The following is a 55,333-nucleotide window of genomic DNA, read 5'->3' on the forward strand; positions in this document are numbered from 1 at the left end:
CGATGCCGCCGCAGCCGCCCGGCATGCGCGGCTTCCGCGACATTGCGGCCGACGCCGACGATCTCGGCCGCGCCGCGGCGCAAGCCAACCGCAACGCGCGGAAGACCTACGCTAACGTGCCGTCGCCCTCGCCGGAATTTGACCGGCTCGAGCCGAGCATGGAAAACCGCGGCGCCGATCCCGACGCGCCGTACTCGTACGACGAATCGCAGCAGGAGGCCGACCGCTACGCGCCGCCGCAGATGCCGCCGTCGCGCGAGCGCCCGCGGCTCACGCAGGATCGCGAGCCCCCGAAAAAGCGCGCCCGCACCGGCGCCGCGTTTCCGTTCAAGAGCGCGATTGCGGTCGGCATCGTGCTCATCCTGGTTGGCGCCGGCATTCTGTGGGGCAAGACGGTCGTCTCGACCGTCAGCGGCCTGTTCAAATCCACGTCCGTGGTGGAAGCGCCGAAGGATCCGGCAGCGCCCCAGTCGCGCCCGAAGATTCCCGATCGTGTCGGCCAGCCGTCGTCGAGCGAGAACGTGGCGCCGGTGGCGCAGCGCGTCGTGCTCTATGACGAAGATCCCTCCGATCCCAAGGGCAAGCAGTATGTCGGCTCGGTGATCTGGCGCACCGAACCGATCAAGGCGTCGGGCAACCAGAAGCCTGATATCGCCGTGCGCGCCGACATCGAAATCCCGGACCGCAAGTTCAAGATGACGATGTCGTTCCGCCGCAACACCGACTCCTCGCTGCCGGCGAGCCACACCGCAGAACTGACCTTCATCCTGCCGCAGGATTTTACGGGTGGCGGCGTCGGCAACGTGCCGGGCATTCTGATGAAGTCCAACGAGCAGGCCCGCGGCACGCCGCTCGCAGGACTCGCGGTGAAGGTCACCGACGGCTTCTTCCTGGTCGGCCTCTCCAACGTCGATTCCGATCGCGCCCGCAATCTGCAGCTCCTGAAGGAGCGCTCCTGGTTCGACGTGCCGCTGGTCTATGTCAACCAACGCCGCGCCATCATCGCGATCGAAAAGGGATCTCCCGGCGAGCGCGCGTTCAACGACGCGTTTGCGACTTGGGGGGAGTGACTTGGGGGGAGTGAGAGGCGCTCTCAAGCCTGAGCTGATCTCGTTGCTCCATCAAATCGATCGCCGCGCACCTTGATGTAATAGTCCAATAAAAAACGGCCTCAGCATATTCTGCTGAGGCCGTTTGCATTCAGGATCGAGCGAGGCGACCGCCTCACTCGGCGGCGGCGGCGCGCCTGCGCGCGGCTTCGCGGTCCATCACGGCGCGGCAGCCCGGGCTGACATGGGCGCGGTTCCTGGCCATGCAGGCGGTGATCCTCGGAACGTTGGGGACTTCATGGCCGCATAGCCGCATGGCGTCGCCGGTGCACATCTGCTGCGCCTCCGACGAGAAGGCGAGGCCTGGGCTTGCGGAAAGCGCCGTCGCCGCGCAGGCAATGGCGAAGAGAAGTGCGATTCTGCTTGTGTGATGGAAGGTCATTTGAGCCGATCCCCAAGGGGTTGCAAGGGTTGCGCGCGGTGCTGGCCGCTTGTTTATTGGGGGCGCTGCACGCGGTTTGCGCTGCCGCACGCGTCATCCTTCACCGGGAAGTCACCCGGTGTGGTTGCTCGATTTCTGCCGATGTCCGAATCAAAAAGTGCTGCGCCGCCCGCCAAGAATTATGCGCCAATGCGGCGAAGCTGCAATGCTCGCGTCAACACTTCTCTGGACTGTTGCGAGCGCGCCACGTCACGCGAAGCGCAGATGTGAGTCGAGGATTTGACGCCGCGCGTTTGCCAGGTCGATGAGTTCCGAAGACAGGACGAGCGCGGGTCTCCGCCTCGCCGTCCGCAGCTTCAGTTGAACGGCGCTTCAGGCGGGCACGATCGGCCGCGCACCATCCCGATCTCCGCGCCCCCTTGCTTTCGGAGGCGGCGTCGGCCGGCCCGGCCGCCGCAGCCGACAGGGCCAGTCCTTCCGCTCGGCAAAAACTCCGTACAAATGCGGAAAATCCGACGTTCGGAACAACCACCCGTTAGGGAAGCCTGGCGTACGATGAGCGGCTGTTGCTCGCGCGCGCGGCATTGCTTTCGTTGGGGTTAAGGGCTGCCGAAATCAGCCTTTCGGGTGGCACTCACATGCTCGTTCGTTCCGCTGCCGATGCATCCATCAAGCCGCCGGCCATCCGCGCGGTGGAATGGGCGCTGCGGCAAGCGCCGCGGTGCGCTGAGGCGATCCGGATGGAGCCGGGATAACCATGCCTGCCGCATCGTCCGACCTGCGCGCGGAATTGAACGGCGCCGAAACGGGGGGACCCGAGCACGACGCCCAAATGCTGGAGGAGGTCACCGACCTCTATCTCTCCAGTGTCGATCGGCTGAGCGAATCCCAGATCGGGGCCGTCGATGGTGTCCTCGCCCAACTGGTCGGGCGGGTGGAAGCCGCAACCTTGCAACAGCTCAGCGAAGCCCTCTGCACCATCGAGCAGGCGCCGCGCCAGACCATCCGCAACCTGGCGTTCCATGACAACGCTCTGGTCGCCGGGCCCGTTCTGAGACATTCCGTCTGCCTGTCGGAAAAGGATCTCCTCGAGATCATCCAGACCCGCAGCCAGCAGCATTTGCTGGCGATCTCCGACCGGAAGACGCTCAACGAGGCGCTGACGGACGCCTTGATGCGATTTGGCGACGTCAACGTCTCCAACGCGCTGGCACGAAACGCCGGTGCACGCTTTTCCGAATGCGGTTATGCGACGCTGGTCGGACGGGCGGAGAAGGATGAACATCTCGCGGAAAAGCTCGGCGTTCGCCTGGACATTCCCGGCAACCTGCTGCGGGAGCTGCTTGGCCGGGTGGCCGACGTGGTCCGCGCCCGGTTCCTGACGGCGTCGCGGCCTGTCGCGCGGAAAGGCTCTGCCGCGGTGACCGCCGGACAGGCCGGCCCGGCCCGCAAGGCGATCGACTATACCAAGGCGCAGAACGAGGTCGTTGCGCTCAACCGCACCGGCAAGCTCAACGATTCAATTGTGAACCGGTTTGCGGTGCGGGGCGAATACACCCACGTGGTCGCAGCACTGGCGCTGAAGGCGGACGTCAAGGTCGAGGCCATCGAACCCTTCCTCGCGCCCGACCGGGTGTACGGATTGATTGTCGCGTGCAAGGCCGCCCGGCTGAGCTGGTCGACGACGACGATGATCGTTCGCAACCGGCCCAACTGTCCGCCATCCACGGACCGGGAACTCGAGCAGTGCGTCGCAGTGTACGAGACCCTGCTGCTGTCGGTGGCGCAATGGACGATCCGGTTCGGCTCCGACCGGATCCTTGGAAAGAGCAACGAGGCTGCCGCGGCAGCCCCTGCCGCCAAGGGCAAAGTGAAGCAATCAGCCTAGCGGTCCGTTCATCCTGCGAGCAAGGGTTCCGGATTCGCGGAGCCTGTCATCGGACACGCATTCGTACGGCCCGTTGGATCCATCCGGGCTGCGATCGCGCAGGCTGGCGGCCTCTTGACTCTCCCCTGACCGGATTTGAAATTGCCCACCGCCAAAAGCGCGGATGAGAAACTGGATCATGTCCGGTTTTCGAACATGCGCGGCTGGTCCGATGGAGAGCCTTGCTTTTTCGACAGCTTGTTTCCCAATACATGGACTCGACGCAGAGGTCGCCATGAAACGCTATCTGATCTTCGGGGCCATCGGCCCGCTCGTCGGCGGGTTCTTGATGCTGCTCGCGACCACGGTCACTTCGGGTTACTGGACCGACACCAGCTGGTCGGAGATCGGCACGTTTCTCGGCGCCTTCGTCAAGACGCTGCAGTACAGCTATTTGTTCGGCCTCGTGCCGGCGCTGATGGTCGGCGCCATCGACGACATTCTCTATCACATCAAGCGCATTTCTTTCGTGGTGCGGCTGCTGCTCGTCGCCGTCATCGGCTTTGCCGCATCGTCGTTGCTCTACGGCTCGCGTGGCCCGGACACCGGCGTGGTGCAGTTTTTGCTCTACGGCCTCGTCGGCATGGTGCCGGCGACGCTGTCGTCCTGGCTGTCGCACAAATACGCGGATGCGCCGCAGCCGGTGCATTCGACGTGAGCGGCCGCGGCAGCGTTCTCCCGGGAGCCTGCTTGTCGGCGGGGCTTGGCTGCGGGCGTCAGGAATTTCCTGACCGTTGCCCGCCGATATGATGCTTGGCAGAGCACGAGCGAGCTGATCCGATCGGGGAATTCAACGTAAGGGAACGCATCGCATTGTCTGTTATTGCCGGCATCAAGATATGCGCGCGGCCGTGATCACGGAGTTGGGGAACCGGATTTCCCCGGGTTTAAGCCGGCCGAAGGAAGGCGTCTGGCTTTTCACGGCCCTCGTGCTAACGGCCGCCATTCCAGTCCTGCTTCTCGGGGGATGGATGGCCTATATCACCGCCGATCAGGAACGCAGCTACGCTCGTGAGGCAGCCACAGAGGCGCTTACGCAAGTCGCGCACCGGATTGAAGGCGAGATCTCCCGTGAAATTCAGGTGGCCGAAACTCTTGCAAGCTCGGCGGCGCTCGATCGCGACAATTTGCAGAACTTTTATCTTGAGGCGACGCGGATCGTCGCTGCCCGTCCGCTATGGGAGACTGCCGCGCTGACAAAGCCGGACAAGGAACAGGTCCTCAACGTGCTGCGGCCCCTGGGTGCACCGCTCGGGCCGGTGACCGACACCGATAGCTTCAACGCCGTCGTTCGTACGCGAAAGCCGTTCCTCGGCGGGCTCGGTCCCTATCAAGCTGCAATCGGCAAGCAACTCGTGTCGCTACGTGTCCCGGTCATCAGGGACGATGAGCTTCGCTACGTTCTGACGATCGGCCTGTTGCCCGACCAGATCGGCACCATCCTCGGGCAAGCGGGATTGCCGGCCGGATGGGCTGGCACGGTCATTGACGCCAAGGAGAAGATCGTAGCGCGCACGCCCGACATGAAGGTTGGCAGGACGGGCGCGACGACACCTGCCGTACAGGAGGCCATGGCGCGCGGCTCGAACTCGCCCCGAACGCAGACGCGCGAAGGCGTCGACGTTGAAACCGTTCACCGCGTGCTCGCCGGAACGAATGGGTGGTCGGTCCATGTCGGCGTGCCGGTGTCGGAATTGAATGCGCCCGTATCCCGCTCGTTGCGGCTGTTGTTCGGCGGCACGGCGGCGAGCGTCGGCCTTGCCATTGCACTCGGTCTGGTGATCGCCCGGGAAATTGCCCAACGGCGGCGCCTGGAGGCGCTGCAGTCGGCGGCGGCGCTGTTGGACAGCGAAAAGCGAGGGGCACTCGCGATCGATGCTGCGGAACTCGGGACATGGCGCTGGGATCTCTCCGCAAACGAATTCAGCGGCTGCAACCGCTTCTGTGCGCTCCTGGGCCTGGCGGGCGCGCGATCGGGGGAAACCCGATGGTCGGCAGACCGGATTCTCGCGCTGGTCCAACCAGGACACCGCACGGCACTGACCTCATTCGCGACCGATTGTATCGAGAGCGGCAGATCGAACAGCGTCGAGTTCGCGTTTCAATCGGATGATCGGAGTGAACACTGGCTGCGCGCGGCGGGAAGAGCCGAAGGACCGGCCCACCGTCGGCATGTGATTCACGGCGTACTCGCCGATATCGATATTCTCAAGCGTGCGGAGGCGGAAAGGTCTCATTTGCTTCGACGCCTCGCGTCGGCCCAGGAAGAGGAGCAGCGCCGGATTTCGCGGGAACTGCATGACCAGATCGGGCAGACAGTGACCGGGCTGTCACTCGGCCTGAAAGCCCTGGAGCAGGGGCTAGCCAAAGGTGGTCACGGCGAAGCGGCGACGGAACAGCTACGGTGGCTGGAACAGCTCGCCGCGCAGATCGGCCGCGACATTCATCGTACAGCTTCAGACCTGCGCCCCACGGCCATCGATGACCTCGGCACCTTCAAGGCGATCGAAGCCTATGTCGCGGAATGGCAGGAACGTTATGGCGTTCGCGTCGATATCCAGACCTTTGGACGTGACAATTCGCTGCCTCCCGATGTAGCCGCCGTTCTGTACAGGTTGGTTCAGGAGGGATTGACCAACGTCCTGAAGCACGCGAGCGCCAGCAAAGTGAGCATTGTGCTGGAGAAGAAGCCGGAAGGGCTGGCGCTGGTTATCGAGGACGATGGCATCGGTTTTGACCCCGAGACCGTGTGCCGGCTTGCATCAGGCAGTGGTCGGACGTCGGGATTGGGCCTCTCCGGCATGAAGGAACGGGTTGCCCTCCTCGGCGGCTCGATCGCCATCGAGGCCTCGCAAGGAAAGGGAAGTACGATTTTTGTTCAGATCCCGCTGGAAGCGTCGGAGGCCGTCGGATGAGCCCCGTTCGCATCGCACTTGTTGACGACCATCCCGTCGTGCTCGCTGGCATCCGCGCGCTGCTCCAGGGCGTTCCGGAGGTTGAGCTGGTCGGCGAAGCGAACACCGGAGCCACGGGCTTGAGGGCCATTTGTGACTCCTCGCCCGATATTGCCGTCATAGATCTTTCGTTGCCTGACATCAGCGGGATGGAGCTTGCGCGTCAGGTTCGCAAGCAATGCCCCGACGTAAAGATCATCGCTCTTACCGTCCATGAGGATCGTGCGTATGTGCATCCGGTGCTTGAAGCGGGAGCCAGGGGGTATCTGTTGAAGCGATCCGCCGCGGACGAGCTGCTTCGCGCCATCCGAGCCGTCAATCAGGGCGGCATCTACCTCGATCCAATGATCGCTGAGAAGGCTGCGATGAATGCGCCCGAACTTGCGGTGCCGCAAGCGAGCGATGGCGGCGAACTCAGCCGGCGCGAAGAGGACGTCCTCAAGCTTGTCGCTCAGGGTTTCAGCAACAAGCAAATCGCAGGACAGCTCGAGGTGAGCGTCAAGAGCGTAGAGACGTACAAGGCGCGTGCGTCCGAAAAGAAGGGACTTCACAGCCGCGCGGATATCGTTCGCTATGGCATCAAGCAGGGCTGGCTCGCCGCGCCGAACTGAAACGGGCAGGCATCTGCGCCTTGCGCCGAACGGCGGGACGCGTCTGCCGCGCTATTTGGCGAAACCCGGGCGCTGAACGCCCTTCAGATCGCTCAGCGGTATGCAGCTCTTCTTCCGGCGCTGATTCCGTTGGGCACCTTGAACTTTCAGGACCTTACCTGCCGAACACGAGCCGTCATCGACATAGATGGTCGAGTATGGATCCATCATCAAAGGTTCGTAAGAGTATATTTTCTGTGCGAACGACGGCTGCGCCGTGAACAGGATCACCAGCAGCGCTACGAGGCCGACAGGCTCGCGACCGGTTGCAACGCCTGAGGTGTAGCCACCGTTCAAGCCGGCTTTGATCAGGGACACCTCATCGATCCCTTCGAAGCCCAGGTGTCTCTGCCGCCGGGCGAGGGCCGCGCGATTTGCCGTGGATGACATCCGTCACCTGGATCAGGTGGCGCGCGTATGCCTCCTTCAATCTTCCAATCATTTCGGTGTTTTCTTCTGATGCGATCAAGCCAAAAGCATCGTCCTTGCGGACCAGCAGGCCGTTGGCGCAAAGTCCATCGAGCGCTTTTGCCGTTTCGGATTCGCCAGCGTAGATGCGCGCCGCAACCCGCGCCACGCACCAGCGCTTCTCCGGATTCGACCAGATCAGGAGCAGCGCTTCGATCTGGGCGACCGAAGCAATGTGCTTCAATATGAAGTCCCTGATGTCGCCGGGGACGTGTTGCGATGCCATGCCGTCGGCTGATGTTGTTGGTCTTGGCAATGCCGGATGCCTGAAACCGAGATCTTCCTGGTCTTCGAGAAAACAACGGAGCGATGCGCTCCCTGTGATTTCTCACCCGGTATGATGCTCCGGCAAAGCGCAGCCGCCTGCGCTTTCTCGCGGTGCCGCGGGCTGCTCCATTTCGAGCATTGCTCGTGCCGCCTCGCTTTCGTACTCGTCGACCAACGGCTGAAGCTTCGCCGAAAATTTCGAGTCGGCGGCGCCGATCGCCAGGCGCTTGAAGAAAAATGCTCGATCGTACAGTTGCTTGCTCCGGTGCTGCTTGAGCGACTTGTCGTTCGTTTGGTTCACCGCCTGCCCCCTTGGAAGTTACATGCCTCGTTCGTTCAATCGCCATCCTAAAGCCCAGCGCCATGGCGACGCGTCAGGAAAAACCTGTCAACTGTCATGTCCGAGTTAGCATTCGACGGCACTTTCGCTGTTCATGAAGATGAATGGGCGGGTATTTGGTGTGCTGTGTCTTGGCGCGAGTCGTTGTTGCAGATCAGGCAGATCGCTCTGGACGTAAGCCGGCCGTTGACGCCTAGCCGTTCGTAACGGTGCGGCGTCCGTTCCGAACACGGTACGCAGTAGGCCAATGGTTGCTTGCCGACTGTCTTGCTGGTGAACATTTCGAGCCCCCTGTCTTGCCGATCAGACTTTCGTTGATTGCTTGTCTGGCGAATTCCTTCTGATCGCTGTCGTCGTGATCAGAAACAGGCCGAGGATGCCGGCGGAAACGAGGGCGTCGACCCTTCAGTGCCGCAGGAGGAACTCCCAGACCGCAATTGATGAAAACGGCCATCAGGAAGGCGGCAACGCCGGCGCGCGCAACGAAGAAAATTAGCGCGACAACCAGATCCATGATCCTCATTGTCGGCTCACTTCTTGTCATTCCTTGCTTGCAAGAAATTCGATCGTGACAAGGCCGAAAATGAGAGCCGCGCAGATCAGTGCCTGCTCCCGAAGTGCGGAGCCGGGAACGCCCAGACTGTAATGTACGACGTGCGCCAATGAGTACGCCACGGCAGCCGCGCTCACCATCACGACAAGAAACGTAACTGCGAGATGGACGAATCTGTTCACCTGTCGTCACCTCATGCTTTCGACGTGCCAAAAGACGTTGCGATAACCGTTGATCGGCCCGCTTGCACCCCATGCGCGCCCCGCGCAAATCGGCGGCATAATAGGAATGGCGACTGATCGGAGAACGTCAGGAAATTCCTGTCAGGAGCGAGATGCGGCGATGACAGCCTTCCTCGCCGTCATTGCGAGGGGGACCGGGCGCGCATTCGCGCCAACCCGTTGGCTCGCAACGGCCTGCGATAGTCCATCGTTGGATGGATATCGCTGCGCTCCACCCAGCGACAGTGACAGCCTCGAGCGAGGCGTCGCCCTGCAGCAAAAACGGCGGACCTTTCGGTCCGCCGCTCATGCGCATGTGTCTGCAGTACGCTTACGTGATCGAAAGCCCCGTGCCCTCGTCAACCTAGGTTGAGCATCATTGTAGATTTCTTTCGCGGCCGATCTATCCGGTAAATGCCGGGGGCGGGGCGGCGATTGGCGGTCGCGCGTCAGGTCCCGTTGGCGCGGCAGCGGCCGTAGGGGCCGGGGTACCAGCCGCGCGGACAAGCGTGCAGCCAGGGCCGCGCGTAGTTGCGGCGGCAGCCGCCATAGGGACCGCGGTGCCAGCCGCGGCCGCAGCCGCCGGCGACCTCGATGACGTCGCTGTTTGTTGAGGGCGTGAGCGGCGCCACCGGCATGGCGCTGGCGCCGCCAATCATCATGCCGAAAACGAAAGCAGCGGTGATCAGTCTGTTCATGATGCCTTTCCCGATCTGTTCAACAAGACGCCGACCGTCAGCCGCCGGCGAACGCGATGCCGGCGCGGACCTCACCGATCGCCTGGTCGATCAACTGCATGGCGCGCTCGCGGTGGCCGCCCTTGTTCGGCGTCGCGGCGCCGAGTTCGGCGCGGGCCGATTGCAACAGGCCGATGCTGGCGGTCATGTGCGGCTGCGCGCCGATGGCGTAGCCGATGCCCATGCTGGCGGCGATCGCTGTGCCGAGCAGCGCCTTGCGGACGAATGATGTCGTCATCTCCTGGTCTCCTCCTTGGTTTTCACGCGCGAGCCATTTCGCTACCGGCATGCCGGCCCCGGTGGCCGCTGCCGCCGCACGGTTAAGCCCGGCCGCAGGCCGCGTCTTGGACTGGCGGGCGCTGGACAATCAGGCATTTGGACTGTCCGGCGCTGTTTCCTTCACAAGAGCGTATTGCTAGGCTCGGACGCCTTCGGCCGGCGTTCATCCGGCCGCGGCCAGACTACATTGCGTTGCCCACCAGAATTTTCCCGCTGATGCCCGTCCTCAAGAAAATGCTGTCGACCGACATGCTGCCCGAAGGCTTGAGCGAGCGGCAGCGCTTCATGTTTTTCGCCGAGCTGTTCGAGCATTTTTCCAACACCGGCGAACTCGACCCGGCCGAGGACGTGCCGTTCCGGGCGGCGATGAATTCGATCCATGTCGGCACCACCATGCTCGGCCGCTGCGACGGCACCTTCACCACGGTGCGGCGCGAGAAGCGCCAGGTGCTGGCGACCAATGACGACCGCTATTGCCTGGCGCGCAACACCGGCAGCCGCGAATCCCGCGTCACCCATCGTGGCCGCGAATTCACGATGCGGCCGGGATCGATGGCGCTGCTGAAACTCGACGAGCCGTTCTTCGCCGCCGACGGCATGAACCAGAAGCGCTTCACCAACGTGCATCTGCCGATGGCAACCTTGAAGGCGCTGGTGCCCGATGTCGACAATCTGGTCGCCCGCGAACTGGAGTCGGGCGGGGCGCTGTCGCTGGCAATGGACTACAGCGATTTGCTGCTGCGCCATCCGGGCGCCGTCGACGAGGCGGGCTTTGCCATTGCCAATCACCTGATGGATCTGGCGGCGCTCGGCCTCGGCGCGCGCAGAGATGTCGCCGCGAACGCGCAACGCGGCGGCGTGCGCGCGGTGCGGCTGCAGAGCGTGCTGATGATCCTGCAAAAGCGTTTTGCGGAGCCGGATTTTTCCGCGCAGAAACTCGCCGCCGCCGCCGGCCTGTCGGAGCGCTATGTCAACGAATTGCTCTATGAGGCCGGCGCCAGCTTCACCATGCGCCTCCTTGAGTTGCGGCTGCGCAAGGCGGCGGAGCTATTGGCGGTGCCTGCCGGGCGGCGCATCAGCGACATTGCCTTCGATTGCGGCTTCAACGACCTGTCCTATTTCAACCGCTGCTTTCGCCGCCGCTTCGGCCTGACGCCAACGGCGGCGCGGGGGCGATAGGGCCGAATGCGCGCGTATTCCGCAAAATTGTCACCGGCTTTTGCGATCAGACTTGGCCCGCGTGACAAGCGATAATTTGACGCAACTTGTACCTCGCATTCGCGTTACCATCTGATGACCATGTCAAACGACGATATCTATACGCCGCCGCGGTCGCGCTCCGGGTCATCCTCCCGGACGCGCGCGGCCGGGCGCGGCCCGGTCATCGACCAGGAAGGGCGCGAACTTCCCGAGGCGAACCTGCACACGCAGTTCGAGGGATTGCGGTTCGATTTCGGTCAATCCACCGCCAATCCGTTCAGCGAACTGACGCGCGAGCAGCGGATTGCGCGGCTCGATGCCATCGCAAAGCTTCTGGATGTCGCCTTCATCGTGCCCGGCACCAATTTCCGCTACGGCATCGACGGGCTGATCGGCCTGATCCCGGTGATCGGCGATATCATCACGACGGCGATCTCGCTGTGGATCGTCCGCGAGGCGCGCGCGCTGGGTGCGCCCTGGCACATCACGGCGCGGATGCTCGCCAATGTCGCGGTCGACGGCGCGGTCGGCCTGGTGCCGGTGGCGGGCGACGCCTTCGACGTCATGTTCCGCGCCAACGTCCGCAATGTGCGCATGCTCAGGCGCTGGCTCGACAGGCAGCCGCGCCAGAGCTTCGGTTCTGATTAAATCAGAATCGAAACTCTAGATTCTGGTTTTGACGCGTTTTCTACCGCAGATAAGTTCACGCAATCTGCGCAAACTTGATTGCTATGCGAACCGGTACCCACTGCGCTCGAAAACGCCATAACAAAAACGCCCCCGGAATGGTTTCCGGGGGCGCGCGCTTTGAAGCTCTGAAAGCTCAGGCCGCGTCGGCCTTGTCCTCGGTCGCGGCCGGGCGCGGACGGCGCGGCAGCGGGAAGGCTTCGCTTTCATACAGCGAGCGGATGCCGCTCTGGTCGAAGCGGGCTTCCTCGACCTGCAGGTAGGCGCCATTCAGCGAATCCGCCGGCAGCTCCTCGATCGCGAAGCGAACCGCTTCCGCCGCGGTGCCGAAACGCCGATAGGCAAACCCGGCCCGCTTCTTCTTGCGGATCGCGGCGGGAAAGAGTTCGGCGGCGGTGTTGTAGCTGAAGGGACGCATGGACGGTGACCTCAATCTTTTGCGGCTCTTGCGTGTGAGCAATGGGGATTGGATGACGGTGGGGCCACAGTGGCGGGCCGCGCCGTGCACGTCATTTCAGAGCCTAATATAAGCTTCTTTGACGGAAATGCGACCCCCGAAGCCCGACATCGGGGGTGATGATGAATCCACGCATGGCTGCGGGGAACAAAAATTTAATCAAGTTATTTCAATAGCTTAATTGGCCTAGATCTTGCCGAGCAGCAGCAGGATCAGGAGCACGATTAAAATCACGCCAACGAGCCCCATGCCGGAATGGCCGTAGCCATAGCCATAGCCCCTGACGCGGCCGGAAAAGCCGCCCAGGAGGATGATGATCAGGATGATGACGAGGATCGTGCCAAGCGTCATGACGCGCGCTCCAAGGGCCCGCGGGCGGCGAGAAACGGCTCCCGCAGCCCGGATCAAAGCACATTCCGGGCCGCGAGTCCTTGGTCGATCCGCCGAAAGGGGGACGGTCCGCGCTTCCCTTCTGTCTCCGCGGAGAGAACCCTCATCCGGCGCCGCAGCCGATGCGAAGCATCGGCCTTCTAAGAGACGGCGGCCGAAGGCCGCCTATGCCACCTTCTCCCACAAGGGGAGAAGGCAAGAGATCACTTCTTGCTCTCGTCGATCGGCAGCACCTTCAGCGGCGTTGGATAGGGCTCGACGCGAAGGCTATCGCTGGCGATCAGGCCGATCTTGTGCAGCGGCGACTGTTCGAGATCGCCGCCGGCGGACTTGCGCACCGCGTATTGCCACACGCTCATCGACCCCTTGGCGACCAGCATCTTGGCAACGCCGCCGGCATTTTGGCCCTCGATCTGGGCGAGATCGCCTTCGCTGATCCCGATCACGATCTCGTCCTTGGTGGTGATGACCTTGAACAGGGAGACCTTGTCGGCGGCGAGGGCAGGCTGAATCACAACGCTCTCCATGATGAAGGTGGCAAGCCCGAGACCGAGCAGCAGGCGTTTGGAAATGGGCATCTGAACATCCTTGTATTGCGCGCCGAGCCGGCCGGGAAAAACGCCCCACCAAACAAAAGCCCCGCGCGACCAGCTCTTGGTCGCACGGGGATTGGAACAAGTTCGAGTAGTACCGAAACTATTTCGGCTGCAGCTTCAGCGCCGCCGAATTGATGCAGTAGCGCAGGCCGGTCGGGCCGGGACCGTCAGGGAAGACGTGGCCGAGATGGCCGTCGCATTTCGAGCACAACACCTCGGTGCGGATCATGCCGTGGCTGACATCGCGCTCCTCGTCGACATGACTGTCCACGGAGGGCGCGGTGAAACTCGGCCAGCCGCAGCCGGAATCGAACTTGGCGTCGGATTCGAACAGCGTCTGGCCGCAGCCGGCGCAGGTATAGGTGCCCTTGCGGTGCTCGTGCTCATATTCGCCCGAGAACGGCCGCTCGGTCGCCTTCTCGCGCAGCACGGCGTACTGCATCGGCGTCAATTCGCGGCGCCACTCGGCCTCGCTCTTGACGACCTTGCCGGATGTTTTGGTGTCGGACATGAATTCTCCTCTCGTTAATCGTCATTGCGAGCGCAGCGAAGCAATCCATGTCGCGGCAAGGGGATAGATGGATTGCTTCGCTTCGCTCGCAATGACGAGCGTATCAGTTCGTAGCCTTCGCGCTGCTCACCAGCGTCGGCTTCTCGATGTAGTTCTCCGCAAAAATCTTCTTCAGGTTCTCGATCTTCGGGATGTCGTTGAAGACAATATAGGGCTGGGTCGGGTGCAGCGTCAGGTAGTCCTGGTGGTAGTCTTCCGCTGCAAAGAACGCCTGCAGCGGGCCGACCTTGGTCACGATCGGCTTCTTGTAGACCTTGGCGGCGTTGAGCTGGGCGATATAGGCCTCGGCCACCTTCTTCTGCTCATCATTGGCGGTGAAGATCGCCGAGCGATATTGCGTGCCGACGTCGGGGCCCTGGCGGTTCAACTGGGTCGGATCGTGCACGACGGAGAAAAAGATCTGCAGGATCTTGCCATAGCTGATCTTCTTCGGATCGTACTTGATCTCGACGGATTCGGCATGGCCCGTCGTGCCGGTGCCGATCATGGTGTAGTTCGCGGTCATCTTGCTGCCGCCGGAATAGCCGGACACCGCGTTGAGCACGCCGGCGGTGTGCTGGTACACGCCCTGGACGCCCCAGAAGCAGCCGCCGGCGATCACGGCGGTCTGGATGCCGTCGGCGGCCTGAACGTCGATAGCAGGGGGCGGAATGACGACGGCTTCCTCCGCGGCGCGCGACGGCCCGGCGGAGAACGCGGCGACGGCCAGCGCGCCGATGGCGGCAGCGCATAGCGAGAGGCGGCTGAAATGGCGAGGGGACATGGTTTCCTCTTTCGGCATTGGTTGGGGGCAGTCTAGAGCGGGACCGGCATTTCGCAAATCGGCTCAGATTTCTCGCCGACGCCCAAGATACGGCGCCGGGCCGATATTGTTACGGCGCGCGTCACACGAGTTCGTGAAGAAAGCGATGCCTGCGCAAGGCCTTAAGGCAGGGCGATTGGCCGCGCTTGACCGATACAGGCCACCCTTTTCACTATGAACCGATGGTCGCGTGTCGCGACCAAAATCCATGCGCCGGAGCGTTTTGCCGATGTTGCGGGCCTTGTTGCTGGGTCTTGTCATGCTCGCTGCCGCCGGCCCCGCGCGGGCCGCCGGCGATATCGACACCTGCCGGAATTCCACGGCGGAACCGGTGGCGCGCCTCGCCGCGTGCGAGAGCGTGATCGCCGACGACAAGATCACCGGTCCCTCCCGCGCGGCCGCCTTCGGGTACCGCGGCGACTCCCTGATGAAGAAGCGCGATTACGACGGCGCGATTGCGGCCTTCACCGCCGCGCATGAGATCGCGCCGCAGAATATCAACATCATCAACGCGCGCGGCATTGCCTACAGCTACAAGGGCGACGACGAGCGGGCATTGGCCGATTATGATTTGTGCCTGCAGCTGCGCCCGACCTACGGCAGCGCCTACAACAACCGCGGCCTGATTCTCATGCGCAGGGGCGAACTGCAGCGGGCGCTCGACGAGCTAAACCAGGCAGTCAAGTTCATCTCGAACGATCAGAGCCGCTTTCTCCACCACTACAACCGGGCACGCGTGGAGGGATTGCTCAATCAGTACGACGCCTCGCTTGCCGATTACGCCGAAGCGCAAAAGGTCAATCCCGACGGGCCACAGGTTCCGGCCTACCGCTGCATCACCTATACGAGCATGGGCAAGTTCGATGAGGCGCTCGCCGACTGCAACGCGGCATTGGCAAAAACGCCGAACCAGATCTACACGCTGACCAGCCGCGCCAATGCGTATCTCGGCAAGGGCAATCTCGACGCCGCGCTCGACGATTACAACCAGGTGCTCAAGACCAATCCGAACTACGTTCGCGCCTATGTCGGTCGCGGCCAGCTTTTCGAAAAACGCCGCAACGTTACCGCCGCGCGCTCCGATTATCGTTCGGCGGCCAACGCGGTGGCGGCGAGACGCGACGACATCGACACCACCCTGGCGCGCGGTATCGCCAAGGAGCGGTTGGAGGCGCTGTTGGGTGCGGCGTCGCCGGCTCCGGCGGGCAAGGCTGCGCCGTCGTCACCGGTCGGCCCGCGCAAGGTCGCGCTGATCGTCGGCAACGGCGCGTACAGGAACGTGGCGCCGCTCGATAATCCGCCGCGCGACGCCAACTGATCGCCTCGACCTTTCGTGAACTCGGCTTTGCCACGGTGACGCTGGCGTCCGATCTCGGGCGGGACAAATTCTTCGCCTCGCTGCACGAATTCGGCCAGGAGGCCGAAAAGGCGGATTGGGCCGTGGTCTACTATGCCGGCCACGGCATGGAGATCGGCGGCGTGAATTACCTGATCCCGGTCGATGCCCGGCTGAAGGCCGACAGCGACGCGGAGACGCAGGCGGTCGCGCTCGAACAGGTGATTGCCGCGGTTGCGGGTGCGAAAAAGTTGCGGCTGGTGATGCTCGACGCCTGCCGCGACAATCCCTTTGAAAAGACCATGCAGCGGACGATTGCGCTGAAGCTGGTCAATCGCGGCTTCTCCAACATCGAGCCGGAAGCCGGCTTCATGGTGGTCTACGCGGCCAAGCACGGCGAGACCGCGCTCGACGGCGATTCCATCAACAGCCCGTTCGCCACGGTGCTCGCGCGTGTCATCAAGGAGCCGAGGATCGAGGTGCGAAAACTGTTCGACATTGTCCGTGATGATGTCTGGAAGGTCACCAACCGCACGCAACAGCCGTTCACCTACGGCTCACTGCCGGGGCGCGAGGATTTCTACTTCGTGGCGGGGAAATAGCTTGGCCCTCATCGTGAGGAGGCGCGTTAGCGCCGTCTCGAACCATGAGGCCCAATATCGCCCGTGGCCATCCTTCGAGACGCGCGCGATGCGCGCTCCTCAGGATGAGGTCTCAGTGCGTGTCTACACCACCACGCTCAGCCTTTTCGCCGCGCGCGTAATCCCCGTATAGAGCCATCTCGCCCGGCTGTCCTGGAACGCAAAGCTCTCGTCGAACAGCACGACGTCGTCCCATTGCGAGCCCTGCGACTTGTGCACGGTCAGCACATAGCCGTAGTCGAACTCGTCATAGGGCTTGCGCTGCTCCCACGGGATCGTCTCGATGCCGCCTTCGAAGCAATCCTGGCGCACCGAGACCTTGGTGACCTTGTGGCCGAACTCTTCGTCGGGCGAGAGCCGCATGCTCAGGATCTGCGATTTCGATCGCGGCTGGGTGCGCGACTTCACCCGCCACAGCCCGCCATTGAACAGGCCCTTCTTGCGGTTGTTGCGCAGGCAGACCAGCTTGTCGCCCGCGACCGGCAGGGGATCCTCGATGTGCTGCTTCTGGCGCACGCGCATGTTGTAGGCGCGGCGGGTGTTGTTGCGCCCGACCAGCACCTGGTCGGCGCTCATCACGCGGTCCGGATCGAGCTCGCTGCGCGGCACCACCTCGCTCTCGCCGTGGCGGCCGATTTCGAGTTCGCGGCCCTCGCGGATGTCCATCGACATCCGCACGATCGGGTCGTCCTGCGCCTGGCGGTGCACTTCCGTCAGCATCGCGTCGGGCTCGCAATTGGTGAAGAACCCGCCGCCCTGGATCGGCGGCAACTGCGCGGGATCGCCGAGCACGAGCAGCGGGCAGTCGAACGACATCAAATCGCGGCCAAGCTCGGCGTCGACCATCGAACATTCGTCGATCACGATCAGTTTTGCCTTCGAGGCCGGCGCGTCGTCCCACAGCTCAAAACTCGGTTGCTCGACGCCGGATTCCTTGGCGCGATAGATCAGCGAGTGGATGGTGGAGGCGTTGTCGCAACCCTTGTTGCGCATCACCAGCGCCGCCTTGCCAGTAAAGGCCGCATACTTCACCCCGCCGTCGACGCCTTCGGCGATATGGCGCGCCAGCGTGGTCTTGCCGGTGCCGGCATAGCCGAACAGGCGGAAGACGGGCGGCGTGCCGTTGCGACCGGGCTTTGCCTTCAGCCAGTCGGCAACGGCCTTCAGCGCGGAGTCCTGATGCGGCGTGAACGTGGTCATGGGGTCCGGATGGAACGAAGAGCGGGCGGAAGGCCGCGACTCAACATAGGCGTAAGCTAACCATTCGCGCGTTCCATGCAAGACAACTTCCGTGGCGCGGAATTGCCATTTCGCTACCGAGGCTGGACTTGCGATTTGCGGAGAATACACTGTCCGAAAATAACAAGCAGTCCTTGGGAGTGGCGTCATGAAATTCGGAATCTTCTACGAGCTGCAACTGCCGCGCCCCTGGCAGGAGGGCGACGAGCTCCGGCTCTACCAGAACGCGCTGACGCAGCTCGAGACCGCCGACCGGCTCGGTTATGACTACGCCTGGGTGGTTGAGCATCATTTTCTGGAAGAATACTCGCATTCGCCCGCGCCGGAATCCTTCCTCGCCGCCGCCAGCCAGCGGACCAAACAGATCCGCCTCGGGCACGGCATTTTCCAGCTCACGACAAATCATCCCGCGCGCGTCGCCGAGCGCGTCGCGGTGCTCGATCTCCTCAGCAGCGGACGCTGCGAATTCGGCATGGGCGAGAGCGCCTCCATCACCGAACTGACGCCGTTCGGCCGCGACATGGAAACCAAGCGCGAGGTGTTCGAGGAGGCCGTGCAGGCGATCTTCCCGATGTTCACCAAGGTGGGCACCGAACATCACGGCAAGTATTTCGACATCCCCTTGCGCAACGTGGTGCCAAAACCCGTGCAGAAGCCGCATCCGCCGCTGTGGATGGCGTGCTCGCAACTTCCGACCATCGAGCGCGCGGGAGAAAACGGCTTTGGCGCGCTCGGCTTCCAGTTCGTCAGCGCGGACGCGGCGCATGCCTGGGTGCATGCCTACTACAACGCGATCACCAAGCGGCTGAAGAAGCTGGCGGACTACGAGATCAATCCGAACATGGCGCTGGTGTCGTTCTTCATGTGCGCCGAGACGGATGAGGAAGCGCGCCGCCGCGCCGACGGCGCCACCTTCTTCCAGTTCGCGCTGCGCTATTACGGCCAGTCGCAGAATCGGCAGCGCCCCGATCCCGGCACCGTCAACATGTGGGACGAGTACAACAAGTGGAAGCGGGACAACCCGGAAGCGCAGGAGGCGGCGCTGCGCGGCGGCCTGATCGGATCGCCGGAAACCATCCGCAAGAAGTTGCGGCGCTTCCGCACCTCCCACATCGACCAGGTGATCCTGCTCAACCAGGCCGGCAAGAATACCCACGAGCATATCTGCGAGTCGCTCGAACTGTTCGCCAAGGAAGTGATGCCCGAATTCGAGCACGATCCCGAACACGAGGCGTGGAAGAAGGGCGTGCTGAGCGGCGCGATCCAGCTCGAAGAGATCGATACCGAGGCGTTCAGGGACCGCTACGGCAAGCTCGCGATCAACGTTGCGCCGACGGCGAAGGTGGCCGCAGGTTAGAGGCCCCGGGGCGAAACGAGGCGGCGCGATCGCGCCGCCTCGTTCAGTGTTAGTTGGAGTTCGCTGCTGCGGTGAAGCTCCGGTCGACCGCCTTGCCGACGTCGAGCTTCTTCGAGAGGATGCCGTAGCGCGTGGCGCGGTCGGATGCTTCCTGAACCTCGCGAACGATGTTCTCGTCGATCGCAATCGGGCTGGTGCGTTGCGCCTTATAGGCACTCAACAATACGTCTTCGGGCAGCTTCGTGAGCTCGGCGGTGTTCTTCGCATATTCGCCGAGATGATCGAGTGACCACAGCCGGGCCTTGTTGAGCCGCTGCACGAGATCCTGCACGGCGGCACGCTTGCTGACGATGGCGCTATCCGAGGCGACGATGAAGGTGACGGTGGGAGTGAGGCCTTCGCCGTTGGCAACGATCCGCGCATTGTCCTTCAGTGTCGCATAGGACACGTAGGGCTCCCACACCGTCCATGCGTCGATCGAGCCCGCCACCAGCGCGGTCTTCGCGTCTACTGGCCCGAGCGGCGCAAAGGTTGCGTCCTCGATCTTGTATCCGGCCTTCTCCAGCGTCGCGTCGATGAGGAACTGGCCCCAGCCGCCGCGCGTCCCGGCCAGCCGCTTGCCCTTGAGATCGGCGATGGTCTTGATTGAAGAGTCCTGGCGAACCAGAATCGCTTGCGTCCTGGCATCGGAGCGGGTGCCGCCGATGGCTTTGATCGGCGCGCCGGCGGCATACACGGTCAGGAACGACAGATCACCGGTATAGCCGACATCGAGCGCGCCTGCGTTCAGCGCTTCGAGGATTGGTGCTGCAGCAGGAAATTCCGACCATTCGATCTTGTAGGGCAAATCCTTCGCGTAGCCTGAAATCTCCAGCAAGGAACGATTGCCGCCCTTCTGGTCGCCGACGCGAAGCACGACCGTGTCGGCCGCCAGCGCCGATGCTCCGATCGCTGCGCTGATCATCGCGCCGAACAATGCTGTACCGAAGCTGCGAAGGCGCGCGCGGGTGCCTGATTCAAGTTTGGTTGCATTCATATTGTTGCTCTTTCCATGTCATCTGTCGTGTTGCTTGACGCAATCAGCGATGCACGAAGTGTACGAGCAACAGTACTGCGATCAACGAAATGGCTGACTGAAGATTCTGCCGAACGTGCAATGAACGTCTCGGCTTTGGAGTTGCGGCGAATGTTGTCTGCTGAATGCCGCGCGAGGAAGAGTTCGCGCCAACAGAGTCGCAATTCGTTGTCAGCGCGCTGCGAATGTAATCTTTCTACGCCGAGCTACAATCGCAGATAAAAGATTTCCAGGCGTTCACCATTCGACACTCATCGTCATCTCGATCACGGCGTCGTGCGAACTGAACGACGTGTGATTAGAAGATGTGCATCGCGCGACGACAAGCAAAATTGCGTCACAGCACATCGTGATCCGGAATAATCCTGTCGCGGTATGCCAAGGGCGTAGTGCTGTCATTGCTATTTTTGCAGGGCACTCGACACTCGTTCGAAGCGTCATCATCATTCCAGTATCGCATCGCAGGAAGGCGATCGTTCAGGAGATTTTGATGAAGCGTCGTGAGTTCCTTAAACTGTCGCTTGGTGCAACGGCGGCGGCATCGCTGTCGTCCGCGGCGCGTGCGCAAGCGCCTCTCAAGGAAATCCGGATCGGCTACCAGAAGACCGGCGTGCTGGTGATCGCGCGGCAGCAGGCCGTGCTCGAAAAGCGGTTTGCCGGCAAGCAGATCGGGATCAGGTGGATCGAGTTCACCTCGGGGCCGCCTCTGCTCGAAGCCATGAGCACCGGCAGCGTCGATCTCGGCGCGGTCGGCGATACGCCGCCGATCTTCGCGCAGGCTGCGAACGCCAATGTCGTTTATGTCGCGGGATCGCGGATCACCAACGGGCAGGGTATTCTCGTGCCCGCCAACTCAAACATCCGCAGCATTGCCGACCTGAAGGGCAAGCGGGTCGGATTTACCAAGGGTAGCAGCGCGCACAACGTGGTGATCGCCACGCTGGAAAAGGCGGGGCTCACGTATGAGGATATCACGCCGGTCTATCTGACGCCGCCGGACGCGGGACCGGCATTCGCCAATGGCAGCATCGAGGCGTGGGCAGTGTGGGATCCGTATTTTGCGATCGGCGAGAAGCGCCAGAGCGGCCGAATCCTCGTCAACGCGCATGAAGTCGCTAAAACCAACTCGTTCTATCTGGCCAATCGCGATTTTGCGAACGCCCACGTTCGGGAAACCCGCGAGGTGATCGACGGACTGGCGGAGGCCGCGCGCTGGGCCGAGGCTAATCGTGCCGACGTCGCCAGCGCGCTCGCGGCGATCACCGGTGTGCCGCTGGAGGTTCAGACGATCGCTGCCAACCGCGCCTCTTTCCTGATCGGCCCCGTGACCGACGAGATCGTCACGACGCAGCAGGCGGTCGCCGACCGCTTTCACAAGCTCGGCCTGATCCCCAAGCAGATCGCCGTGCGCGACATCGTCTGGCGCCATACCCAGAGCTGAATTCCAAACAAAAGGATGTAACTCATGAGGCGTTTCATTCAACGCTGGATCGCCAGCGCCGTGCTCTCGATCAGCATGGTCGCGGCTACCGTCGGCGCTTCCTACGGCCAGGAAAAGGTGGTCCGCATCGGCTTCCAGAAATACGGCAAGCTGGTGCTGCTCAAGAGCAAGGGCACGCTGGAGGAGAAGCTGAAGTCCGCCGGCTACAAGGTGGTATGGACGGAGTTTCCCTCCGGTCCACCGCTGCTCGAGGCGCTCAATGTCGGCGCGATCGATTTCGGCAACACCGGCGAAGCGCCGCCGATCTTCGCGCAGGCCGCGGGCGCGCCGATCCAGTATGTCGCCTATGAGCCGCCGGCGCCAAAAGGCGAGGCGATCCTGGTGCCAAAAGACAGCAAGCTCAATTCCGTTGCCGACCTGAAAGGCAAGAAGGTCGCGCTCAACAAGGGCTCCAATGTTCACTATCTGCTGGTGAAGACGCTGGAGAAGGCCGGCGTCAAATATTCCGAGATCGAGCCGGTGTTTCTGGCCCCGGCCGACGCCCGCGCGGCGTTCGAGCGCGGTGCGGTCGATGCCTGGGTGATCTGGGACCCGTTCCAGGCTGCCGCTGAAGCTGCCACCGGCGCGCGTACGTTCGCCGACGGCACCGGCATTGTCGCGAACTACCAGTTCTATTTCTCCTCGAAGAAGTTTTTGGAGAGCGACCCCAGGATCGTCGATGTGGTGCTGGCGCAGCTCAGCGAGGTCGATGACTGGGCCAAGGGCGACATCCATGCCGTCGCGGAGCAGCTGGCGCCCGCGATCGGGCTTTCGGTCCCTGTCGTCGAGGTCGCGCTGAAGCGGCAGTCCTACGGCATCAAGCCGATTACCGAGAGCGTGGTCGCCGACCAGCAACAGGTCGCGGACACCTTCTTCGCGCTCGGGCTGATCCCGAAACAAATCAAGATTTCTGACGTGGCCCGGAGGTCCGGATCGTGAGCACGCAACAAAGCGCCAACATTCTCTGGTTCCTGCCGACCCATGGCGACGGCCGCTACCTCGGCACCACCACCGGCGGACGCGAGGTGAATTTCAACTACCTGCGCCAGATCGCGCAGGCCGCCGATCAACTCGGCTATTTCGGCGTGCTGCTGCCGACCGGGCGAAGCTGCGAGGATTCCTGGGTCGTCGCCTCAGCCATGGCACCATGGACCGAACGGTTGCGCTATCTCGTGGCGGTGCGGCCGGGCCTCCAGTCGCCCAGCGTCGCCGCACGTATGACCGCCACGCTCGATCGGGTATCGAACGGCCGTTTGCTGATCAACGTCGTCACCGGCGGCGATCCCATCGAGAACAAGGGCGACGGCATCTTCCTGCCGCATGACGAGCGCTATGAGGTGACGCGCGAGTTCCTCAACGTCTATAGCGACCTGCTGGCGGGCAAGACCGTCAATGTCGAGGGCAAGCACATCCGCATCGAGGACGGACGCCTGCTGTTCCAGCCGGTGCAGTCGCCACGGCCGCCGCTCTATTTTGGCGGATCGTCCGATGCAGGCATCGATGTCGCCGTCGATACCGTCGACAAATATCTGACCTGGGGCGAGCCGCCGGCGCAGGTCGCCGAGAAGGTCAACCGTGTGAAGGCCGCTGCCGCGGCGCGCGGGAAAAAGCTCTCGTTCGGCATCCGCCTGCATGTGATCGTGCGCGAGACCAATGCGGAAGCCTGGAAGGCGGCGGATGAATTGATCCAGCACGTCAACGACGAGACGATTGCCTCCGCGCAAAAGATCTTCTCGCGAATGGATTCGGTCGGCCAGCAGCGCATGGCGCAGCTTCATGGCGGTCGCCGCGACAAGCTCGAGATCAGCCCGAACCTGTGGGCCGGCGTCGGCCTGGTGCGTGGCGGCGCGGGCACCGCGCTGGTCGGCGATCCCCAGACGGTCGCGGCGCGGATCAAGGAATATCAGGATATCGGCATCGATACCTTCATCATGTCCGGCTACCCGCACCTGGAGGAAGCCTATCGCTTCGCCGAACTGGTGTTCCCGCTGCTGTCGCTCGACAAGACCAGCAACATCACGCCCATCCGCGTCAACACCGGGCCGTTCGGCGAAACCATCGGCAATGAATACCGGCCGCAGAAACAGGCATCGCAATCATGAGTCTTATCGACAGTCTTCCGCGCGTAGGCGTACCGAAATTGCCGCGCGTCGACGGCTTGATCCCGTGGATCGTGCCGCTCGCGATCATCCTGATCTGGCAGGTGGCTTGCGTCACCGGCTTCGTCTCGGCGCGGGTGTTGCCGGCGCCGAGCGATGTGGCGCTGGCTGGGTGGAAGCTCCTGCTGTCGGGTGAGCTTGCCCGAAACATCTGGGTCAGCTTCTGGCGCGCCAGCGTTGGTTTCCTGATCGGCGGCAGCATCGGCTTCTCGTTCGGCCTCGCGAATGGGCTTTCGCAAACTTCCAGCAAGCTCACCGACACGACGCTGCAGATGGTGCGCAACATCCCGCATCTGGCGCTGATCCCGCTTGTCATCCTGTGGTTCGGCATCGATGAATCCGCCAAGCTGTTTCTGGTCGCGCTCGGCGTGTTCTTCCCGATCTACCTCAACACGCTGCATGGCATCCGCACCGTCGATCCGCAACTGATCGAGATGGGGCGCATTTACGGGATGAGCGATGGCGAGCTGTTCCGCCGGGTGATCTTCCCCGGGGCGCTGCCGTCGATCTTCGTCGGCCTGCGCTTCGCGCTCGGCATCATGTGGCTGACCCTGATCGTGGCGGAAACCATCGCCGCCTCGTCGGGCCTCGGCTACATGGCGATGCAGGCGCGCGAGTTCATGCTGATCGACGTCGTGGTGCTCTCGATCCTGATCTATGCCCTGCTTGGGAAGCTCGCCGACAGCGCGTCGCGCGCGCTTGAGCGTCTGACCCTGTCCTGGCATCCGGCCTTCCAGAAACATTGAGGATATGATGCAAGAAGCCCTTCGCTTCCTTTCTCCCGGCGCGGAGCCGGTCGACCGTGCCGACTTCATCGAACGGGCCCGCCAGCTCCGGCGCGGTTCGGACGGGTCGTCGCGCGGACTGGCGCTGACCATCCGCGGTCTTCGCAAATCCTTCGGCGACAACGAGGTGCTGCGCGGCATCGACCTGCATATTCCGGCGGGTCAGTTCGTCGCCATCGTCGGTCGCAGCGGCTGCGGCAAGAGCACGCTGCTGCGGCTGATTGCCGGCCTCGAAACCATCACGGCGGGTACTATCGGATTCAGCGAGGAGACACGCCCGGAGGACGTCCGTGTCATGTTTCAGGAGCCGCGCCTGCTGCCCTGGGCCCGCGTATTGTCGAATGTCGAAGTCGGACTGGGCCACGAGCGCCATTTGCCGGACGCGCAGGCGCGGGCGGAAGGCGCGCTCGTCGAGGTCGGTCTTGACGAAAAGCGGGGGCAGTGGCCGGCGGTGCTGTCCGGCGGGCAGAAGCAGCGCGTGGCGCTGGCCCGCGCACTGGTCAGCCAGCCGCGCGTGCTGGCCTTCGACGAGCCGCTCGGCGCGCTGGACGCACTTACGCGCATCTCGATGCAGCGGTTGCTGGAGCGGGTCTGGCACGATCAGGGCTTTACCGCGATCCTGGTGACGCATGACGTGTCGGAAGCGGTCGCGCTGGCCGACCGGGTGCTGGTCATCGAGTATGGCGGTATCGCGCACGATATCGAGGTCGATATTCCACGTCCGAGGCGGCGCGGCTCGGCGCAGCTTGCCGCGCTGGAAGGCTCGATCCTGAAGAACCTGCTGCAGGGCACCGAAGACACGTCCGACCTGTGAGGCGACCATGAACTCCCTCGTCCGCAATGTTTCGATCGACCGCGAAGTCTCTTCAGGTGACTTTCGCAACGCCATGCGCCGCTTGACCGGCGGCGTCAGCGTCATCACGGCCGGGCGGGGCAGGGACATTTCGGGAATGACGGTTACCTCGGTGTCGTCGCTGTCGGTCGACCCGCCCGCCTTGATCGTCAGCATCAACCGCGAAGCGTCGTCCTGGCCGCTGGTGAAACGCTACGGCTTCTTCGGCGTCAGCATCCTGACGTCGGAGCAAACGGACATTGCCGAACGATTTACCGGCAAGAGCGGACTGAAGGGCGCCGATCGGTTTGCCGGAACCGAGTGGATCACGCGCGTCTCCGGCGTGCCTTTGCTGGCAGGCGCGCTCGCGGCGGTCGATTGTGAAGTCGAGGATATCGTCGAGCGGCAATCCCACGCGATCGTCATCGGCCGCGTGCTTGATGTGACGGTCTCGCCGCGCACGGCTGCGCTGGCCTATTGGCAGGGCCAGTATGTCGCGATCGATCGGGAAGGGGACGCGCTCCGCCTGGCGGAAGTCAGCGTGCCCAAGCCGCACGCCACGCGAAAGATCGGACGATAGGCGCTGAAGTTCCGCGTTTGGCCGCCCGGCGGGCTGGCCATTTGCAGCTTGGCGTTCTAGATATCCGCTATGAAGCGGATCGGAGTTTGGGCATTTTACGCCGTGGGTGCGATAGCGATCGCCTATCTCTCGCTGTATGCCTACGCCGTCTTCACCGGGCGCGAGCTGCAGCCCGGCGATCCCATTCATATCTTTCGTAAGCCGGATGCGCCGAGTTATTCCGCTGCCTCACGTCATTGCGAGCGTAGCGAAGCAATCCATAGTTCGGCAGAACGGATAGATGGATTGCGTCGTCGCTTCAGCGCAAAATTGCTTTGCAATTTTGTCGCGAGCTCCTNAGCAATGACGGCGCGAGCGTTCTACCCCGCCGCCATAAACCGCTGACCATCACCGGATCCCGCCGGCGTGATCGGGATGCCGCCGTCGGCATATTCGTTCAGCTTGTTGCGCAGCGTGCGGATCGAGATGCCGAGGATATTGGCGGCATGGGTCCGGTTGCCGAGGCAGTGTTTCAGCGTCTCCAGGATCAGGTCGCGCTCGACATCGGCGACGGTGCGGCCGACCAGGGCACGGGTGACCTGTTCGGCGGCAAAGGTGGCATGCGCCACGGCGGGCGCGGTCTTGGCGAGATCGAGGCGGTCGCCGTCGGGGGTGACGATGGCGTCGGGACCGATCTCGTCGCCCTGCGCCATCAGTACCGAACGGTGGATGGTGTTTTCCAGTTCGCGGACGTTGCCCTGCCAGCGGTTCGAGGTCAGCACGCGCCGGGCTTCGGCGGAAATGGGCCGCAGCGGCACGCCATTGGCGTCGGCATATTTCTTCGCAAAATGCTGGGCCAGTTCGAGGATGTCGGCCGGGCGGTCGCGCAACGGCGGGATCTTCAGGTTGACCACGTTCAGGCGGAACAGCAGATCCTCGCGGAAGGTGCCTTCGCGCACGGCCTCGGAGAGGTTGCGGTTCGAGGTCGCGATGATGCGGATATCGACCGGCACCGGCTTGGTGCCGCCGACGCGGTCGATGACGCGCTCCTGAATCGCGCGCAGGAGTTTCGATTGCAGGCGGACGTCCATTTCCGAGATTTCGTCGAGCAGCAGCGTGCCGCCGCTCGCCTCTTCGAACTTGCCGATGCGGCGCGCGACGGCGCCGGTGAAGGCGCCTTTCTCGTGTCCGAACAGTTCCGACTCCAGCAGGTGTTCAGGGATCGCGGCGCAATTGATCGAGATGAAGGGACGCTTGGCGCGGTTCGAGCGGGAGTGAACATAGCGCGCCAGCACTTCCTTGCCGGTGCCGGATTCGCCGGTAATCATCACGGAAGCATCCGAGCCGGCGATCTGCTGCGCCAGCTTGATTACCTTGCCCATGGCTTCGTCGCGATAAACCAGATCGCGTGAATCATTGGCGACCGCGGCGAGCACGGCGGCGATCAGTTCGGGATCGGGCGGCAGCGGGATGTATTCCTTGGCGCCGGCGTGGATCGCGGCGACCGCGGCGCGGGCGTCGTTGGAGATGCCGCAGGCCACGATCGGCACGTGGATGTGTTCGGCTTCCAGCCGCATCACGAGGTCACGGATGTCGAGGGCGACGTCGACCAGCAGCAGGTCGGCGCCTTTGCCGCCGCGCAGCACCGCCATCGCCTGTTCGATCGCTTCGGCATGGGTCACGGAAGCTCCGTTTTCCATCGCGATCTTGGTGGCGGTCGTGAGTTGGCCCTTCAATGTGCCAACGATGAGAAGCCGCATGTCTGTCTCCTGTCCGTCTGTTCGCGCCTCGCGGGCGCGTATCGCCAAAATTGTTAGCTGCGTTCAGCCTTGATGATTTCCGTCATGGTCACGCCGAGCTTGTCTTCCACCAGCACCACTTCGCCACGCGCCACCAGGCGGTTGTTGACGTAGATGTCGATGGCCTCGCCGACGCGGCGGTCGAGTTCGAGCACAGTGCCGGGACCGAGCTTCAACAACTCGCCGACATCCATCTTGGAGCGGCCGAGCACGGCCGAGACCTGCACCGGCACGTCGAACACGGCCTCGAGGTCGGCTGCGATGCGCGAGGCCTGTTCGTCCTCGTTGTAGGCGAGATCGTCCATTGGCGGCGCGTCCGCGGCGTTGAGGTCGGGTAGCGGTACCTGTGCGTCGGTGTCACTCATGGTTCAGTCCTCATGGCCTTCACGTTCCGGCCTGATCGCGGGACGCCAGATAGCGCCCGACGAGTTCGCTGATCTTCGCTTCGATGGCCGCGCGCTCCAGCACCACGCCGCCATCGGCCCATTCGATCCGGCAGTCGCCGGTGACGATGCCGGGCTCGGCCAGGATCACCAGCCGGCCTTCGAAGCCGCTTTGGGATGCCTGCCGCTCGATCTTCTCGCGGGCGGCCTCGTAAAGCTGGTCGCTGATGCGAACGACGAGATGCGGGGTCGCAACCAGATGCGAGAAGCAGTCGCTGACCAGTGCCATGATTTCGCCGAGCGGCTCGCGGGCGACCAGTTCGCTGCACAGCTTGCGCGCCACCGCGACCGCGACATCGACGGCTTCGGTTTCCATCCTGGCTTCGATGCCGGAGAAGCGCGTGGCGATGCCCCTGATGGCGATGCCGATCTCTTCCAGCGCCAGCGCCGAGCGGCGGTCGCTTTCCACCTTGGCCTCGTGCTGGGCTGCCTCGTAGCCGGCGCGGTAGGCGCGCGCCTCGGCCTCGGCAACCTTCTGGGCGATTTCGGCAGCCGTTGCGGCGCGCTCGCGCGTCCGGTCGGGCGCTGCGAAATCGGTGTCGAACAGAAATTTTGCGGGCGCGGCCATCAGTACACCAGCTCGTCGTCGGCGCGGTTCTTGGTCAGCGTGATTTCGCCCCTGGCGGCCATGTCCTTGGCGAGGTTGACGAGCAGCGCCTGCGCCTCGTCGACGTCGCGCAGCCGCACCGGTCCCATCGCGGCCATGTCGTCCATCAGCATCTTGCCGGCGCGCGAGGACATGTTGCCGAGGAAGAAGCCGCGCACCTCCTCGTTGGCGCTCTTGAGCGCGATGCCGAGCTTGTCCTTGTCGACATTGCGCATCAGCGTCTGGGCCGAGGCGGAGTCGAGCTTGATCAGGTCGTCGAAGGTGAACATCAGCGCCTTGATGCGCTCGGCGGATTCGCGGTTTTCCTCTTCCAGCGAGGTGATGAAGCGGGTCTCGGTCTGGCGGTCGAAATTGTTGAAGATTTCGGCCATCACCTCATGCGCATCGCGGCGGCGGGTCTGCGACAGGTTGGACATGAATTCGGTGCGCAGCGTCTGCTCGACGCGCTCGATGACTTCCTTCTGCACCGCTTCCATCTTCAGCATGCGGCCGACCACGTCGAGCGCGAGGTCCTCGGGCAGGATCGCCAGCACGCGCGCAGCGTGCTCCGGCTTCAGCTTCGACAGCACCACGGCGATGGTCTGCGGATATTCGTTCTTGAGGTAGTTGGCGAGCACCTCTTCCTGAACGTTGGAGAGCTTCTCCCACATGTTGCGGCCGGCGGGGCCGCGAATTTCGTCCATGATGCCGCTGACGCGCTCGGTCGGCAGGTACTGCTGCAGCAGCCGCTCGGTGGCGTCGAAGGTACCCATCAGCGCGCCGGATGCCGACATCCGCGACACGAATTCGAGCAGCAGGTCTTCCACCACGTCGGCCTCGACGGTGCCGAGCGTCGACATGTGGATCGACAGTTCACGCACCTCGTCGTCGTCGAGCAGCGACCACACCTTGCCGCCATATTGCTCGCCCAGCGCCAGCATCAGGATGGCGGCGCGCTTCGGGCCGCTCAGCGGCTGGCCCTTGGGCCGGTTGCTCTGACGGCTCGCCAGCGCCGAGATGACGGTGGTGATGTCGTTTGCGTTTGAGTTTTGCGGTACTGCGGCCATGTCAGCTCTCGGCAGGTTCGCTCAGCCATTGGCGAACGATGGAAGCGGTTTCGTTGGGATTGCGTTCGGCCAGTTCGCCGACCCGGTGCACGGCCTGGGCGTGGACCTGACCCTGGACCTGCGCGACGTCGATCAACTGGGCGGTGCCGCTGGTGCCGGCGATCAAGGCCTGATTGGGCCCAAGTTCGCCGTTTGGCCCGTTGCCCTCGATCAAGGCCGGCGCCGGTTCGGCCAAAGCCGGGATGACTTCGGCAGCCAGGATGCGCTTGACCAGCGGACGGATCACCAGGAACAGCACCACGAGGCCGAGCAGCATCATGACGCCGAGCTCGATGACGTACATGACGTCATCCTTGGTGAACTGCAGCAAGCCGAGCAGGCCGGTGGGCTCCACAACCGGCGGAACGGTGGGGGCTTCGGCAAAGCGGAGGTTGACGACCTCGACCTGGTCGCCGCGCTTCTGGTCGAAGCCGATCGCCGAGCGCACCAGGGTGGCGATACGGTCGAGCTGCTCCTTGCTGCGGTCCTGATAGACCATCTCGCCTTTTTCGTTCTTGGTGTAGGCGCCGTCGACCAGCACCGCGACCGAGATCCGGTTGACCCGGCCAGCCTCGGTGACCTCGGTCTTGGTGGTGCGGGAAATCTCGTAATTGTTGGTCTCTTCGCTCTTCTTGCTCTGGTCGCGGGCGGTGGTGCTGCTGTTGGCCTGGTTGCCGGGCAACTCGTTGTTGACGGTAACCTGGCCGCCGTCGCCGGCGCTGGCGGAGGATTCCTCGCGGGTCTGGGTCGAGCGCAGCACGCGGCCTTCGGGATCGAACTTGTCCGAGGTCTGGGTGACCTTGTTGTAGTCGAAATCGGCGGTGAGCTGGACGCGGGCACGGCCCTGGCCGACCACCGAGGAGACGATCGCCTCGACTTCGTTGCGCATGCGCTTCTCGAAGGCGGTGCGGCGCTCGTCACCGACGGCGATGTCGGGATCCTTGGTGGCGCCGTCGGCCAGCAGGCGGCCGGCTTCGTCGACGATCGAGACCCGCTGCGGCTTCAATCCGTTGACGGCGGAGGCGACGACATGGCGGATGGCGCGGATTTGCTGGGGTTCGAGGCTGCCGCGCACCCGCACCACGATTGAGGCCGACGGCTCGGGCGCCTCGCGCGCGAACAACGGCCGTTCCGGCAGCACCAGATGGACGCGGGCGGCCTGGATGCGGTCGATGGCGCGGATGGTGCGGGCGAGTTCGCCCTCCAGCGCGCGCAGATGATTGATGTTCTGGACGAAGCTCGTGGTGCCGAGCGCGTCGGACTTGTCGAAGATCTCGTAACCGACACCGCCGCCCTTGGGCAAATTGGCTTCGGCGAGCTTCATCCGCAGCCGCGTGACCTTGTCCTTCGGCACCATGATGACCGCGCCTTCATTGCGCAGCTCGAAGGGAATGGCCTGACGCTCCAGATCCTTGATGATGCTGGAGGAATCTTCAAAGGAGAGGTCGGTGAACAGGGTGGTCATCTGCGGCGTCGTGACGCGCATGATGACGAACGCGAAGAAGCCGATCAGCGCGGTCGTGACCGCAACCATGGCCATCAGCCGTGCCGCGCCCAGGCCCTTCAAGAAAGCAACGAGACTTTGCACCAACTGCCCCCAGGGATTCGGCCCCAGGGACCGACTGGGCAATTATTGCCTAGGGGATGGTTTCCATATGGTTAACAACCATTAAAGCCGCCGCGATTAGTTCCGACATGAAAAAAACCGGCTTCGCAAAACGAAGCCGGTTTTCATCAAATCTTTTGGTTCATGAGAGATTACTGGCGATATTGCTGGATCCGGGTGGTCCGCAAGCCTGCCAGACCATGCTGGTCGATGGAAAACTGCCAGGAAAGGAATTCGTCGACCGTCAAGGTATAGCGGCTACAGGCCTCTTCGAGGGAAAGCAGGCCACCGCGGACCGCGGCAACGACTTCAGCCTTGCGGCGGATCACCCACCGTTTGGTTCCGGGCGCTGGCAGGTCAGCAATTGTTAACGGACTGCCGTCAGGCCCGATGACGTATTTTACCCTCGGGCGATGGGGTTCTGTCATGGCGTACTCACAAACTCTCAACCACTGAACTCACGGTAGTAAATCTACGCCCCTCCGCTTAAAATTTGCCTAAGCATACGGCTCCAATACGAATCTCCTTGAAAATGACCGAAAACGGCTTCGGCCCGGGCCTCCGGGGACGCAATTTGCGTTCACTCGGAGGCTGCCGGGCCGGGGAAGGCCGGGTGCCGGGGGCTACTTGGAGGTGCTCGGGCGGACCACCCGCTTGACCTTGTCGGTGGTGTAGTTCTGGCCGCCGATCGACAGCAGCGGCGGGGAGGAGGTCAGATCGACCGAATCCACGATACCCTGCACTTCGGTGGAAATAGCGACGTTGTTGCCCGAACTGTCCTTGCCGGTGGCGGTCAAGGTGTAGGTACCAGCCGGCCACTGCACGCCGTCATTGCCCTTGCCGTCCCAGACGAAACTGGAGCCGCCCTTCTTCAGCGTAAAGTTGCCGGTATAGGCGGTCTGTCCCGCCGAATTGGTGATCGTGATCTGCGCGGTGGTGTCTTTGTCGGAATTGAAATTCCAGGTCGCCGACTTGTCGAACTGCGCCTTGCTGCCGTCGACGGCAACGGTGTTGCCGACATAGATCAGCGCGTTCGTCGCCTGCGTGCTCTTTTCGAGGTCCACCAGCGCCTTCAATTGCTCGTTCGACTTGAGTTGCTGCTCAATGCCGGCAAACTGCACGAGCTGCTGGGTAAACTGGTTGGTGTCGAGGGGATCCATCGGATTCTGGTGCTGAAGCTGCGTGGTCAGCAGCGTCAGGAAGGTCTGGAAATTATCCGCGATCCCCGTCGTCTTGTCCGACGCGGTGTTGTTGCTCGTGGCGGTGCCGGTTCCGGGCGCCGAGACGACCGTTGTCGGCATGGTTGCATCAACTGCCATGGCGCTCTCCCTTAAATTCTGATGTCGACGCCGCCGCTCGAACCGAGCATGCGGCCATAGCTGCGGCCGGCGACGACGGCCGGCACGCTTTCTTCCTCGCTGACGACGAGGCGATGCGCGTTGGGATTGGACTGGTTGCCGTCGTTCTGGCCCTGCGAGGACTGATCGCGCAGACTGAATTGCAGGCCGCCATTGCCGGTCGAGAGGCCGGCGTTATCCAGCGCACGCTGCAACTGGTTGGCATCCTGGCGCAGCATCGACAGCGTTTCCGGCCGTTCGACCGTCAGATGTGACGTCACCTGGCCGTGGCGGTCGATATCGATGCGGACGTCGATGCGGCCGAGTTCGGCGGGATCGAGCCGGATTTCGAAGCGGGTCTTGCCGCTCTTGGCGGAAGCGGCGATCTCCATCGCAAGCCCGCTCACCGGCACCGCGGCGCTGGTCGCTGCCGTGGCGGTGAGTTGGCTGGCGGCAGCAGCCGTCGTTGCGGTGGAAGCGACCGATTGCTGCGTCTGGATTGCGCCGGGAGCCTGCAGGCCGTTGCCGGACGCGTTGACTGGTGTCTGGCCGGCGATGTCAGGGGCGGCAAAATGCGCGTTGGTGTTCGCTGATGGCACGACGGGATTGCCTGACGCGTCGGCCTTCACGGCGTCGGCGATGCCATTCTCGGGCTTCGGCTTGGCTGCGGCTTCGGTGGCCGGCGTGACGGCGGGCACGATGCTGTCCGTGGCAGGTGCTGTGGGTGCAGCGGTGTCGGTGGTGCTGCTGGCAGCCTGCTCGACCGTCGTCGCGTTTTTCCTTGCGAGATCGGGGTTCTTGCGTTGCGCGGAAAGTTTGGTGCCAGCGGCGGGAGTCGCGGCGACCGCTGACGCAGCCTGAGCGATGCCTGCTGTGACGGTCGGATCAGCGGTGGCAGTCTGGGCGCTGATGGTTTGGCCAACGCCGCCCTGCGTGCTGGTCTTGGCGCCGTCCGCTTGCTTGGTGTTTGTGGTGGTGGGCGTGGTGACGGTGGCTTCGGTGCCTTCAGCCGCAGTAGCCGCTGGCGCGGTTTCGGCCGCGAGCGAAGCGGAGGCGGCGATTGCAGCCGCTGCTATGGCAAGCGGCGCGGTTGCCTTGTCGGTTGTGGGTGTCGTGGAAGCCGTCGCCGCCGGCGCTGCAGCGGTAGAGATGGCGACGGCAACCGCGTCGGCCGTCACCGCGGTCGTTGCATCCTGCGTCGTCTCGGTCTGATCGGTGGCCGCGGAAGCATCGCCGGAAGATGCCTGCGTCGTCTCGTCCGATTTCGCCTTGTCGGACTTGGGCGCGTCGGATTTCGATTTGGCGCGGCTGGTTTTTGCGTCCTTGGTCCCGGCCTCGGCATTGGTATCGACGTTGCCGTCGTCGTTTGCCTTGTCGCCGCGCGTCTTGTCGTTTTGTGTCTTGGCCGCAGCGTCGCGAGCATTCGAATCATTGCGCGCGGCCTTGTCGGGAGCAGGAGTATTGTCGCGCGCGCGGTTGTTGGTAGCCGCGTGCGTGTCGTCGGAGCGGCGCGGGCCGGGGGCTGTATCAGGTGCGCGATTGTCGTCGCGGCTCGCCGCCGTATTGCTGTCGACCAGCGCAGCGAAGCTGTCGTTTCCTGCTGACGGCTCGGCATCCGGCCGGGCGGACCGCGCCGCCGCGGTCTGGAAAGATGCGTTTGCCGATACTTCTGACGTGACACTAACCACGGGCAACCCTCGCGCTGAGCTCTCGGCTATTATTCAGCAAGGACCGGGCCATCTGCTGTGGCAAAAAATATCTTATTATTTCAATGGCTTGTGAAGATGGCGGCCGGAACCCGGGTCGGGACGGCGGCCCCCTTTTCTGCCCGGCGGCAAGATTTGCCGTCCTGTATCAGCTCCAAAATGGGGATCGGCTGATTGCCTCACGGGAATACGGCCTATATTAAAGAGCGGCGCCCGATCCGGCCCGGTATGGCCGAATGACGCCCTAAGGCCTTATAATAAAAAGGCTTTTCAACCCTCGCCGCGAGCCGCACGGCGCGTTCGCGATTGAAGTCGATGACCCCTGGCATGCGAAACAGTCTGGATCTCGAAGGCCGCCCGCAGGACACACGGGTCGTGGTCGCCATGTCCGGTGGCGTCGACTCGTCGGTGACGGCTGCCCTGCTGAAGTCCGAAGGCTACGACGTGGTCGGGATCACGCTGCAGCTTTACGATCATGGCGCCGCCACCCATCGCAAGGGCGCCTGCTGTGCGGGACGCGATATCCACGACGCCCGCAACGTCGCCGAACGGATCGGCATCCCGCATTACGTGCTCGACTACGAGAGCCGCTTCCGCGAATCCGTGATCGACAATTTTGCCGACAGCTACGCACTCGGCGAAACGCCGGTGCCCTGCATCGAGTGCAACCGTTCGGTCAAGTTTCGCGATCTCTTGGCGACCGCGCGCGAACTCGGCGCGCAGGCGCTCGCGACCGGGCATTATGTCGCCTCACGCCGCCTTGCCGACGGATCGCGCGCGCTGGTGTGCGCTGCGGACGCCGATCGCGACCAGAGCTATTTCCTGTTCGCGACCACGCGCGAGCAGCTCGATTATCTGCGCTTTCCACTCGGCGACATGACCAAGCCGCAGGCGCGCGAACTGGCGCGGCGCTTCGGCCTCGAAGTCGCCGACAAGCAGGACAGCCAGGACATCTGCTTCGTGCCGACCGGGCGCTATACCGACATCATCGGCCGCCTCAAGCCTGGCGCGATCGAGCCGGGCGATATCGTCGATCTCGAGGGCCGCGTCATTGGCCAGCATCAGGGCATCGTTCATTTCACCGTCGGCCAGCGCAAGGGACTTGGCATCGCCTCCGGCGCGCCGCTCTACGTCGTCAAGCTCGATGCGGCCAGCCGCCGCGTCGTGGTGGGACCGCGCGAGGCGCTGCGGATGGATCGCATCTTGTTGCGTGACGTGAACTGGATCGGCGATGGCGCGCTCGACCGTGTCATCGGCGACGGCATCGAGATGTTCGTGCGGGTGCGATCGACGCGTGCGCCGCAGCCGGCGTGTTTGCGCGCGGTCGATGGCGGTTATGAAGTCGAACTCGTTGCCGGCGAAGAGGGCGTATCGCCCGGCCAGGCCTGCGTGTTCTACGATGCGCCTTCCGGACAGGCGCGGGTGCTCGGCGGCGGATTCATCAAGAGCGCGACCGCACGCCATGTGGCGGCGAGGGCAGGGGCGCAGGAAAAGACCGCGCCGCTCGCCGAGGTGATGCGCACTTAAAGAAAAAATCGGGGCAGAGGAAATGGCTGGGGACATCGACCGCGAAGGGGTCGAAAAGGCTTATGGGCGCTGGGCGCCAGTCTACGATCTGGTTTTCGGCAAGGTGTTCGACGAGGGCCGCCGGTCGACCATTGCGGAGGCCGACAAGATCGGCGGACGCGTCCTCGATGTCGGCGTCGGCACCGGGCTGTCGCTGTCGGAATATTCGCGCAACACCAAATTATGCGGCGTCGACATTTCCGAGCCGATGCTGCGGCGCGCGCTCAAGCGCGTGCGCGAGTTCGGCCTGACCAATGTCGAGACGCTCGCGGTGATGGACGCCAAGAACCTGGCGTTCCCGGATGCGTTTTTCGACGCGGTGGTGGCGCAATATGTCATCACGGCGGTGCCGGATCCGGAACGCACGCTGGATGATTTCATCCGCGTGCTGAAGCCGGGCGGCGAGCTGATCCTGGTCAATCATATCGGTGCCGAAAGCGGGCCGCGCCGCATGTTCGAACTGGCGTTTGCGCCGCTGGCGCGGCGGCTTGGCTGGCGGCCGGAATTTCCGTGGGAACGCCTGACCAACTGGGCCGCCAAGCATGGCGGCGTCACCCTGACCGAACGGCGGCCGATGCCGCCGATGGGACACTTTTCGCTGATCCGTTTTCGGAAATCGTGAACGCATAGCGTTTTCGAGCGAATGGATGCCGGTTCGCGCCAGCAAAACGCGCCAAACAACGAACGCGACAATCTGATCGCGGAACCTCCGCGAGCGCGGGCCGTTTTCCCTGCATGGCAATGAAACGCGCATTTCTGATCTCATGTGCATGGGCGGCGACGGTCGGCATGGCAGCCGCACAGGCGCCGCCGACTCCGGCCACGCCGCCGGCCCAGACCGCGCCCCCGTCGACGCAGCGTGCGGCCAATTGCGCACCGATGCAGCCGTTGCCGAACTCCGGCGAGAAGGTTCCGGAGGGAACGACCACCGGTCAGCGGGCCGAGCCGCTCGGCGACAGATTGGCCCGTTCGGATGGCGTTCTGTGCCCGCCTGCCGGCGTCGATCCCGAAATGCACGCGCCGGCCCCGGACGCCGGCAAGACGCCGGTGATTCCGCCGCCCGGCAGCCCCGGCGGCGACCCGACAATCCGGCCGAAATAGCGTTATTTTGCAGCCGCCTGCCAGACGGGTTCACTTTGCTTGACAGCGGCTTGACCCACTCCTTATATGCCGCGCGTTCGCGAATGCGGTACAGTGTGCCGTGACGGTGAACCGTGGCGAGGTAGCTCAGCTGGTTAGAGCACGGGAATCATAATCCTGGGGTCGGGGGTTCGAGTCCCTCTCTCGCTACCAAATCTGCGATTTCGCTCGCCGATTTACGATTTTCAGCCAATACGTCCAGTTGCCGGCAGCAGTTGCGCGGCCAGGTCATCCTCAATGAAGCTGAGGGGCGGACGGCCGCTGTGGCTCCAGTTCAGTTTCGGCGTTGTTGACGATTGTTCAGCCGCCATTGCGCCCGCAGCCCATTGCGCGACGGATCAACTGCGGTCCAGATCGCTGCCCCCCCGGAATAGGCACGCCCCGGTCACACGGCCTCCATCTTGCTGTGTCCTACCAGATGGCAGGTTCTGGGAATTCGGAGCAATCGCAGCATGCAGGCGGGATGGCTGGGGTTTGCCGGGCGGTTTTTCGGTGTCCTGTTTCTTGTGAGCGTCGTGATGTCGCCCTGCGGCGCGGGTCCGCAGGAAATGCTGACGCTGATGCAGCGCATTACGGCGCTTGCAAAGGAAGGCCGCTACGGCGAAGCGGTCAGTCTTGCGAGGAAGCTTCAGAGCGAGGCTGAAAGGACTTCCGGGCGGCAGTCGCCTTTGACAGCAACGACATTGGTCGTGCTGGGCCAGGTGCTGCAGACGCAAGGCGAAACCGCCGAAGCGGAAAGCGTCCTGAAAAGGGCGCTTGCCATCCGCGAGAAAAGCCTTGGTTCAAATCATCCCGATGTTGCGGCCGTGCTCCTCACGCTGGGCCAGATCGAGCTGGGTCAGAACCGGCTGAATGACGCCGAGCGTGATGTCTTGCGCGCGATCGGCATCAATGAGCGCGTGCTGGGCCCTGACCATCTTACGACGGCGCTGGCGCGCATGCAGCTCGGCAATCTCCGTCATCGTCAAATGAAGGAGACGGAGGCGCTCGATATTTTCAACCGTGCGCTGGAAGTTTTCAGGAAGTCTCCGGGGCAGGCGGACATCATGATCCCGGTTACCCTGAACAACATCGCCGAGGTCTATCGGGCGCAAGGCCGGCTGCAACTGGCGGAGGCGCGCTTTGCCGAGGCGCTCGATCTCCAGGAAAAACAGCATGGCTCCGACAGCATCTATCTGGCGGCCACGCTCAATAATCTCGGTGAGCTCCGTCGCGCCCAAGGGCGACTTCAGGAGGCCGAGCAATTGGCCCGGAGGACGCTGGCCATCAGGGAAAAAGCGTTGGGCCCGGACCATCCCGACGTCGCCGCGAGCCTCAACAATCTGGCGCTGGTGTTCTCGCGCGAGGGCAGGGAAGCCGAAGCCGAGGGCCTGCTTGTCCGTGCGCTTGCTACTCAGGAAAAGGCATTTGGAGCGGCGCATCCGACCGTGGCGACGGCGCTGAACAATCTTGCCGAAGCGTGGATGCGTCTGGGACGCACGCAGGAAGCCGAACAGCTCTTCCGAAAATCGCTGGCGATTCGCGAAAAGAGCCTCGGCCCGACCCATCTGGACGTCGCCGTTTCGCTCGACAATCTCGTGGCGCTGCTCGGCAACGGCGATCGCTACGCGGAGGCGGACCCGCTCGCGCGTCGGTCGCTTGCCATACGCGAAGCCGCGCTCGGCGGTTCTCACCCGCTGGTCGCAAGCAGCCTCAACAATCTGGCTGTAATCCTCGACAGTACCGGGCGGCCGCAGGAGGCCGAGCCGCTGTTGAAACGGGCGCGGAACATGCGTTTGCAGGCGCTCGGCGACGCGCATCCGGATGTGGCCAACAGCTTCGTCAATCTCGGCGCACACTATCTCGATGTGAAGGATTGGCGGCAGGCCCACGAAGCGTATGCCCGGGCGGCGGCGATCCAGGACAGCCGCCGCGCCACGGAGTTTGGCGAGGAAAAGGGCCGGGGTGATCTGAAGGCCCATGACGACACCAATCCGTTCCCGGGCTTGATCGTCGCCGCCTACAATCTCGCGAGCGCCTCCGACGGCGCGCAGGCCGGCACGCTGCGATCGCAGGCGTTCGAGGCGGCGCAATGGATCGGCGACGAAAAGGCTGCGCGAGCGATTGCCGGGATGTCGGCCCGCATCGCAAAGGGCAGCGGGGATCTGGCGGTGCGCGTTCGCGAGCGGCAGGACCTCGGCGAGCAGGCAATCGCTACCGACAAGATGCTGGTCGCGGCGCTCTCGCAGGCTGATGGTGCGCGCAACAAGGCGGCGGAGCAGGCACTTCGCGCCCGGTCCTCGGCCATCGCCGGTCAGATCCGGCAACTGGACGACGCGATCCGCACTCAATTTCCGGACTATTCGGCGCTGGCCACCAAGGCTCCGATTTCGATCGGGGACGTTCAGAAGCAGCTGCATCCGAACGAGGCCTTGCTGCTGTTGACGACGACCCTGCGCTTTACCTTTGTCTGGACGGTGACGCGTTCGAACGTGCGGTGGCACGCTGCCGATATCGGCGAGAAGCAGCTCGCCGATACCGTCAGCATCTTGCGCTGCGGTCTCGATGCAGACGCGTGGCTGGACAAGACGTCCACATGCCCGGAAAAACTCGGCCTGAAACGTCCGCTGGCGGCGCGCGAGCCATCGCCGTTCGACCAGGAGCGGTCCTTTGCGCTCTATCAGGCGCTGCTCGGCCCGATCGCCCGCGACATCGACGGCAAGGAACTGATCCTGGTGCCATCAGGTCCGCTGGCCATGCTGCCTTTCGGGGTGCTGCTGACCGACAAGCCTGCGCCGGACGCCGGCAATGACCGCGCGACCGCGGACCTTTCGAAAGCGCCCTGGCTGGTCAAGCGATTTGCGACGACCGTCCTGCCCTCGGTCTCCAGCCTCAAGGCGCTGCGCCAGGTCGCGCAGAAGAGCCGCGCATCGAAGCCGTTCCTCGGCGTCGGCAATCCCTTGCTCGACGGTGACGGTCGCGATCTTGCGGCTGCGCGCGCCAGGCTGACGCGCCAGATCCAGAATTGTGCAGCCATTCCGGCACAAGCAACCCAGGTCGCGCAAAGAGGTTTGCGCACGGTCACCGCGCTGTCCGGCGGCACCGCCGACATCGAGCAACTCAGGCGCCAGATGCCTGTGCCGGAAACCGCGCTTGAATTGTGCTCGGTGGCAAACAGTTTCGCGCCCGTGAAAGGCGACGTCTATCTCGGCAATAGTGCTACCGAGACGAAGATCAGGGCGCTCAGCGAAAGTGGTGACCTCGCAAAATATCGCATGCTGCATTTTGCGACCCATGGCGCGCTTGCCGGGCAGGTGAATGGCTCCATCGAGCCGGGACTGATCCTGAGCCCGCCGCCGGCCGCCACGCCTGCCGATGACGGCTATCTCTCGTCGTCGGAGATTTCGGGCCTCAAGCTGGATGCCGATTGGGTGGTTCTGTCGGCCTGCAATACGGCCGGCGGTCAGTCTTCCAATTCAGAGGCCTTCTCCGGTCTTGCGCGGGCATTTTTCTATGCGGGCTCGCGCGCTCTGCTGGTCTCGCACTGGGCGGTCAGCTCCGATGCGGCGGTTGCCATCACCACCGGCACGATCGATGCGATGAAGGCCAGTCCCGATGTCGGCCGCGCCGAGGCGCTTCGCCGCTCGCTCTCGGCTCTGATCGCGAAGGGCGGCGAGAACGCGCAACCCGCCATATGGGCGCCCTTTGTGCTGGTGGGGACCGGCAGCCTCTGACGGTCCCTCGATCCGCGACTTTCCGCTTTCAGTTGCGGATCAGGATCGTTCCATGATTTTCTTCATCGCTCGTGGATAGCTTCGTCAGCCTTGCTGCCCCGCGGCTTCGAGGATGAGCCGCGTGATTTCCTCGGGATGTGAGATCAGGGAGACGTGGCTGGCCTTCAGTTCAATAGTCTTGGCGCCCATCCGCTTGGCCATGAAGCGCTCGAGGTCGGGGTTGATGGTGCGATCTTCCGTCGAGACGGCGTAGTAGCTGGGCTTGGTTCGCCAAGCCGCATGCGTGGTCTTTCCTGATAGCAGAGCCTTGTGGAACGGCTGCTGAACGGCATAGAGCACCTTTGCCTTCTCCTTCGGCAGGTCGCCGGCGAAATCACGCAGGAAGGCCTCCTCGGAAAGACGGCCTTCATCGCCGTCGAACACGATTCCGGCGCTCGCCGGCGGCGTCGGGAATGTCTTGGCCAACGCGGTATAGTCCTCGCCCGCATCAGGCGCGCGCGCAGCCACATAGACCAGCGCGGAAACATTTGGATGCACGCCAGCCTCCGTGACGATCATGCCGGAGAAGGAATGACCGACCAGAACCGTCGGGCCATCCTGCCGCGCCAGCACGCGCTCCGTGGAGGCGACCGCATCGGGCAACGTGCTCAGGGGATTTTGAACGGAAGTGGCGTTGAGGCCCGCCGCCTGCAATCGCGCAATCACTTCGGACCAGCACGAGCCGTCGGCGAACAAGCCGTGCACGAGCACCACATTGCGTGCCTTTACCGGAGTTGTGGTTGCGGCCGTGCCGCGTGTGGAAAGCAGCGAGGCTGCCGCGCCGGCAAGCAGGGCGGTCGAAAACGCGCGTCGGTTCATCATGATGTCTTTTCCTTCGTTTGAGATGTCAGTCGAAGTACGATCCGGTGGAGCTCGTTGTTACATCTTCCTCGGGCGGAGCAGCTCCGCGCGGCTACTTATTTGCAAGCAGCGAATCCACATCATGCGAGCGCACGATTGGCTCGCCACGGACGAAGTGCTCGTGATTCTCTTCGATGCTGTCATGGTCGTAGAGATAATTGACCATGATGCCGCAGGATTCCGCCATCGCGCGCGGCGCGGTGTCGCCGAGCCAGTTGATCCGCTCGAGCCGCGCGCCATTGCCGAGATGAAAACGCGCCACGGGATCGATGCGGCTTCCGGGCACGAACGGCCGCGTCAGATAGCGGGCGCAAAGCCGCATCAGGCCGGGCCGCAGCTTTTCGCTCTGCGCGGGATCCTGCCACCAGCCGTCGGCCGCGACGTCTCGCAACAGGTTTGTGTCGCGATCGCACGTGAGCTCCTGGCCAAGCCAGCGGCGGAAGCCCGGCACCGGCGACAGGGTGGAGAAGCGCCTCAGTTGCGGAAACTCCGCCTGTAACTCCTCGACCACCTGCTTGATCAGGAAATTGCCGAACGAGACGCCGCGCAAGCCGTCCTGGCAGTTGGAGATCGAATAGAAGATCGCGGTGTCGGCGCGCTCGGCCTGCGCCCGCCTGGCATGCTCGTCGGTGTCGCGTGACAACAGCGGCTGCACGGCCGCGGCCAGTCCCTCGACCAGCGCGACCTCGACGAAGATCAAGGGTTCATCGGGGAGCGCGGGATGGAAGAAAGCGAAGCAGCGGCGGTCGGGCGCAAGCCGGCGCCGCAGATCGTCCCAGCCCTTGATCTCATGCACCGCCTCGTAGGCGATCAGTTTCTCCAGCACCGCGGCCGGCGACTGCCAGTCGATACGCCGCAATTCGAGAAAGCCGCGATTGAACCAGGAAGCCAACAAATGCCTGAGGTCGGCGTCGAGCAGTTTCAGTTCGGGTTCGCCGCGCAGCCGTGGTCCGATTTCGCTGCGCATCGCGATCAGCGCACTCGTGCCCCCGGGCGCCATGTTCATGCGCCGCAGCAGTTCCTGCCGCGGCGGATCGGCGGCCTGCGCGAGAGCGGCGGCGGCTTCCGCCGTGCTGTCGGCAAGATAACGCTCCGCTGCCGCGCGCAGCGCAGCCTTGTCGGGCCGAAACTCCGTCGCGAGGTAGTGCTGAAAACCGTGCCGCTCGCTTGCGTCGAGCGCGTGCAGCACGTCATGCAACTGGCGTGCGACGAGCGCGCCGGATGCTTCGCCGCGCTCGGAGAGCAGCGCCGCCGCAAGTTGCTTGGCACGGTCAAGCGGTACCGGCTCGGCGGTGGAGGCGTTGGCTGAGGTTTGACTAACCGGTCTCATCGTTGCCTCCATCTCAAGCTGCAGCGACGGTGGTTCGGCGGAATTTGGCCGGCGGCGCGTAGAGCCCGCCCGAGGCTGTGACGAGTTCGTCGATCGATTTGGCTGCGAGCCAGTCGCGCGTCGCCGTCTTCTCGTCGATGCCGAGGTCGGAGGGGAGCATCACGATGCCGCGGTGGCGCAGATTATCGGTTGCTTCAGGCGACTGCCGCCTGCCGAAATCGGTGTCGCCTGCGACGGCGCGCAAGGCGGCTTCGCGTTCTTCCGGTGACCGGCAACGCAGCAGGTTGGCCACGCCTCGTTCAGTGATGACGTGGCTGACGTCGTCGCCATGGACCATCACCGGCGGCAGCGCGAAGCCCGCGGAAGCTGCCAGGTCGAACGCGTCCAGCCGTTCGACGAAACTAGGTGCGCCGTTCGGCTGGCTCGTCTGCACCATCTGCACCACCAGCTTGCGTCCGCGCAGGCTCTCTCCCGCTTCCTGGCCGGCGCGCAGCCAGGCAGGCGTGTCATGACGCCGGCCGCGGGCGTCCGCGCCCATGTTCGGCGCGCCGCCAAAACCCGTGATCCGGTCCTTGGTGGCTGTCGAGCTGTTGCCCGCGGCATCGATCTGCAACGTGCCGCCGATGAAGAGGTCACAGGCATATTGGCCGGCGACCTGCGCCAGCGCACGGTTCGAGCGGAGATTGCCGTCGGCGCCGACCGGAAACACGTCCGCACGGCTTGAGACGTAACGCTCCATGCCGAGCTCGGAGCCGAAGCAATAAACGTTGTCGACGAAGCCGGCTTCGATCGCGGGGATCAGGGTGGGATGCGGGTTGAGCACGAAATGGCGGGCGACCTTGCCCTTCAGTCCGCGCTGTGCGGCGAAGGTCGGCAGGATCAGTTCGATCGCGGCGGTGGCATAACCGATGCCGTGATTGAGGCGCTGCACCTGGTAAGGCTCGTATACCGCTGATATCGCCATCATCGCCATCAGCACGTTCTCGTTCCTGATTTTGGCGGGGTCGCGCGTGAACAGCGGATCGATCAGATAAGGCTTTGGGCTTGGCACCACGAAATCGACCCAGTCGCAGGGAATGTCGACGCGAGGCAGGCGATCGACGATCTCGTTGACCTGCGCCACAACAATGCCGCCACGGAATGCCGCTGCTTCGGCGATGGTCGGCGTGTCCTCGGTGTTCGGACCGGTATAGAGATTGCCGTCGCGGTCGGCCTTGTCGGCAACGACGAGCGCGACGCGCGGCGTCAGGTCCACCAGCATGCGCGCGTAGAGCTCGAGATAGGTATGGATCGCGCCGATCCTGAGCGCCTTTGCTGCGACGAGCTCGGCGAGCTTGCGGCTTTGCGGTCCGGCAAAAGCGAAGTCCAGGCGGTTTGCGACGCCGCGCTCGAACACGGCCAGATGCTCGGGCAGCGCAATGACCGACTGCACCATGTGCAGATCATGGACGCGCGCGGGATCGAGCTTTGCCAGTGCGGCGGCGAGAAAATCCGCCTGCTTCTGGTTGTCGCCTTCGATCGCCACGCGGTCGCCCGGCTCGATGATCGCTTCCAGCAACGCCGTCGCGCGTTCCGCCGGGCAGAGTTTTGTGCCTGCGCCGCAAACGGTGGCGGCCCGCGCCAGGCGCGCGGTGCGATTGCTCAGAGGCCGGTCTGTCATGATGAGGCTCCTTGGCTGCTGTCTATTGCAACCAAAGGTAGGGAGCCCCTATTGATTATAAAAGCGATATTTTATAATATGATTGATCGATAAAATGGATCAATGTCATGCTGGATTTCGAGCTGCTTCGCGCCTTCGTTGCCGTGGCCGATTGCGGCGGCTTCCATCGTGCCGCCGAACAGCTCAACCTGACGCAGTCGACGGTGAGCCAGCAGATCAAGCGCCTGGAGTCCGAGACCAAACGCCCGTTGTTTCGCCGCACCACGCGCAGCGTCGCACTGACCGACGATGGCGAGATGTTGCTGGGCGATGCCCGTCGTCTGCTGCAGCTCGAGGAAGCGGCGCGTCATCGCCTGGCGGCGCCGCGCCTGTCCGGCTCGGTGCGTCTCGGCGTGGTCGAGGAGGTCGCCGGCGGCTCGCTGCCTTCGGCGCTCGGCCGCTTTGCAGCACTGCATCCGGGCGTGAAGCTCGAGGTGCAGATCGGCGTCAGCGCGCCTTTGATCGAACAGCTCAATGCGGGACGGCTCGACGTGGTGTTTGCCAAGCGTCCGCTCGGCACGTCGAAAGGGCGCCTGGTATGGCGCGAATCCCTGGTCTGGGTCGCGGCCGACACATTCGATCTCGTTCCCGGCGCAACGCTGCCGCTCGCGCTCTATCGCGAGCGGTCCGTGTCGCGTGAGGCGGCGCTCAACGCGCTCGGGGATAGCGACCTCGCCTGGGAGATCATGTACACCAGCCCCAGCCTGACCGGGCTGCGCGCGGCGGCGCTTGCGGGCCTTGCGATTACGCCGCTTCCCGCAAGCGCCGTCATCGCAGGCTTGCGTGTTCTCGGGGCTGCGGAGGGCCTGCCGCGGCTTCCGGACCTCGAGTTCGCGCTCTACGAAAAGACGCGCCCCGACAAGGCCGCCGCGGCACTCGCTGCGGCGCTGCTGACGCTTGCACATGGGCCATCTCGTCCGACGATTTGAGGTGGAGACATTCGCCGCTCAGCACGATCGCGCTGACACCGACAATCGTTGGTGCCGTCGCGCCTGCTATGCGCCATTACCTTCGCCCCAGACCTGTCGCGACCTTTCCAGATGGCGCCGCATGACCGCGACCGCTCCGGCTTCATCCTGCTTCGACAGGAAATCGAGCAACTCAAAATGCTCGGCTGCCGACTGCGCGATGTATTCGCGGCCCGAGGCGTTCTTGAAACCGCGAAGCCGGACGCGATCGCGCAGCGTTTCCACCAGCTCGGTGAGCGGCTTGTTGCCGAGCGTGGCGATCAGCCCGACGTGAAACATGCGGTCGGTTTCGAGAAACTCGATCAGATTGCTGGCATCGGCCGCGCGTTTGGTCGCCGCCGCAAGCTCGCGCAGCTCTGCAAGTTGAGGCGGAGCAAGACCGGCGCGTGCGATGTCGGCAACGCTCGGGACCTCAAGCAGCACGCGGATGGCGAAGATGTCGTTGAGTTCTTTTGACGAGAGCGCAACCACGCGAAACCCGCGATTGCGCAACGGCTCGAGCAGACCCTCGCGCGCCAGATCCAATAGCGCCTCGCGCACGGGCGTCGCGGAGACGCCGAGTTCGGTCGCAAGCCGCGGCACCGAATAAAGCTGATCGGTCTGCATTTGCCCGGTGATGATCAGCCCACGGATCACCCTCCGCGCCTGCTCGCGCAGGCTCGGACCGGACTCCAAGCTGAGTGCACCGCCTTGTCTCACCATGCCGACGGCCTACCCAAGATTCTCAGCCGAGTAAATGTAATGTGTAACATATTATGGATAGGGGGTGATATGTGACCCGCGCATCGACCCGCGGCAAACCACCAATGTTGCGGCGAAACCATCCCGACATCGTCGCCCTGCTGCCGGCCTTCTGCGCCGAGGATTTGCGCCGGCCGGCGTCGCGCGAAAATGTTGCGCCGCGCCTGGCGAGCTACCTCTCTACCAATCCCGAATTCTTCGAATCGGCATGAGAGGCACGGGAGCCTCCGCTCCAGGTGTGTCGAATATCAACGTCCTTCCAGTGCGGCGGCCACGCGTGCGCCAAAGGCGTCGCAGTTCTGGGAGCCGCCGAGATCGCGGGTGCGCGCGGCGGGGTCGGCAAGTGCCTTATCGACCGCAGCCTCCATGGCGGCCGCAGCCTGGTGGAAGGCCGGATTGGCGTGCCGTGTGCCCATCCAGTTGAGCAGCATCGCGACCGACAGGATCATCGAGGTCGGATTGGCGACGTTCTTATCCGCGATGTCCGGCGCTGATCCATGCTGGGCCTGCGCGCAGCAATGCGTGGCACTTGCATTCACCGAACCTGCGAGGCCGAGACCGCCGGAGAGTTCGCTGGCGAGGTCCGAGAGAATATCGCCGAAGAAGTTGGTGCAGCAGAGCACGTCGAAGCGCTCCGGGTTCTTGACGAGATGCGCCGTCGAGGCGTCGACCAGGAGGTCGTCGAGCTCCACGTCGGGGAATTCCGTGTGGACGTGGCGCACGGCTTCCAGGAAAAGCCCGTCGGTCATGTGAAAGCAGTTCGCCTTGTGGATGGCGGTGACCTTGTTTCGCCGCGTGCGCGCCAGCTCGAACGAGGCGCGGGCGATGCGCTCGCTGCAATGGCGCGTGATCTTCCGGGTGGCGAGCGCCATGTCGGGGCTCGGCATGCATTCGCCGATGCCGCGCGTCATGTTGCGATCGGCGTAAAAGCCTTCCGTCGCCTCGCGCATGATGACGAGGTCCATGTTGCGGCCTTCGCGCATGTTGTGCGGCACGCCCGGCCTCGTGCGCGCCGGCCGGACATTGGCGAAGAGATCGAGCCCGACGCGGAAGCCAGCAGAAACATTGCGGCCGCCCTCGGCCACCGGCGGGTAGTCGGCATGCGACTGCGTGCCGAGAATGATTCCGTCGTAGCCCCTGGCTTGCTCCAGCAAATCCTGCCGCAGCGTCGTCCCATGTTTCTTGAGACTTACAAAGCCGACGTCCTCGTGGTCGAAGGTGAGATCGAGGCCGAATGTGCGGCTGGCAGCTTGCGTTACCTCCAGGGCGGCGGCGGTGATCTCGGGGCCGATGCCGTCTCCCGGCATCACGATGATGCGCATGCGATGGTCCTTTCACGGTTTGCAGGCGTTGCGCCCGGCATCCTTCAAATGTGTTCGCGGCAGTGTATTTTTCGATGTTCAAGTACAATCATGGAGTGCCGGTTGCGGGGCCGCTCTTCCGCTCCAATGCGCGCGCTACGTGACGCCGCATCAGAAAGGACGCCTCGACCAGGTCTCCGGCCGCGACCGGCGCAAGGATTTCCAGATGCTCCCGCGTTTCAGCCAGAATGCGGTGTCGATCGATCATCGAACGGTATTCGAGCAGGCGGCGCATCCGGTTGACGCGCTGGATGGCCTGGTGGAGGAAGGGGTTGCCGCCCATGCGCACGAGCTCCTCGTGGAACGTCACGCCGATCGCATGCAGCCGGTCCTCCGGCCAGTCGAGATAGGCGCCGTCGCAAATGCGCTCCAGATCGTTGCGCAAGCCGTCCAGCGCCGGCCGGTCGATCCTGAAGGTCGGCTCGAGGAAGGCCGCCGGCTCGAGCAACAGTCGCACGCGATAGAGTTGCGCCTGGGCCTCCGCGGTTTTGGCGACCGGCAGCAGGCGCCATCCATAGCCTGGCTTTCGCTCGATCCAGCCTTCGGCTACCGCGCGGGTGAGAATGGCGGTGAGTTCGGACCGGCTGATGCGATAGCGATCGAGCAGAAGGGTCTCGGTGACCTCATCGCCAATCTGGTCCCGGACCCAATCTTCGGCCAGCGCGTAATAGGCCCGGGGACCGTCGCGATTGGACGAAGCGGACTTCATCGCCGCGGATTTCGTCCTCGCCGTCAATGGTTTCACGAAGTAGCCGCGGTTGCGGTTTTGCCGCACCAGCCCCTGTCCCTCGAGCATCTTGAACGCCGCGCGCACCGGCGATCGCGAGACCGAGAAGCGGTCGGCGATCGACTGGGCAGTCAGGTGAGATTCCGCGGGCATGTCGCCGGCCGCGATGAGAGATGCCATTTCGGCCGCGATGCGCCCGGGCAAGGCGTCTTGCTTCATGCCGCAACTCCCTGGACCGGGCATCTTGCGTCGATGCCAAAATTGTTCTTTACTTATAAAAAAAGCAAAATGGTCAAGTCAAGCGGGGAAACCGATGGCGGGTACGTCTTCCGAGGATTCCTGATGCTGGGCGGCCTTGTCGTGTGGTCGGCGGTATCGGTCCTCTCTGCGCAAGCGCAGACATTTCCCAACCGTCCGCTCACCATGATCGTGCCGTTCGCGGCGGGCGGAGCGGCTGACACCACCGGCCGGATCATGGCTGACGCGATGGCGAGGCACCTCGGCCGGCCGGTCGTCGTCGAAAATGTCGGCGGCGCCGGCGGCGCCATCGGCTCGCTGCGCGGCAAGAACGCAAGACCCGACGGCTACACCATCGGCCTGGGACACATGGGCACACACGCGGCGGCAGTCGGCGCCAACGCCAGCCTCGGCTACGATCCGCGCAAGGATTTCGACTATCTCGGTCTCGTTTCGACGACGCCGAACATCGTGTTCGTGCGAAAGGACTTCCCCGCCAACTCGCTCGCCGAGTTCGCCGCTTATGCCAAAGCGAAGGGCAAGGATCTGAAGATGGGCCATTCCGGCATCGGGGCGGCCTCGCATATCACCTGCATTCTGCTGTTCCAGATCATCGGTGCGGAGCCGACCTATGTCAGCTATCGTGGTTTCGGCCAGACCATCAACGACATCCTGTCGGGTTCGATCGACGGTAGCTGCGATCTCGTCGCTTCCGTCAGCGGGCAGGTGCAGTCGGGCTCCGTCAAGGCGCTTGCCGTCGCGACAGCGGAACGGTCACCCAACGTTCCCGATGTACCGACGGCGAGCGAGGCAGGCCTGCCTGATTTCGCCGCCGAGACCTGGACCGGTCTTTACGTGCCGAAAGGGGTTTCTGCCGACATACTCGCCAAACTGCGCGCGGCCGTCGCGCTGTCGCTGGCTGAACCGGCGGTACAGGAGCGCTTCCTCAAGATAGGTGCAGAGGTGCCGAAGCCGGGACGGCGGGGCGGCGAAGCGATGCACGCGCTTGTCGAGAAGGAAGTCGTGCGGTGGGTCGAGATACTCGGGAAGGCCGGGTTGCCCGAACGGCAGTAAGGAAAGCGTTGGCGCGCCGCCGCCACGGCGCACGCCACCTGAACCCGGCAATCTCAGAGCATGCCGGGCTTGTTCCGAAAATCTGCCGCGCCTTCAGACATCGAAAATGAAATCAGATTTGTGGAGCGCATAGGCACGAACGCCAACCAGTTCGATGCTGTCATCGCCGACCGACACGACGGCATTGCCGTGCGCGGATGAGATGCGGACATCATGCCAGTCGAGATTTCCGGCATGCTTGAACTCGAGCTTGTCGATGCCGGGCTGGAAGTCGGTGATGACAGCCTTGGTCGCGCCCTTGTCGAAGACGAAATGGTCGGCGCCGCTCAATCCCGTGAGCATCTGTTTTCCGGTGCCGGCAAACAGGAAATCTCCCTGAGGGCCGCCGATCAGCGTGTCCTTGCCGTCCGCGCCGATGACGAGCTGCCGCGCCTCGGGATCCTCCGATTCGACGCCGCCTTTCAACCCGGTGTGCCGCGTGTACGAGATGAAGACATCGTCCTGGATATGTTGGGCATCGCTGTTGCGGAGGATGATGTCGGCAAGTGTCGTCTGCTTGATCTGCTGCAGTGTCCTGGTATCGAAGCCCTGATTTTCGAACCAGAACCGGTCGCCGTCGCGCAAGGCCTCGAACTGCATGGCGATGACGGTCTGGAAAGTCTCGCCGATGAGCGCACCGGGCGCATGATTCTCGGCGAGGCCTCCGGTCCAAAGGTCGATCAGATCGACGTTGTTCGAGAACGCTATCTTCAACGCCGCCCGCGTTCCCGGATCGCTGGTGATCTGGTCGATATCCGTATACCGGGCGAGGCCGAGCGATTCGCGCACGTCGTTGAGCGATCCGACGCCGAAATCGCGTTCTCGCTGGATGTTGATCGCCGCGAGATCCATGCTCACGGGCGGGTCGAACAGGAAATTCCGCAAATCCTCGACGATGCGAACATCCATTGCCTGCGACGGGTCGCCTGCCAGATGGCGCAACTGCCCGTCGGCGCCGCCGGATGCGACAAAATCCGACGGCGGTGCGAAGAAGATGTCCCTGAGTTCGCGCTCCGATCCTGCGACGACCTCGCCGCTCTCGGTCAGACTCTCGGTTTCCGCCGATACGATCGAATGCCCGAAGCGGAAGGCGATGTTGAACTCGAGCGAGAGGCGCGGATCGACGCTGGAATCGTAACCGTGGTAGGCCCCGATCGTGCCACTGCCGACCAGGTTCGGCAGAAACTCGCTGTACGTGATGTTCGCGATCTCCGCCGTGACGATGGCGCGCGCGAAATTATAGAGCTGGTCGCCGCTCCAGTTCGGATGCGCCTTGTGCAACTGGTCGACCTGATAGTTGTGCTCGCGCACGAACAGCGCGTGCAGCGAGGTAAGCGCAAAGTTCTCCGCGGCGCGCGGATCGCCGGCGGCGAACATGCCGTTGACGATCGGCAGATTGCCTCCCTCCGACGTCTTCATGTGCCCGTCGGAAAGGCGCAGGCTCGCGGCCGTCGCCGCATTGGAGCCGTAGACCATGGAGCCGTCGAGCCAGCCGCTGCTGAAATTGAGCGGAGTGACCGGATTGTCCGGGCCCGTTCCGCTCGAAGGATCGATGATCGCGCGGGTCATGGGCATGATCGCGCCGTCGCCGAACAGCGGGTCGCCGTCGGGCACCAGGATGCTGATGTCGTTGACGCCGTCGCTGCGCGTCAGCGTCAGATCGTGGTCGATGAACTGGCCCCAGGCGTACATGAATGCCGACACGCCTTGCTCGTTCGGGACGTTCGCGTCGCCCTCGCCAACCACGACATTGCTGATGGTGCGCGGATTGGGGCCGTCGAGCGGATCGGAAACGCCATCGGTGAAATGCGCGGGACCCATGCGGTCGACCGCCGTGCCGGCGGCATTGAGGCCGGGGCTGGAGAGATTGTTTCCCGAACCGTCAAAGCTGCGGAACTGGATCGTGACCGGCGCCGGTGGTTGCGGGCACCAGTTCGGAACGTGATGGTGGCCTTGGATCGACCAGGGTAACCCGCTTGATTGACCCCCGCCGGACCAGTGAAAGCCAAACGGGAAGGGGCCGTCGAAGCCGTTGTCAAATTCGAATTGGCCGTGCTGCGAGCCAAATTTGCTCGGCCAAGTCCCCCGCAATGCGTGCATAAAAACCTCCCCATTTTCTGCAAATGCGAATTATTTGCAACATTAGTGCAAATGCGAACGAATTGCAACTAGCCTTCAAGAACCCCAAAAGGCACGGACGGGTGCTGGAGATGCCAGCGACCGCCGGGAGATGCGGCGCCATGCTGACTGGCGAGCACGGGATTCATATCTCTGGGATCAGGGGCGGCGTTTTCGCTACGAACAATCCCTGCAAACTCTCCGTTCACGCCGTCCGGCGCTGTCCCCCATCGACGCGCAGCGCCGGCCTGAGACGAACACTTCCAGGACCTGCGAACACTTCGAGGACGCGCGCGACTCGTCGACGGTGACGAGGCAATTCACGGGTGATGTCGTGAGATCGCAGCCTATCGGTGAGACAGGGAATGATGTCGGCCGCGGCCGCGCTTTGCGCTGGTCATGTGGTCATACGCAACTGAATCCACTTTGCAATCCGGCCGGGCTTCCATCATAAGGGCGCCTGAAATTTGCCGGATCGCTCGCCGTTCGGCGGGCCCACAATAAGACAGGGAGAAAGTCTCGTGGCATATTCGAATACCCAGCTCTTCATCAACGGCAAGTGGCGTCCGAGCCAGTCGGGCAGGACCATCACCGTTCTCAACCCGGCGACAGAGGAAACCATCGGCACCGTCGCGCATGCCGACCGCGCCGATCTCGACGAAGCGCTGGAAGCGGCCGCCAAGGGCTTCAAGGTTTGGCGCGCGGTGGCGCCGTTCGAGCGCTGCAGGATCATGCGCAAGGCGGCCCAGATCATGCGCGAGCGCAACGACGAGATCGCGCCGCTCTTGACGATGGAGCAGGGCAAGACGCTGGCGGAAGCCAAGATGGAAGCCATGGCGGCCGCCGACGTCATCGAGTGGTTTGCCGAAGAAGCCAAGCGCGCCTATGGCCGGGTGATTCCGGCGCGCGGCCCCGGCATCTACCAGATCGCGGTCAAGGAACCGGTCGGCCCGGTCGCAGCCTTCACGCCCTGGAATTTCCCGATCAACCAGGTCGTCCGCAAACTCTCCGCAGGCCTCGCGGCTGGCTGCTCGATCATCGTCAAGGCCCCGGAAGAAACCCCGGCGTCCCCGGCGCAACTGATCAAGGCATTCGTCGATGCGGGCGTTCCTGACGGCGTCGTCAACCTCGTCTATGGCGTGCCGTCGGAGATTTCGGAATATCTCATTCCGCATCCGGTGATCCGCAAGATCTCCTTCACCGGGTCGACCGTCATCGGCAAACAACTCTCCGCGCTGGCGGGCCTGCACATGAAGCGCGCCACCATGGAGCTGGGCGGCCATGCGCCGGCGATCGTGTTCAAGGATGCCGACGTTACGTCGGCGGCGAAGATTCTGGCGGCGGCGAAGTACCGCAATGCCGGCCAGGTCTGCATTTCGCCGACGCGCATGCTGGTGCAGGACGACGTGTTCCGTGAATTCGTCGACAAGTTCGTCGAAGGCGCCAAGTCGATGAAGGTGGGCAACGGCCTTGATCCAGACTCGAAGATGGGCTCGCTCGCCAATCCGCGCCGCGTCACCGCCATCGAAGGCATGGTGCAGGATGCCGTAGGCAAGGGCGCCAAGCTCGAGACCGGCGGTCACCGCGTCGGCAACAAGGGCTATTTCTTCGAGCCGACGGTCGTCAGCGACGTGCCGAAGGATGCGCGCGCCATGAACGAGGAGCCGTTCGGGCCGCTGGCCTTGATCTCCCGCTTCTCCACCTTCGACGAGGTGGCCGAGGAAGCCAACCGCCTGCCGTTCGGCCTGGCGTCCTACGCCTTCACCAGCTCGACCAAGACCGCAACCGCGATCGGCGCCGCCATCGAAGCCGGCATGGTCTCGATCAACAGCTTTGGTCTCGCCCTACCTGAAGTGCCGTTCGGCGGCGTCAAGGATTCCGGCTACGGCTCGGAAGGCGGCACCGAGGCGATGGAGGGCTATTTCAATACCAAGTTCATCACCCAGACCGGGGTGTGAACCAGCCGCGAAGCCGCCGTTTGCTTCGCTCCATGATATGGCCCGACGTTCCACCGGAGCGTCGGGCTAATTTTTTACGATCCATGCAAGCAGCAGGATGACGAGTACGATCAGCCCTGCAGACAGGCTCTTCCAGAACACCAGCGGGTCGCGCTCATAGAGCGAGCGCCGCGACGTGACGGCGGGCTTTGCCCACATCGCGCCGTTTTCGAGTTCGTGCGAAAATTCGATGACGTCGCCATAGCGCTGCGCCGGATCGACGTTGAGTGCCTTGCCGACCACGGCATCCAGCCAGGCCGGCAGGTCGGGGCGATAGCGCGAGAGGTAGGTTGGCTTTCCGAAGCGGGGGCGCGAGAACGGCTCGATCTCGCCATAGGGGTAGGCGGCGGTGAACATCCGGTACACGGTGACGCCGAGCGCATAGAGATCGGAAAACTCGTCGCCGGGCCGGCCGCCGAACAGTTCGGGCGCCATGTAGCTCGCCGTGCCCGGAATATCCTCGGCCGGGAAATCTTCCAGCAGCGGCACCCGTGCAACGCCGAGATCGACCAGCCGTAATCCGCCGGCCTTCAACAGGATCACGTTATCGGGCTTGATGTCGCGATGGATGATGCCGGCGCGATGCAGGGTCGCCACCGCGCGCGCCAGCTTGGTCGCGATCCCGATGCCTTCGGCGAGCGAAAGCTGCGGCGAGCGATTGAGCCGCTGCTCCAGCGTCTCGCCTTCGTAGAGCGGCATCACCGAATAGAGACGGGTCTGCCGCTCGGCAGGCAGTTCGATGATTTCTCCGATCCACAGGCTGCGCACACGCGCCGCGACCCACGCCTCGCGAACGAAGGCGAGGCGATAGGAGCCTTCGCTCGCTACGCGCGGATGCGGAAACTTCAGCACGAGCTCGCGGCCCTGCCGCTTGTCGATCGCTTTGAACAGGCGGCTGTAGCGGCCATCAGACAATATTTCGCCGAGCGTGAAATCGTCGACGACGTCGCCGCTTTCGGGCAGATCCAGAATTGGGAGCGTCGCGATCGAGTGGGTGAGCTCGTCGCGGTCGGCGGGCGGCAGGTCGACGACGTCGAGCACGAGCGCGGTCATGTTGTCGGTGGAGCCGGCATCCAGCGCCGCGTCG

At 63.6% G+C, this 55,333-nt stretch carries 54 protein-coding genes, 1 tRNA gene and 1 pseudogene (1 of these 56 cut by a window edge); 26 read left to right on the forward strand and 30 right to left on the reverse strand.

Annotated elements, in window-relative coordinates:
* Window positions 1-1,070: pseudogene (locus tag CQ14_RS38595) on the forward strand (hypothetical protein); the annotation flags it as partial.
* A 154-nt stretch (window positions 1,071-1,224) separates the two neighbouring features.
* Here CQ14_RS38595 and CQ14_RS38600 read toward each other — a convergent pair.
* On the reverse strand, window positions 1,225-1,491 hold the full coding sequence (locus tag CQ14_RS38600) for a hypothetical protein (protein ID WP_057862980.1): 267 nt from the start codon (window positions 1,489-1,491) through the stop codon (window positions 1,225-1,227).
* Window positions 1,492-2,248: 757 nt separating this feature from the next.
* Here CQ14_RS38600 and CQ14_RS38605 point away from each other — a divergent pair.
* From CQ14_RS38605 to CQ14_RS38620, 4 genes are all read left to right on the forward strand, one after another.
* Window positions 2,249-3,379 (forward strand): DUF2336 domain-containing protein, encoded by a 1,131-nt coding sequence (locus CQ14_RS38605; protein ID WP_063800484.1) that lies wholly within the window; start codon window positions 2,249-2,251, stop codon window positions 3,377-3,379.
* 274 nt (window positions 3,380-3,653) lie between these two features.
* A complete protein-coding gene (locus tag CQ14_RS38610; protein ID WP_057862981.1) occupies window positions 3,654-4,076 on the forward strand; it encodes a DUF5413 family protein in 423 nt (140 codons plus the stop codon).
* Window positions 4,077-4,257: 181 nt separating this feature from the next.
* Entirely contained in the window at window positions 4,258-6,333 is a 2,076-nt protein-coding gene (locus CQ14_RS38615) for a sensor histidine kinase (RefSeq protein WP_057862982.1), read from the forward strand.
* Window positions 6,330-6,983: a response regulator gene (locus CQ14_RS38620; protein WP_057862983.1), complete on the forward strand. Its 654-nt coding sequence runs from the start codon at window positions 6,330-6,332 to the stop codon at window positions 6,981-6,983. The genes CQ14_RS38615 and CQ14_RS38620 overlap by 4 nt, the downstream gene beginning before the upstream one ends.
* A 51-nt stretch (window positions 6,984-7,034) precedes the next feature.
* Here the strand turns inward: CQ14_RS38620 and CQ14_RS38625 are convergent, their stop codons facing one another.
* Both CQ14_RS38625 and CQ14_RS38630 read right to left on the reverse strand, forming a co-directional pair.
* Window positions 7,035-7,340 (reverse strand): DUF6719 family protein, encoded by a 306-nt coding sequence (locus CQ14_RS38625; RefSeq protein WP_057862984.1) that lies wholly within the window; start codon window positions 7,338-7,340, stop codon window positions 7,035-7,037.
* Between the two features lies 1 nt (window position 7,341).
* Window positions 7,342-7,716 (reverse strand): hypothetical protein, encoded by a 375-nt coding sequence (locus CQ14_RS38630; protein ID WP_057862985.1) that lies wholly within the window; start codon window positions 7,714-7,716, stop codon window positions 7,342-7,344.
* Between the two features lie 36 nt (window positions 7,717-7,752).
* On the opposite strand from CQ14_RS38630, the gene CQ14_RS44270 reads away from it, so the two are divergent.
* Window positions 7,753-8,109 carry a hypothetical protein gene (locus tag CQ14_RS44270; protein ID WP_156435840.1) on the forward strand — a complete coding sequence of 119 codons (357 nt, stop codon included), beginning with the start codon at window positions 7,753-7,755 and terminating at the stop codon, window positions 8,107-8,109.
* Window positions 8,110-8,290: 181 nt separating this feature from the next.
* On the opposite strand, the gene CQ14_RS44275 is transcribed toward CQ14_RS44270, so the two are convergent.
* The 4 genes from CQ14_RS44275 to CQ14_RS38645 form a co-directional block, all read right to left on the reverse strand.
* On the reverse strand, window positions 8,291-8,620 hold the full coding sequence (locus CQ14_RS44275) for a hypothetical protein (protein ID WP_156435841.1): 330 nt from the start codon (window positions 8,618-8,620) through the stop codon (window positions 8,291-8,293).
* A 17-nt stretch (window positions 8,621-8,637) separates the two neighbouring features.
* On the reverse strand, window positions 8,638-8,832 hold the full coding sequence (locus CQ14_RS44280) for a hypothetical protein (protein WP_156435842.1): 195 nt from the start codon (window positions 8,830-8,832) through the stop codon (window positions 8,638-8,640).
* 488 nt (window positions 8,833-9,320) lie between these two features.
* Window positions 9,321-9,569 (reverse strand): GCG_CRPN prefix-to-repeats domain-containing protein, encoded by a 249-nt coding sequence (locus CQ14_RS38640; protein ID WP_057862987.1) that lies wholly within the window; start codon window positions 9,567-9,569, stop codon window positions 9,321-9,323.
* Between the two features lie 37 nt (window positions 9,570-9,606).
* Window positions 9,607-9,846 (reverse strand): hypothetical protein, encoded by a 240-nt coding sequence (locus CQ14_RS38645; RefSeq protein ID WP_057863080.1) that lies wholly within the window; start codon window positions 9,844-9,846, stop codon window positions 9,607-9,609.
* Window positions 9,847-10,103: 257 nt separating this feature from the next.
* Here CQ14_RS38645 and CQ14_RS38650 point away from each other — a divergent pair, with 257 nt between their 5' ends.
* Together CQ14_RS38650 and CQ14_RS38655 are read left to right on the forward strand one after the other, a co-directional pair.
* A complete protein-coding gene (locus CQ14_RS38650; protein ID WP_057862988.1) occupies window positions 10,104-11,066 on the forward strand; it encodes an AraC family transcriptional regulator in 963 nt (320 codons plus the stop codon).
* A 114-nt stretch (window positions 11,067-11,180) separates the two neighbouring features.
* Window positions 11,181-11,735, forward strand: a complete 555-nt coding sequence (locus CQ14_RS38655) for a DUF4112 domain-containing protein (protein ID WP_082650229.1) — start codon at window positions 11,181-11,183, stop codon at window positions 11,733-11,735.
* Between the two features lie 175 nt (window positions 11,736-11,910).
* Here the strand turns inward: CQ14_RS38655 and CQ14_RS38660 are convergent, their stop codons facing one another.
* From CQ14_RS38660 to msrA, 5 genes are all read right to left on the reverse strand, one after another.
* Window positions 11,911-12,192, reverse strand: a complete 282-nt coding sequence (locus CQ14_RS38660) for a hypothetical protein (protein ID WP_057836034.1) — start codon at window positions 12,190-12,192, stop codon at window positions 11,911-11,913.
* Window positions 12,193-12,417: 225 nt separating this feature from the next.
* Entirely contained in the window at window positions 12,418-12,582 is a 165-nt protein-coding gene (locus tag CQ14_RS42980) for a DUF3309 family protein (protein WP_065753344.1), read from the reverse strand.
* Between the two features lie 242 nt (window positions 12,583-12,824).
* Window positions 12,825-13,199, reverse strand: coding sequence for a hypothetical protein (locus CQ14_RS38665; protein ID WP_063800485.1), 375 nt, complete (start codon window positions 13,197-13,199; stop codon window positions 12,825-12,827).
* A 118-nt stretch (window positions 13,200-13,317) separates the two neighbouring features.
* Complete coding sequence (gene msrB, locus CQ14_RS38670; protein WP_057862989.1) at window positions 13,318-13,728, reverse strand: peptide-methionine (R)-S-oxide reductase MsrB; 411 nt, start codon at window positions 13,726-13,728, stop codon at window positions 13,318-13,320.
* A 103-nt stretch (window positions 13,729-13,831) separates the two neighbouring features.
* Window positions 13,832-14,551, reverse strand: coding sequence for a peptide-methionine (S)-S-oxide reductase MsrA (gene msrA / locus CQ14_RS38675; protein WP_057863083.1), 720 nt, complete (start codon window positions 14,549-14,551; stop codon window positions 13,832-13,834).
* 268 nt (window positions 14,552-14,819) lie between these two features.
* Between msrA and CQ14_RS47965 the strand changes: the two genes are divergently transcribed.
* Window positions 14,820-15,908 carry a tetratricopeptide repeat protein gene (locus CQ14_RS47965; protein WP_347337185.1) on the forward strand — a complete coding sequence of 363 codons (1,089 nt, stop codon included), beginning with the start codon at window positions 14,820-14,822 and terminating at the stop codon, window positions 15,906-15,908.
* A gap of 35 nt (window positions 15,909-15,943) precedes the next feature.
* Entirely contained in the window at window positions 15,944-16,528 is a 585-nt protein-coding gene (locus tag CQ14_RS47970) for a caspase family protein (protein ID WP_347337186.1), read from the forward strand.
* 123 nt (window positions 16,529-16,651) lie between these two features.
* Here the strand turns inward: CQ14_RS47970 and CQ14_RS38685 are convergent, their stop codons facing one another.
* Complete coding sequence (locus CQ14_RS38685; protein ID WP_057862990.1) at window positions 16,652-17,767, reverse strand: ATP-dependent DNA helicase; 1,116 nt, start codon at window positions 17,765-17,767, stop codon at window positions 16,652-16,654.
* A gap of 187 nt (window positions 17,768-17,954) precedes the next feature.
* On the opposite strand from CQ14_RS38685, the gene CQ14_RS38690 reads away from it, so the two are divergent.
* Window positions 17,955-19,163 (forward strand): LLM class flavin-dependent oxidoreductase, encoded by a 1,209-nt coding sequence (locus CQ14_RS38690; protein WP_057862991.1) that lies wholly within the window; start codon window positions 17,955-17,957, stop codon window positions 19,161-19,163.
* Between the two features lie 49 nt (window positions 19,164-19,212).
* On the opposite strand, the gene CQ14_RS38695 is transcribed toward CQ14_RS38690, so the two are convergent.
* Window positions 19,213-20,127, reverse strand: a complete 915-nt coding sequence (locus tag CQ14_RS38695; RefSeq protein WP_156435849.1) for an ABC transporter substrate-binding protein — start codon at window positions 20,125-20,127, stop codon at window positions 19,213-19,215.
* Between the two features lie 601 nt (window positions 20,128-20,728).
* Here CQ14_RS38695 and CQ14_RS38700 point away from each other — a divergent pair.
* Genes CQ14_RS38700 through CQ14_RS38725 form a run of 6 tightly spaced genes read left to right on the forward strand, consistent with a single transcriptional unit; the run spans window position 20,729 to window position 26,074 of the window.
* Window positions 20,729-21,679, forward strand: a complete 951-nt coding sequence (locus CQ14_RS38700; protein WP_057862993.1) for a sulfonate ABC transporter substrate-binding protein — start codon at window positions 20,729-20,731, stop codon at window positions 21,677-21,679.
* Window positions 21,680-21,703: 24 nt separating this feature from the next.
* A complete protein-coding gene (locus tag CQ14_RS38705; protein WP_057862994.1) occupies window positions 21,704-22,657 on the forward strand; it encodes a sulfonate ABC transporter substrate-binding protein in 954 nt (317 codons plus the stop codon).
* Window positions 22,651-23,820: an FMNH2-dependent alkanesulfonate monooxygenase gene (gene ssuD / locus CQ14_RS38710; RefSeq protein WP_430650253.1), complete on the forward strand. Its 1,170-nt coding sequence runs from the start codon at window positions 22,651-22,653 to the stop codon at window positions 23,818-23,820. The genes CQ14_RS38705 and ssuD overlap by 7 nt, the downstream gene beginning before the upstream one ends.
* Entirely contained in the window at window positions 23,817-24,623 is an 807-nt protein-coding gene (gene ssuC, locus CQ14_RS38715) for an aliphatic sulfonate ABC transporter permease SsuC (protein ID WP_057862996.1), read from the forward strand. Before ssuD ends, ssuC begins: the two co-directional genes overlap by 4 nt.
* Before the next feature lie 7 nt (window positions 24,624-24,630).
* Window positions 24,631-25,476: an ATP-binding cassette domain-containing protein gene (locus tag CQ14_RS38720; protein WP_057863084.1), complete on the forward strand. Its 846-nt coding sequence runs from the start codon at window positions 24,631-24,633 to the stop codon at window positions 25,474-25,476.
* Window positions 25,477-25,483: 7 nt separating this feature from the next.
* Window positions 25,484-26,074 carry a flavin reductase family protein gene (locus CQ14_RS38725; RefSeq protein ID WP_057862997.1) on the forward strand — a complete coding sequence of 197 codons (591 nt, stop codon included), beginning with the start codon at window positions 25,484-25,486 and terminating at the stop codon, window positions 26,072-26,074.
* A gap of 359 nt (window positions 26,075-26,433) precedes the next feature.
* On the opposite strand, the gene flbD is transcribed toward CQ14_RS38725, so the two are convergent.
* The 8 genes from flbD to CQ14_RS38765 form a co-directional block, all read right to left on the reverse strand.
* Window positions 26,434-27,813 carry a sigma-54-dependent transcriptional regulator FlbD gene (flbD, locus tag CQ14_RS38730; protein WP_057862998.1) on the reverse strand — a complete coding sequence of 460 codons (1,380 nt, stop codon included), beginning with the start codon at window positions 27,811-27,813 and terminating at the stop codon, window positions 26,434-26,436.
* A gap of 53 nt (window positions 27,814-27,866) precedes the next feature.
* On the reverse strand, window positions 27,867-28,217 hold the full coding sequence (gene fliN / locus CQ14_RS38735) for a flagellar motor switch protein FliN (RefSeq protein WP_057862999.1): 351 nt from the start codon (window positions 28,215-28,217) through the stop codon (window positions 27,867-27,869).
* Window positions 28,218-28,236: 19 nt separating this feature from the next.
* Complete coding sequence (locus tag CQ14_RS38740; protein ID WP_057863000.1) at window positions 28,237-28,863, reverse strand: FliH/SctL family protein; 627 nt, start codon at window positions 28,861-28,863, stop codon at window positions 28,237-28,239.
* A complete protein-coding gene (gene fliG / locus CQ14_RS38745; RefSeq protein ID WP_057863001.1) occupies window positions 28,863-29,948 on the reverse strand; it encodes a flagellar motor switch protein FliG in 1,086 nt (361 codons plus the stop codon). Before fliG ends, CQ14_RS38740 begins: the two co-directional genes overlap by 1 nt.
* 1 nt (window position 29,949) lies before the next feature.
* Window positions 29,950-31,575, reverse strand: coding sequence for a flagellar basal-body MS-ring/collar protein FliF (gene fliF / locus CQ14_RS38750; protein ID WP_057863085.1), 1,626 nt, complete (start codon window positions 31,573-31,575; stop codon window positions 29,950-29,952).
* A gap of 170 nt (window positions 31,576-31,745) precedes the next feature.
* Entirely contained in the window at window positions 31,746-32,021 is a 276-nt protein-coding gene (gene sciP, locus CQ14_RS38755) for a CtrA inhibitor SciP (protein WP_002714638.1), read from the reverse strand.
* A 195-nt stretch (window positions 32,022-32,216) separates the two neighbouring features.
* Window positions 32,217-32,912: a flagellar hook assembly protein FlgD gene (locus CQ14_RS38760; RefSeq protein WP_057863002.1), complete on the reverse strand. Its 696-nt coding sequence runs from the start codon at window positions 32,910-32,912 to the stop codon at window positions 32,217-32,219.
* An 11-nt stretch (window positions 32,913-32,923) separates the two neighbouring features.
* Window positions 32,924-34,618, reverse strand: a complete 1,695-nt coding sequence (locus tag CQ14_RS38765) for a flagellar hook-length control protein FliK (protein WP_057863003.1) — start codon at window positions 34,616-34,618, stop codon at window positions 32,924-32,926.
* Window positions 34,619-34,963: 345 nt separating this feature from the next.
* Here CQ14_RS38765 and mnmA point away from each other — a divergent pair, with 345 nt between their 5' ends.
* The 5 genes from mnmA to CQ14_RS38790 all read left to right on the forward strand — a co-directional run bounded on the left by mnmA (window position 34,964) and on the right by CQ14_RS38790 (window position 41,055).
* Window positions 34,964-36,163, forward strand: coding sequence for a tRNA 2-thiouridine(34) synthase MnmA (gene mnmA, locus CQ14_RS38770; protein ID WP_082650231.1), 1,200 nt, complete (start codon window positions 34,964-34,966; stop codon window positions 36,161-36,163).
* Window positions 36,164-36,185: 22 nt separating this feature from the next.
* Window positions 36,186-36,824 (forward strand): class I SAM-dependent methyltransferase, encoded by a 639-nt coding sequence (locus tag CQ14_RS38775; protein WP_057863005.1) that lies wholly within the window; start codon window positions 36,186-36,188, stop codon window positions 36,822-36,824.
* A 167-nt stretch (window positions 36,825-36,991) separates the two neighbouring features.
* A complete protein-coding gene (locus tag CQ14_RS38780; RefSeq protein ID WP_430650251.1) occupies window positions 36,992-37,303 on the forward strand; it encodes a hypothetical protein in 312 nt (103 codons plus the stop codon).
* Between the two features lie 115 nt (window positions 37,304-37,418).
* Window positions 37,419-37,495 (forward strand) — tRNA-Met (locus CQ14_RS38785).
* A gap of 299 nt (window positions 37,496-37,794) precedes the next feature.
* On the forward strand, window positions 37,795-41,055 hold the full coding sequence (locus CQ14_RS38790) for a CHAT domain-containing protein (RefSeq protein WP_057863007.1): 3,261 nt from the start codon (window positions 37,795-37,797) through the stop codon (window positions 41,053-41,055).
* Between the two features lie 84 nt (window positions 41,056-41,139).
* Here CQ14_RS38790 and CQ14_RS38795 read toward each other — a convergent pair whose 3' ends face one another.
* The 3 genes from CQ14_RS38795 to mdcA all read right to left on the reverse strand — a co-directional run bounded on the left by CQ14_RS38795 (window position 41,140) and on the right by mdcA (window position 44,945).
* Window positions 41,140-41,919, reverse strand: coding sequence for an alpha/beta fold hydrolase (locus CQ14_RS38795; protein ID WP_057863008.1), 780 nt, complete (start codon window positions 41,917-41,919; stop codon window positions 41,140-41,142).
* 88 nt (window positions 41,920-42,007) lie between these two features.
* A complete protein-coding gene (locus tag CQ14_RS38800; RefSeq protein ID WP_057863086.1) occupies window positions 42,008-43,285 on the reverse strand; it encodes a malonyl-CoA decarboxylase in 1,278 nt (425 codons plus the stop codon).
* Window positions 43,286-43,298: 13 nt separating this feature from the next.
* Entirely contained in the window at window positions 43,299-44,945 is a 1,647-nt protein-coding gene (mdcA, locus tag CQ14_RS38805) for a malonate decarboxylase subunit alpha (protein WP_057863009.1), read from the reverse strand.
* A gap of 107 nt (window positions 44,946-45,052) precedes the next feature.
* Here mdcA and CQ14_RS38810 point away from each other — a divergent pair, with 107 nt between their 5' ends.
* Window positions 45,053-45,913 (forward strand): LysR substrate-binding domain-containing protein, encoded by an 861-nt coding sequence (locus CQ14_RS38810; RefSeq protein ID WP_057863010.1) that lies wholly within the window; start codon window positions 45,053-45,055, stop codon window positions 45,911-45,913.
* 66 nt (window positions 45,914-45,979) lie between these two features.
* Here CQ14_RS38810 and CQ14_RS38815 read toward each other — a convergent pair whose 3' ends face one another.
* A complete protein-coding gene (locus CQ14_RS38815; protein WP_199805732.1) occupies window positions 45,980-46,627 on the reverse strand; it encodes a GntR family transcriptional regulator in 648 nt (215 codons plus the stop codon).
* A 131-nt stretch (window positions 46,628-46,758) separates the two neighbouring features.
* Between CQ14_RS38815 and CQ14_RS44285 the strand changes: the two genes are divergently transcribed.
* Window positions 46,759-46,905, forward strand: a complete 147-nt coding sequence (locus CQ14_RS44285) for a hypothetical protein (RefSeq protein ID WP_245320872.1) — start codon at window positions 46,759-46,761, stop codon at window positions 46,903-46,905.
* 36 nt (window positions 46,906-46,941) lie between these two features.
* Here CQ14_RS44285 and CQ14_RS38820 read toward each other — a convergent pair whose 3' ends face one another.
* Together CQ14_RS38820 and CQ14_RS38825 are read right to left on the reverse strand one after the other, a co-directional pair.
* Window positions 46,942-48,015, reverse strand: a complete 1,074-nt coding sequence (locus CQ14_RS38820; protein ID WP_057863012.1) for an isocitrate/isopropylmalate dehydrogenase family protein — start codon at window positions 48,013-48,015, stop codon at window positions 46,942-46,944.
* Window positions 48,016-48,103: 88 nt separating this feature from the next.
* Window positions 48,104-49,000 (reverse strand): GntR family transcriptional regulator, encoded by an 897-nt coding sequence (locus CQ14_RS38825; protein WP_057863013.1) that lies wholly within the window; start codon window positions 48,998-49,000, stop codon window positions 48,104-48,106.
* Between the two features lie 69 nt (window positions 49,001-49,069).
* Between CQ14_RS38825 and CQ14_RS38830 the strand changes: the two genes are divergently transcribed.
* The gene (locus CQ14_RS38830; protein WP_057863014.1) at window positions 49,070-50,092 is read left to right on the forward strand and encodes a Bug family tripartite tricarboxylate transporter substrate binding protein; all 1,023 of its coding nucleotides are present in this window, start codon (window positions 49,070-49,072) and stop codon (window positions 50,090-50,092) included.
* Between the two features lie 93 nt (window positions 50,093-50,185).
* Here the strand turns inward: CQ14_RS38830 and CQ14_RS38835 are convergent, their stop codons facing one another.
* Entirely contained in the window at window positions 50,186-52,231 is a 2,046-nt protein-coding gene (locus tag CQ14_RS38835) for a peroxidase family protein (protein ID WP_057863015.1), read from the reverse strand.
* A gap of 539 nt (window positions 52,232-52,770) precedes the next feature.
* Here CQ14_RS38835 and CQ14_RS38840 point away from each other — a divergent pair.
* Window positions 52,771-54,207 (forward strand): NAD-dependent succinate-semialdehyde dehydrogenase, encoded by a 1,437-nt coding sequence (locus tag CQ14_RS38840; RefSeq protein ID WP_057863016.1) that lies wholly within the window; start codon window positions 52,771-52,773, stop codon window positions 54,205-54,207.
* Window positions 54,208-54,273: 66 nt separating this feature from the next.
* On the opposite strand, the gene CQ14_RS38845 is transcribed toward CQ14_RS38840, so the two are convergent.
* Window positions 54,274-55,333, reverse strand: partial view of a bifunctional protein-serine/threonine kinase/phosphatase gene (locus CQ14_RS38845; protein WP_057863017.1) — the 3' portion only. 653 nt of this gene lie beyond the right edge of the window; the window shows 1,060 of its 1,713 coding nt (coding positions 654-1,713); its start codon lies beyond the right edge, outside the window — the gene reads right to left on this strand; the stop codon is at window positions 54,274-54,276.

The sequence above is a fragment of the Bradyrhizobium lablabi genome (genome assembly GCF_001440475.1).
Taxonomy (GTDB): domain Bacteria; phylum Pseudomonadota; class Alphaproteobacteria; order Rhizobiales; family Xanthobacteraceae; genus Bradyrhizobium; species Bradyrhizobium lablabi.

What these genes read in the sequence shown, in the direction of transcription:
- CQ14_RS38825 (WP_057863013.1), bottom strand. Translation starts at nt 49,000, where the DNA reads ATGAAGCAAGACGCCTTGCCCGGGCGCATCGCGGCCGAAATGGCATCT.
- CQ14_RS38820 (WP_057863012.1), bottom strand. Translation starts at nt 48,015, where the DNA reads ATGCGCATCATCGTGATGCCGGGAGACGGCATCGGCCCCGAGATCACC.
- CQ14_RS38810 (WP_057863010.1), top strand. Translation starts at nt 45,053, where the DNA reads ATGCTGGATTTCGAGCTGCTTCGCGCCTTCGTTGCCGTGGCCGATTGC.
- CQ14_RS42980 (WP_065753344.1), bottom strand. Translation starts at nt 12,582, where the DNA reads ATGACGCTTGGCACGATCCTCGTCATCATCCTGATCATCATCCTCCTG.
- CQ14_RS38800 (WP_057863086.1), bottom strand. Translation starts at nt 43,285, where the DNA reads ATGAGACCGGTTAGTCAAACCTCAGCCAACGCCTCCACCGCCGAGCCG.
- msrA (WP_057863083.1), bottom strand. Translation starts at nt 14,551, where the DNA reads ATGTCCCCTCGCCATTTCAGCCGCCTCTCGCTATGCGCTGCCGCCATC.
- CQ14_RS38775 (WP_057863005.1), top strand. Translation starts at nt 36,186, where the DNA reads ATGGCTGGGGACATCGACCGCGAAGGGGTCGAAAAGGCTTATGGGCGC.
- CQ14_RS38630 (WP_057862985.1), bottom strand. Translation starts at nt 7,716, where the DNA reads ATGGCATCGCAACACGTCCCCGGCGACATCAGGGACTTCATATTGAAG.
- CQ14_RS44275 (WP_156435841.1), bottom strand. Translation starts at nt 8,620, where the DNA reads ATGAGGATCATGGATCTGGTTGTCGCGCTAATTTTCTTCGTTGCGCGC.
- CQ14_RS38655 (WP_082650229.1), top strand. Translation starts at nt 11,181, where the DNA reads ATGACCATGTCAAACGACGATATCTATACGCCGCCGCGGTCGCGCTCC.
- CQ14_RS38640 (WP_057862987.1), bottom strand. Translation starts at nt 9,569, where the DNA reads ATGAACAGACTGATCACCGCTGCTTTCGTTTTCGGCATGATGATTGGC.
- CQ14_RS38690 (WP_057862991.1), top strand. Translation starts at nt 17,955, where the DNA reads ATGAAATTCGGAATCTTCTACGAGCTGCAACTGCCGCGCCCCTGGCAG.
- CQ14_RS38780 (WP_430650251.1), top strand. Translation starts at nt 36,992, where the DNA reads ATGGCAGCCGCACAGGCGCCGCCGACTCCGGCCACGCCGCCGGCCCAG.
- CQ14_RS38700 (WP_057862993.1), top strand. Translation starts at nt 20,729, where the DNA reads ATGAAGCGTCGTGAGTTCCTTAAACTGTCGCTTGGTGCAACGGCGGCG.
- CQ14_RS38605 (WP_063800484.1), top strand. Translation starts at nt 2,249, where the DNA reads ATGCCTGCCGCATCGTCCGACCTGCGCGCGGAATTGAACGGCGCCGAA.
- CQ14_RS38830 (WP_057863014.1), top strand. Translation starts at nt 49,070, where the DNA reads ATGGTCAAGTCAAGCGGGGAAACCGATGGCGGGTACGTCTTCCGAGGA.
- CQ14_RS38790 (WP_057863007.1), top strand. Translation starts at nt 37,795, where the DNA reads ATGCAGGCGGGATGGCTGGGGTTTGCCGGGCGGTTTTTCGGTGTCCTG.
- CQ14_RS38600 (WP_057862980.1), bottom strand. Translation starts at nt 1,491, where the DNA reads ATGACCTTCCATCACACAAGCAGAATCGCACTTCTCTTCGCCATTGCC.
- CQ14_RS38760 (WP_057863002.1), bottom strand. Translation starts at nt 32,912, where the DNA reads ATGGCAGTTGATGCAACCATGCCGACAACGGTCGTCTCGGCGCCCGGA.
- CQ14_RS38835 (WP_057863015.1), bottom strand. Translation starts at nt 52,231, where the DNA reads ATGCACGCATTGCGGGGGACTTGGCCGAGCAAATTTGGCTCGCAGCAC.
- CQ14_RS38665 (WP_063800485.1), bottom strand. Translation starts at nt 13,199, where the DNA reads ATGCCCATTTCCAAACGCCTGCTGCTCGGTCTCGGGCTTGCCACCTTC.
- CQ14_RS44270 (WP_156435840.1), top strand. Translation starts at nt 7,753, where the DNA reads ATGCCTGAAACCGAGATCTTCCTGGTCTTCGAGAAAACAACGGAGCGA.
- CQ14_RS38650 (WP_057862988.1), top strand. Translation starts at nt 10,104, where the DNA reads ATGCCCGTCCTCAAGAAAATGCTGTCGACCGACATGCTGCCCGAAGGC.
- CQ14_RS38695 (WP_156435849.1), bottom strand. Translation starts at nt 20,127, where the DNA reads ATGATCAGCGCAGCGATCGGAGCATCGGCGCTGGCGGCCGACACGGTC.
- CQ14_RS38685 (WP_057862990.1), bottom strand. Translation starts at nt 17,767, where the DNA reads ATGACCACGTTCACGCCGCATCAGGACTCCGCGCTGAAGGCCGTTGCC.
- fliN (WP_057862999.1), bottom strand. Translation starts at nt 28,217, where the DNA reads ATGAGTGACACCGACGCACAGGTACCGCTACCCGACCTCAACGCCGCG.
- CQ14_RS38720 (WP_057863084.1), top strand. Translation starts at nt 24,631, where the DNA reads ATGCAAGAAGCCCTTCGCTTCCTTTCTCCCGGCGCGGAGCCGGTCGAC.
- CQ14_RS38740 (WP_057863000.1), bottom strand. Translation starts at nt 28,863, where the DNA reads ATGGCCGCGCCCGCAAAATTTCTGTTCGACACCGATTTCGCAGCGCCC.
- CQ14_RS38725 (WP_057862997.1), top strand. Translation starts at nt 25,484, where the DNA reads ATGAACTCCCTCGTCCGCAATGTTTCGATCGACCGCGAAGTCTCTTCA.
- CQ14_RS38610 (WP_057862981.1), top strand. Translation starts at nt 3,654, where the DNA reads ATGAAACGCTATCTGATCTTCGGGGCCATCGGCCCGCTCGTCGGCGGG.
- fliG (WP_057863001.1), bottom strand. Translation starts at nt 29,948, where the DNA reads ATGGCCGCAGTACCGCAAAACTCAAACGCAAACGACATCACCACCGTC.
- CQ14_RS38615 (WP_057862982.1), top strand. Translation starts at nt 4,258, where the DNA reads ATGCGCGCGGCCGTGATCACGGAGTTGGGGAACCGGATTTCCCCGGGT.
- CQ14_RS38660 (WP_057836034.1), bottom strand. Translation starts at nt 12,192, where the DNA reads ATGCGTCCCTTCAGCTACAACACCGCCGCCGAACTCTTTCCCGCCGCG.
- mnmA (WP_082650231.1), top strand. Translation starts at nt 34,964, where the DNA reads ATGCGAAACAGTCTGGATCTCGAAGGCCGCCCGCAGGACACACGGGTC.
- CQ14_RS47965 (WP_347337185.1), top strand. Translation starts at nt 14,820, where the DNA reads ATGTTGCGGGCCTTGTTGCTGGGTCTTGTCATGCTCGCTGCCGCCGGC.
- msrB (WP_057862989.1), bottom strand. Translation starts at nt 13,728, where the DNA reads ATGTCCGACACCAAAACATCCGGCAAGGTCGTCAAGAGCGAGGCCGAG.
- CQ14_RS38620 (WP_057862983.1), top strand. Translation starts at nt 6,330, where the DNA reads ATGAGCCCCGTTCGCATCGCACTTGTTGACGACCATCCCGTCGTGCTC.
- CQ14_RS44285 (WP_245320872.1), top strand. Translation starts at nt 46,759, where the DNA reads ATGTTGCGGCGAAACCATCCCGACATCGTCGCCCTGCTGCCGGCCTTC.
- CQ14_RS38705 (WP_057862994.1), top strand. Translation starts at nt 21,704, where the DNA reads ATGAGGCGTTTCATTCAACGCTGGATCGCCAGCGCCGTGCTCTCGATC.
- mdcA (WP_057863009.1), bottom strand. Translation starts at nt 44,945, where the DNA reads ATGACAGACCGGCCTCTGAGCAATCGCACCGCGCGCCTGGCGCGGGCC.
- ssuC (WP_057862996.1), top strand. Translation starts at nt 23,817, where the DNA reads ATGAGTCTTATCGACAGTCTTCCGCGCGTAGGCGTACCGAAATTGCCG.
- flbD (WP_057862998.1), bottom strand. Translation starts at nt 27,813, where the DNA reads ATGCGGCTTCTCATCGTTGGCACATTGAAGGGCCAACTCACGACCGCC.
- CQ14_RS38645 (WP_057863080.1), bottom strand. Translation starts at nt 9,846, where the DNA reads ATGACGACATCATTCGTCCGCAAGGCGCTGCTCGGCACAGCGATCGCC.
- sciP (WP_002714638.1), bottom strand. Translation starts at nt 32,021, where the DNA reads ATGACAGAACCCCATCGCCCGAGGGTAAAATACGTCATCGGGCCTGAC.